General features: G+C 71.8%; 56 protein-coding genes, 3 tRNA genes and 1 other RNA gene (2 of these 60 cut by a window edge). 27 read left to right on the top strand and 33 right to left on the bottom strand.

Annotation, left to right across the window (positions count from 1 at the left end):
- Window positions 1-919: the 5' portion of a glutamine synthetase family protein gene (locus BMZ30_RS07385; RefSeq protein WP_093376726.1), read on the bottom strand. The gene continues 416 nt to the left of window position 1, outside the view; 919 of the gene's 1335 nt are visible here — the first part of the coding sequence; the start codon lies at window positions 917-919; the stop codon falls past the left edge of the window.
- Between the two features lie 116 nt (window positions 920-1035).
- Between BMZ30_RS07385 and panB the strand changes: the two genes are divergently transcribed.
- Complete coding sequence (panB, locus tag BMZ30_RS07390) at window positions 1036-1902, top strand: 3-methyl-2-oxobutanoate hydroxymethyltransferase (RefSeq protein WP_093376730.1); 867 nt, start codon at window positions 1036-1038, stop codon at window positions 1900-1902.
- Between the two features lie 41 nt (window positions 1903-1943).
- Here the strand turns inward: panB and BMZ30_RS07395 are convergent, their stop codons facing one another.
- A complete protein-coding gene (locus BMZ30_RS07395) occupies window positions 1944-2135 on the bottom strand; it encodes a hypothetical protein (protein ID WP_093376731.1) in 192 nt (63 codons plus the stop codon).
- A 66-nt stretch (window positions 2136-2201) separates the two neighbouring features.
- Between BMZ30_RS07395 and map the strand changes: the two genes are divergently transcribed.
- Window positions 2202-3077 carry a type I methionyl aminopeptidase gene (map, locus tag BMZ30_RS07400; RefSeq protein ID WP_093376735.1) on the top strand — a complete coding sequence of 292 codons (876 nt, stop codon included), beginning with the start codon at window positions 2202-2204 and terminating at the stop codon, window positions 3075-3077.
- Window positions 3074-3841, top strand: a complete 768-nt coding sequence (gene ppgK / locus BMZ30_RS07405; RefSeq protein WP_093376737.1) for a polyphosphate--glucose phosphotransferase — start codon at window positions 3074-3076, stop codon at window positions 3839-3841. The genes map and ppgK overlap by 4 nt, the downstream gene beginning before the upstream one ends.
- 25 nt (window positions 3842-3866) lie before the next feature.
- Here ppgK and BMZ30_RS07410 read toward each other — a convergent pair whose 3' ends face one another.
- On the bottom strand, window positions 3867-4241 hold the full coding sequence (locus BMZ30_RS07410; RefSeq protein WP_093376740.1) for an STAS domain-containing protein: 375 nt from the start codon (window positions 4239-4241) through the stop codon (window positions 3867-3869).
- A 423-nt stretch (window positions 4242-4664) separates the two neighbouring features.
- The gene (locus BMZ30_RS13700) at window positions 4665-4823 is read right to left on the bottom strand and encodes a hypothetical protein (RefSeq protein ID WP_177191304.1); all 159 of its coding nucleotides are present in this window, start codon (window positions 4821-4823) and stop codon (window positions 4665-4667) included.
- 349 nt (window positions 4824-5172) lie between these two features.
- Between BMZ30_RS13700 and BMZ30_RS07415 the strand changes: the two genes are divergently transcribed.
- A complete protein-coding gene (locus BMZ30_RS07415) occupies window positions 5173-5490 on the top strand; it encodes a hypothetical protein (protein WP_093376742.1) in 318 nt (105 codons plus the stop codon).
- Here the strand turns inward: BMZ30_RS07415 and rnpB are convergent.
- An RNA gene (gene rnpB, locus BMZ30_RS07420) (RNase P RNA component class A) lies at window positions 5484-5874 on the bottom strand. The genes BMZ30_RS07415 and rnpB overlap by 7 nt on opposite strands.
- 39 nt (window positions 5875-5913) lie before the next feature.
- Here rnpB and BMZ30_RS07425 point away from each other — a divergent pair.
- The gene (locus BMZ30_RS07425) at window positions 5914-6699 is read left to right on the top strand and encodes a YaaA family protein (RefSeq protein ID WP_093376745.1); all 786 of its coding nucleotides are present in this window, start codon (window positions 5914-5916) and stop codon (window positions 6697-6699) included.
- 43 nt (window positions 6700-6742) lie between these two features.
- Here the strand turns inward: BMZ30_RS07425 and BMZ30_RS07430 are convergent, their stop codons facing one another.
- The 4 genes from BMZ30_RS07430 to BMZ30_RS07445 all read right to left on the bottom strand — a co-directional run bounded on the left by BMZ30_RS07430 (window position 6743) and on the right by BMZ30_RS07445 (window position 10323).
- Window positions 6743-7447: a histidine phosphatase family protein gene (locus BMZ30_RS07430; RefSeq protein WP_229828520.1), complete on the bottom strand. Its 705-nt coding sequence runs from the start codon at window positions 7445-7447 to the stop codon at window positions 6743-6745.
- Window positions 7448-7455: 8 nt separating this feature from the next.
- Window positions 7456-8196 (bottom strand): zinc ribbon domain-containing protein, encoded by a 741-nt coding sequence (locus BMZ30_RS07435; protein ID WP_093376748.1) that lies wholly within the window; start codon window positions 8194-8196, stop codon window positions 7456-7458.
- Window positions 8197-8275: 79 nt separating this feature from the next.
- Window positions 8276-9448 carry a Nif3-like dinuclear metal center hexameric protein gene (locus BMZ30_RS07440; protein WP_093376751.1) on the bottom strand — a complete coding sequence of 391 codons (1173 nt, stop codon included), beginning with the start codon at window positions 9446-9448 and terminating at the stop codon, window positions 8276-8278.
- Complete coding sequence (locus BMZ30_RS07445) at window positions 9445-10323, bottom strand: SDR family NAD(P)-dependent oxidoreductase (protein WP_093376754.1); 879 nt, start codon at window positions 10321-10323, stop codon at window positions 9445-9447. Before BMZ30_RS07445 ends, BMZ30_RS07440 begins: the two co-directional genes overlap by 4 nt.
- A gap of 57 nt (window positions 10324-10380) precedes the next feature.
- Here BMZ30_RS07445 and BMZ30_RS07450 point away from each other — a divergent pair, with 57 nt between their 5' ends.
- Together BMZ30_RS07450 and BMZ30_RS07455 are read left to right on the top strand one after the other, a co-directional pair.
- Window positions 10381-10890, top strand: a complete 510-nt coding sequence (locus BMZ30_RS07450) for a transporter substrate-binding domain-containing protein (protein WP_229828519.1) — start codon at window positions 10381-10383, stop codon at window positions 10888-10890.
- A complete protein-coding gene (locus BMZ30_RS07455) occupies window positions 10887-11885 on the top strand; it encodes a cation efflux transmembrane domain-containing protein (RefSeq protein ID WP_093376757.1) in 999 nt (332 codons plus the stop codon). The genes BMZ30_RS07450 and BMZ30_RS07455 overlap by 4 nt, the downstream gene beginning before the upstream one ends.
- A gap of 25 nt (window positions 11886-11910) precedes the next feature.
- Here the strand turns inward: BMZ30_RS07455 and BMZ30_RS07460 are convergent, their stop codons facing one another.
- The 5 genes from BMZ30_RS07460 to BMZ30_RS07480 form a co-directional block, all read right to left on the bottom strand.
- Window positions 11911-12090, bottom strand: coding sequence for a hypothetical protein (locus tag BMZ30_RS07460; RefSeq protein ID WP_093376760.1), 180 nt, complete (start codon window positions 12088-12090; stop codon window positions 11911-11913).
- Window positions 12091-12211: 121 nt separating this feature from the next.
- Entirely contained in the window at window positions 12212-12694 is a 483-nt protein-coding gene (locus BMZ30_RS07465; protein ID WP_093376762.1) for a hypothetical protein, read from the bottom strand.
- Between the two features lie 31 nt (window positions 12695-12725).
- A tRNA-Val gene (locus BMZ30_RS07470) sits at window positions 12726-12799 on the bottom strand.
- 39 nt (window positions 12800-12838) lie between these two features.
- Window positions 12839-13312 carry a peroxiredoxin gene (locus BMZ30_RS07475; protein WP_229828518.1) on the bottom strand — a complete coding sequence of 158 codons (474 nt, stop codon included), beginning with the start codon at window positions 13310-13312 and terminating at the stop codon, window positions 12839-12841.
- Window positions 13309-13740, bottom strand: a complete 432-nt coding sequence (locus BMZ30_RS07480; protein ID WP_229828517.1) for a DUF3052 domain-containing protein — start codon at window positions 13738-13740, stop codon at window positions 13309-13311. Before BMZ30_RS07480 ends, BMZ30_RS07475 begins: the two co-directional genes overlap by 4 nt.
- A 274-nt stretch (window positions 13741-14014) precedes the next feature.
- Between BMZ30_RS07480 and aceE the strand changes: the two genes are divergently transcribed.
- On the top strand, window positions 14015-16756 hold the full coding sequence (gene aceE, locus BMZ30_RS07485; protein WP_093376768.1) for a pyruvate dehydrogenase (acetyl-transferring), homodimeric type: 2742 nt from the start codon (window positions 14015-14017) through the stop codon (window positions 16754-16756).
- A gap of 85 nt (window positions 16757-16841) precedes the next feature.
- Here the strand turns inward: aceE and BMZ30_RS07490 are convergent, their stop codons facing one another.
- Window positions 16842-17549 carry a hypothetical protein gene (locus tag BMZ30_RS07490; protein ID WP_093376771.1) on the bottom strand — a complete coding sequence of 236 codons (708 nt, stop codon included), beginning with the start codon at window positions 17547-17549 and terminating at the stop codon, window positions 16842-16844.
- A gap of 238 nt (window positions 17550-17787) precedes the next feature.
- Between BMZ30_RS07490 and BMZ30_RS07495 the strand changes: the two genes are divergently transcribed.
- From BMZ30_RS07495 to fabF, 8 genes are all read left to right on the top strand, one after another.
- Window positions 17788-19182, top strand: coding sequence for an ABC transporter substrate-binding protein (locus tag BMZ30_RS07495; RefSeq protein WP_093377413.1), 1395 nt, complete (start codon window positions 17788-17790; stop codon window positions 19180-19182).
- Between the two features lies 1 nt (window position 19183).
- Window positions 19184-20131 carry a carbohydrate ABC transporter permease gene (locus tag BMZ30_RS07500; protein ID WP_093376773.1) on the top strand — a complete coding sequence of 316 codons (948 nt, stop codon included), beginning with the start codon at window positions 19184-19186 and terminating at the stop codon, window positions 20129-20131.
- Entirely contained in the window at window positions 20128-21084 is a 957-nt protein-coding gene (locus tag BMZ30_RS07505; RefSeq protein ID WP_229828516.1) for a carbohydrate ABC transporter permease, read from the top strand. The genes BMZ30_RS07500 and BMZ30_RS07505 overlap by 4 nt, the downstream gene beginning before the upstream one ends.
- 73 nt (window positions 21085-21157) lie before the next feature.
- Window positions 21158-22345: a PucR family transcriptional regulator gene (locus BMZ30_RS07510; RefSeq protein ID WP_093377418.1), complete on the top strand. Its 1188-nt coding sequence runs from the start codon at window positions 21158-21160 to the stop codon at window positions 22343-22345.
- A 109-nt stretch (window positions 22346-22454) separates the two neighbouring features.
- A complete protein-coding gene (locus tag BMZ30_RS07515; protein WP_093376776.1) occupies window positions 22455-23402 on the top strand; it encodes an ACP S-malonyltransferase in 948 nt (315 codons plus the stop codon).
- On the top strand, window positions 23399-24403 hold the full coding sequence (locus BMZ30_RS07520; protein WP_093376778.1) for a beta-ketoacyl-ACP synthase III: 1005 nt from the start codon (window positions 23399-23401) through the stop codon (window positions 24401-24403). Before BMZ30_RS07515 ends, BMZ30_RS07520 begins: the two co-directional genes overlap by 4 nt.
- A gap of 70 nt (window positions 24404-24473) precedes the next feature.
- The gene (locus BMZ30_RS07525) at window positions 24474-24722 is read left to right on the top strand and encodes an acyl carrier protein (protein ID WP_093376781.1); all 249 of its coding nucleotides are present in this window, start codon (window positions 24474-24476) and stop codon (window positions 24720-24722) included.
- A gap of 72 nt (window positions 24723-24794) precedes the next feature.
- A complete protein-coding gene (gene fabF, locus BMZ30_RS07530; RefSeq protein ID WP_093376782.1) occupies window positions 24795-26039 on the top strand; it encodes a beta-ketoacyl-ACP synthase II in 1245 nt (414 codons plus the stop codon).
- A 210-nt stretch (window positions 26040-26249) separates the two neighbouring features.
- Here fabF and BMZ30_RS07535 read toward each other — a convergent pair whose 3' ends face one another.
- Window positions 26250-26750 carry a DUF3145 domain-containing protein gene (locus tag BMZ30_RS07535; RefSeq protein ID WP_093376785.1) on the bottom strand — a complete coding sequence of 167 codons (501 nt, stop codon included), beginning with the start codon at window positions 26748-26750 and terminating at the stop codon, window positions 26250-26252.
- Between the two features lie 136 nt (window positions 26751-26886).
- Window positions 26887-27375: a peptide deformylase gene (gene def, locus BMZ30_RS07540; RefSeq protein ID WP_093376788.1), complete on the bottom strand. Its 489-nt coding sequence runs from the start codon at window positions 27373-27375 to the stop codon at window positions 26887-26889.
- A gap of 120 nt (window positions 27376-27495) precedes the next feature.
- Between def and BMZ30_RS07545 the strand changes: the two genes are divergently transcribed.
- Window positions 27496-27948, top strand: coding sequence for an SRPBCC family protein (locus BMZ30_RS07545; protein ID WP_093376792.1), 453 nt, complete (start codon window positions 27496-27498; stop codon window positions 27946-27948).
- A 138-nt stretch (window positions 27949-28086) separates the two neighbouring features.
- Window positions 28087-28383: a membrane protein insertion efficiency factor YidD gene (gene yidD / locus BMZ30_RS07550; protein ID WP_093376794.1), complete on the top strand. Its 297-nt coding sequence runs from the start codon at window positions 28087-28089 to the stop codon at window positions 28381-28383.
- 9 nt (window positions 28384-28392) lie between these two features.
- Here the strand turns inward: yidD and BMZ30_RS07555 are convergent, their stop codons facing one another.
- Window positions 28393-30303, bottom strand: a complete 1911-nt coding sequence (locus BMZ30_RS07555) for a penicillin-binding transpeptidase domain-containing protein (RefSeq protein ID WP_229828515.1) — start codon at window positions 30301-30303, stop codon at window positions 28393-28395.
- Between the two features lie 90 nt (window positions 30304-30393).
- Here BMZ30_RS07555 and BMZ30_RS07560 point away from each other — a divergent pair, with 90 nt between their 5' ends.
- Complete coding sequence (locus tag BMZ30_RS07560) at window positions 30394-31389, top strand: pirin family protein (protein ID WP_093376800.1); 996 nt, start codon at window positions 30394-30396, stop codon at window positions 31387-31389.
- A 38-nt stretch (window positions 31390-31427) separates the two neighbouring features.
- Here BMZ30_RS07560 and BMZ30_RS07565 read toward each other — a convergent pair whose 3' ends face one another.
- The 3 genes from BMZ30_RS07565 to BMZ30_RS07575 all read right to left on the bottom strand — a co-directional run bounded on the left by BMZ30_RS07565 (window position 31428) and on the right by BMZ30_RS07575 (window position 33212).
- Window positions 31428-32420: an NAD-dependent epimerase/dehydratase family protein gene (locus BMZ30_RS07565; protein WP_093376805.1), complete on the bottom strand. Its 993-nt coding sequence runs from the start codon at window positions 32418-32420 to the stop codon at window positions 31428-31430.
- Window positions 32421-32595: 175 nt separating this feature from the next.
- Window positions 32596-32668 (bottom strand) — tRNA-Asn (locus tag BMZ30_RS07570).
- A gap of 37 nt (window positions 32669-32705) precedes the next feature.
- The gene (locus tag BMZ30_RS07575) at window positions 32706-33212 is read right to left on the bottom strand and encodes a hypothetical protein (protein WP_093376808.1); all 507 of its coding nucleotides are present in this window, start codon (window positions 33210-33212) and stop codon (window positions 32706-32708) included.
- 60 nt (window positions 33213-33272) lie between these two features.
- Between BMZ30_RS07575 and BMZ30_RS07580 the strand changes: the two genes are divergently transcribed.
- A tRNA-Ile gene (locus BMZ30_RS07580) sits at window positions 33273-33346 on the top strand.
- Between the two features lie 33 nt (window positions 33347-33379).
- Here the strand turns inward: BMZ30_RS07580 and dnaG are convergent.
- The 6 genes from dnaG to BMZ30_RS07610 all read right to left on the bottom strand — a co-directional run bounded on the left by dnaG (window position 33380) and on the right by BMZ30_RS07610 (window position 42421).
- Window positions 33380-35374, bottom strand: a complete 1995-nt coding sequence (gene dnaG / locus BMZ30_RS07585) for a DNA primase (RefSeq protein WP_093376810.1) — start codon at window positions 35372-35374, stop codon at window positions 33380-33382.
- A 3-nt stretch (window positions 35375-35377) separates the two neighbouring features.
- On the bottom strand, window positions 35378-36652 hold the full coding sequence (locus tag BMZ30_RS07590; protein ID WP_093377421.1) for a deoxyguanosinetriphosphate triphosphohydrolase: 1275 nt from the start codon (window positions 36650-36652) through the stop codon (window positions 35378-35380).
- Window positions 36653-36666: 14 nt separating this feature from the next.
- The gene (locus BMZ30_RS07595) at window positions 36667-38499 is read right to left on the bottom strand and encodes a glycoside hydrolase family 13 protein (protein ID WP_093376813.1); all 1833 of its coding nucleotides are present in this window, start codon (window positions 38497-38499) and stop codon (window positions 36667-36669) included.
- A complete protein-coding gene (locus tag BMZ30_RS07600) occupies window positions 38496-39404 on the bottom strand; it encodes a sugar ABC transporter permease (protein ID WP_093376815.1) in 909 nt (302 codons plus the stop codon). The genes BMZ30_RS07595 and BMZ30_RS07600 overlap by 4 nt, the downstream gene beginning before the upstream one ends.
- Window position 39405: 1 nt before the next feature.
- Complete coding sequence (locus BMZ30_RS07605; protein WP_093376818.1) at window positions 39406-41022, bottom strand: ABC transporter permease subunit; 1617 nt, start codon at window positions 41020-41022, stop codon at window positions 39406-39408.
- A 151-nt stretch (window positions 41023-41173) separates the two neighbouring features.
- Window positions 41174-42421 carry a sugar ABC transporter substrate-binding protein gene (locus tag BMZ30_RS07610; RefSeq protein WP_093376820.1) on the bottom strand — a complete coding sequence of 416 codons (1248 nt, stop codon included), beginning with the start codon at window positions 42419-42421 and terminating at the stop codon, window positions 41174-41176.
- 235 nt (window positions 42422-42656) lie between these two features.
- Here BMZ30_RS07610 and BMZ30_RS07615 point away from each other — a divergent pair, with 235 nt between their 5' ends.
- Entirely contained in the window at window positions 42657-43694 is a 1038-nt protein-coding gene (locus tag BMZ30_RS07615; RefSeq protein WP_093376823.1) for a LacI family DNA-binding transcriptional regulator, read from the top strand.
- Window positions 43695-43791: 97 nt separating this feature from the next.
- Entirely contained in the window at window positions 43792-45510 is a 1719-nt protein-coding gene (locus BMZ30_RS07620; protein WP_093376826.1) for a glycoside hydrolase family 13 protein, read from the top strand.
- A 42-nt stretch (window positions 45511-45552) separates the two neighbouring features.
- On the opposite strand, the gene BMZ30_RS07625 is transcribed toward BMZ30_RS07620, so the two are convergent.
- From BMZ30_RS07625 to BMZ30_RS07635, 3 genes are all read right to left on the bottom strand, one after another.
- Window positions 45553-47043: an alpha-amylase gene (locus tag BMZ30_RS07625; RefSeq protein ID WP_093376828.1), complete on the bottom strand. Its 1491-nt coding sequence runs from the start codon at window positions 47041-47043 to the stop codon at window positions 45553-45555.
- 164 nt (window positions 47044-47207) lie between these two features.
- Window positions 47208-48368 carry a tRNA dihydrouridine synthase DusB gene (gene dusB / locus BMZ30_RS07630; RefSeq protein WP_268248154.1) on the bottom strand — a complete coding sequence of 387 codons (1161 nt, stop codon included), beginning with the start codon at window positions 48366-48368 and terminating at the stop codon, window positions 47208-47210.
- 13 nt (window positions 48369-48381) lie between these two features.
- Complete coding sequence (locus BMZ30_RS07635) at window positions 48382-49770, bottom strand: glycine--tRNA ligase (protein ID WP_093376831.1); 1389 nt, start codon at window positions 49768-49770, stop codon at window positions 48382-48384.
- 174 nt (window positions 49771-49944) lie between these two features.
- Here BMZ30_RS07635 and BMZ30_RS07640 point away from each other — a divergent pair, with 174 nt between their 5' ends.
- Genes BMZ30_RS07640 through BMZ30_RS07660 form a run of 5 tightly spaced genes read left to right on the top strand, consistent with a single transcriptional unit; the run spans window position 49945 to window position 53580 of the window.
- Entirely contained in the window at window positions 49945-50922 is a 978-nt protein-coding gene (locus BMZ30_RS07640; RefSeq protein WP_093377426.1) for a metal ABC transporter solute-binding protein, Zn/Mn family, read from the top strand.
- Complete coding sequence (locus BMZ30_RS07645; RefSeq protein WP_229828514.1) at window positions 50915-51745, top strand: metal ABC transporter ATP-binding protein; 831 nt, start codon at window positions 50915-50917, stop codon at window positions 51743-51745. Before BMZ30_RS07640 ends, BMZ30_RS07645 begins: the two co-directional genes overlap by 8 nt.
- 2 nt (window positions 51746-51747) lie before the next feature.
- On the top strand, window positions 51748-52656 hold the full coding sequence (locus BMZ30_RS07650) for a metal ABC transporter permease (RefSeq protein ID WP_093376833.1): 909 nt from the start codon (window positions 51748-51750) through the stop codon (window positions 52654-52656).
- Window positions 52656-53054 (top strand): Fur family transcriptional regulator, encoded by a 399-nt coding sequence (locus BMZ30_RS07655; protein WP_093376836.1) that lies wholly within the window; start codon window positions 52656-52658, stop codon window positions 53052-53054. The genes BMZ30_RS07650 and BMZ30_RS07655 overlap by 1 nt, the downstream gene beginning before the upstream one ends.
- A 1-nt stretch (window position 53055) precedes the next feature.
- The gene (locus tag BMZ30_RS07660; RefSeq protein ID WP_093376838.1) at window positions 53056-53580 is read left to right on the top strand and encodes a DedA family protein; all 525 of its coding nucleotides are present in this window, start codon (window positions 53056-53058) and stop codon (window positions 53578-53580) included.
- On the opposite strand, the gene BMZ30_RS07665 is transcribed toward BMZ30_RS07660, so the two are convergent.
- The 3 genes from BMZ30_RS07665 to leuA form a co-directional block, all read right to left on the bottom strand.
- Window positions 53505-54332 (bottom strand): isoprenyl transferase, encoded by an 828-nt coding sequence (locus BMZ30_RS07665; RefSeq protein WP_093376841.1) that lies wholly within the window; start codon window positions 54330-54332, stop codon window positions 53505-53507. The two genes, BMZ30_RS07660 and BMZ30_RS07665, sit on opposite strands and share 76 nt — an antisense overlap.
- A complete protein-coding gene (gene recO / locus BMZ30_RS07670; protein ID WP_093377431.1) occupies window positions 54333-55085 on the bottom strand; it encodes a DNA repair protein RecO in 753 nt (250 codons plus the stop codon). It abuts the gene before it with no gap.
- 63 nt (window positions 55086-55148) lie between these two features.
- Window positions 55149-55658 carry the end of a 2-isopropylmalate synthase gene (gene leuA / locus BMZ30_RS07675; protein ID WP_093376843.1) on the bottom strand. The gene runs 1254 nt beyond the window's last position, so only the last 510 of its 1764 coding nucleotides appear in the window; its start codon lies beyond the right edge, outside the window; it ends in the stop codon at window positions 55149-55151.

Here is a 55658-nt window from a genome sequence, read left to right on the forward strand (position 1 = left end):
AGATGTAGCTGGGCGCCTCGGCGCCGCCCCACAGCCGCTTGTAGGAGTTGACGTACTGGTTGGTGACGGCGGTGATCTCCGCCGCGTGGTGCAGCAGGCCCGCGATGAACGAGCGCCCGGTCTTGGACAGGTCGAGCTCGGCGCCGGGCTCGTGGAACGCGTTGCGGTCACCCTCGAACAGCGACAAGTGGGTGTGCATGCCCGACCCCGGGTGCTCGGCCATCGGCTTCGGCATGAACGACGCGAACACGCCCTGCGAGAGCGCGACCTCCTTGATGACCGTGCGGAACGTCATGAGGTTGTCCGCGGTCGTCAGCGCGTCCGCGTAGCGCAGGTCGATCTCGTTCTGGCCCGGACCGGCCTCGTGGTGGGAGAACTCCACCGAGATGCCCATCGACTCGAGCATCTGGATCGCGGCGCGCCGGAAGTCGTGCGCGCTGCCGCGTGCGACGTGGTCGAAGTATCCGGCCTGGTCCACTGGCTCGAGCGGCTGCCCCGGCACCGGCGGCTTGAAGAGGTAGAACTCGACCTCGGGGTGCGTGTAGAACGTGAAGCCCTTGTCGGCGGCGCGCGCCAGCGCGCGCTTGAGCACGTAGCGGGAGTCGGCGAGCGAGTGGCTGCCGTCCGGATTGAGCAGGTCGCAGAACATCCGCGCGGTGCCGTTACGCTCGCCGCGCCACGGGAGGATCGCGAACGTCGACGGGTCGGGGCGCGCGATCATGTCGGCCTCGTAGACGCGCGTCAGCCCCTCGATCGAGCTGCCGTCGAAGCCGATGCCCTCGGCGAACGCCTGTTCGAGCTCGGCGGGTGCGATCGCGACCGACTTCAACATCCCCAGCACGTCGGTGAACCAGAGACGGATGAAGCGGATGTCCCGCTCCTCGACGGTGCGGAGCACGAACTCCTGCTGCTTGTCCATGCTGCCTATCCTGCCCGATGCATGTGTCGGACATGTGTCACGTCCACGGGTGTCGCCCCTGCGACGCCGATAGGCTGGCTCGCGCCACCACGCACCACCTGCGAGAAGGAGCCGACATGACCACGTCCACCCCTGGCGCTGCACCGAGCACCGGGAGCACTGCGGCCCCGCAGGGCGGCGACACACCACGGCGCGTGCGGGTCCACCACCTCGCCGAGGCCAAGCGCAACGGCGCCAAGATCACGATGCTGACCGCCTACGACGCGATGACCGCCCGCGTCTTCGACGCCGCAGGTATCGACATGCTGCTGGTCGGCGACTCGATCGGCGACAACATGCACGGGCACGAGAACACGATCCCCGTGACGGTCGACGACATGCTCCCTGCCGTACGGGCGGTCTCGCGCGCGGTGCGGCGCTCGTTCGTCGTCGCCGACCTGCCCTTCGGGTCCTACGAGGGGTCGGCGCCCCAGGCCCACGCCACCGCGGTGCGCATGATGAAGGAGGGCGGCGCCCACGCCGTGAAGATCGAGGGTGGACGCCGGGTGGCCGCGCAGGTCGAGCTGCTCACCTCTTCCGGCATCCCCGTGGTCGGGCACCTGGGCTTCACGCCGCAGTCGGAGTTCATGCTGGGCGGCAAGCGCATCCAGGGCCGCGGCGACGGCGCGGACGCCCTCAAGGAGGACGCCCTGGCGCTCCAGGAGGCCGGCGCGGTCGCCGTCGTGCTGGAGATGGTCCCTGCGCCGGTCGCCGCAGCCGTCACGGAGATCCTCGCCATCCCCACGATCGGCATCGGCGCCGGCCCGGACTGCGACGGCCAGGTGCTGGTGTGGCTGGACATGGCCGGCATGGGCGACTGGTCGCCGCGGTTCGCCAAGCGCTTCGCGGAGCTCGGCCGGGCGCTGCAGGACGCAGCGGCCGAGTACGCCGAGGAGGTCCGCTCAGGCACCTTCCCGGCGCCCGAGCACTCGTACGCCGAGTAGCGCCGGTCAGCACACCGCTTGGCCGAGGAGCGTGGGGACCGTCAGGTGTCCTCGCGCTCCTTCCGCTCGTCCTCCTCGTCCCACGCCTCGCTGCGTCGGGCGGCGAGGTCGAGGGCGTTCGCCGCCTCCTCGCGCGTGGCGTACGGACCCATGCGGTTGGCCCAGGAGCTGGTCTTGCCCTCCTCGACCTCGTGGGTGGCGATGTTGAAGTAGAACTCCGGTGCGTCAGTCATCCCGCCAGTGTCCATCGCGGCCGGGCGTCCCGCATCGGAGCAGCCCAGCGCCGTAGACTGACCGCCATGCCGACGACGACGCGCCGCACCCGGGACCCGCTCGCGCCGGGCCACGTCGGCCCGGAGCGCGCCGTGCCCGCCTCGATCGCGCGTCCGCCGTACGTGGGTCGCCCCGCACCCGAGCCCTTCACGGGCTCCGAGGTGAAGACGCCGGAGACCATCGAGCGCATCCGTGTCGCCGCGCGCATCGCCGCCCAGGCGCTCGCCGAGGTCGGTCGCGCAGTCAGGCCCGGGACGACGACGGACGAGCTCGACCGGATCGGCCACGAGTTCCTGCTCGATCATGGCGCGTACCCCTCGACGCTCGGGTACCGGGGCTTCCCCAAGTCCCTGTGCACGTCGCTCAACGAGTGCATCTGTCACGGCATCCCCGACTCGACCGAGCTGGTCGACGGCGACATCGTGAACGTCGACATCACGGCGTACATCGGCGGGGTGCACGGGGACAACAACGCGACCTTCGGCGTCGGCGAGATCGCCCAGGAGGACGCTGACCTGATCGCGCGCACCGAGGAGGCCTTGATGCGAGGCATCAAGGTCGTGGCGCCGGGCCGTGAGGTCAACGTCGTCGGCCGCGTGATCGAGAAGTACGCCGCCCGGTACGGCTACGGAGTGGTGCGCGACTTCACCGGGCACGGCGTCGGTGAGGCTTTCCACTCCGGGCTGATCATCCCGCACTACGACTCCGCCCCGGAGTACGCCACCGTGATCGAGCCGGGCATGGTGTTCACCATCGAGCCGATGCTCACCCTCGGTACCCACGAGTGGCGCATGTGGGCCGACAACTGGACGGTCGTCACCGCCGACGGCTCGCGTACGGCACAGTTCGAGCACACGATCCTTGTCACCGAGACCGGAACGGAGATCCTGACGCTGCCATGAGTCAGTCGACCACGCCCCAGATCGCCTTCGGGATCGACATCGGAGGGTCCGGCATCAAGGGCGCTCCCGTGGATCTCGCCACCGGTGAGTTCACCGCTGAGCGCAAACGCGTCCCCACGCCCGGGGTCTCCACGCCTGCCGCGGTGACCGCGGTGATCCGCGAGCTCGTCGAGGGCTTCGACCTGCCAGAGGGCACGCCGGTGGGCGTCGCGTTCCCGGGTCCGATCCACCACGGGCGCATCACGTTCATCGCCAACCTCGACGAGTCGTGGACCGGCGTGGACCTCGACCAGATGCTCGCCACCGAGCTCGAGCGCAGCATCCGCGCGGTCAACGACGCGGACGCCGCCGGCTACGGCGAGGCCCTCTACGGCGCGGCGCGCGACACGCGGGGCACGATCCTCGTCACCACGCTCGGCACGGGGATCGGCAGCGCACTGATCGTCGACGGCACCCTCGTGCCGAACACCGAGCTCGGTCACCTCGAGATCGACGGCTTCGACGCCGAGTCGCGCGCCGCGGACAGCGCGCGCACGCGCGAGGACCTGTCCTTCAGCCAGTGGGCCGAGCGCCTGCAGCGCTACTACCAGACGGTCGAGATGCTCTTCTCCCCCGACCTGATCGTGGTGGGCGGAGGGGTCAGCAAGCACCACGAGCAGTTCTTGCCGCTGCTCGAGCTGCGCACCCCGATCGTGCCGGCCGTCCTGCGCAACCGCGCAGGCATCGTCGGCGCTGCGGCGCTCGCAGCAGGACGCGCCCTCTAGCGCGACGCGGGCGGCGTGGCCTTCGTCAGCCGGCCAGGGCGGGCTCGCCGTCCTTGCAGCCGCCAGGGGCGCTCGGTGCCTGTGCATTGAGCCCGAAGAACTCTGCGAGCCCCAGCAGCTCCAGCACGCTGGTGACGCGCTCCGGGGCGTCCGGGAGCGACACCGCGAGCCCCTCGGCCGAGCCGATGTTGTAGAACTGCACGAGGAACGCGATCCCCGTGGAGTCGATGAAGCTGACGTCTCGCGTGTCGATGACGACGGGGAGGTTGCGCTGGAGCGCGCTCGCCATGGCGGCGCTGGCTTCGTCACGCAGTGCCACGTCGATCTCGCCCCAGAGGCGGACCACGGTGGCGCGGGGCTCTTCTTCGAGCTCGATCCCGCCTGTCTTGCTGTTGCTCAAGTCTCGTCCTGATCGTCGTTCGGCCCACCATCGTCGCACACGGACATGGGGGAAACACAAGAACTTCTTTGCCTGTGGCACGGTCCGTCTTGCCGCGCGGGCCACTGCGGTGCCGCTGAGGTCGCAGACGCTGCGCACGCCGTGATGAGAGTACGTCCACCCCGTGGGCTGCGCGCGCCAGGCGATGGTGGCGCCCGTCCCATCCTGCGTCTACCCAGGTCAGGGGTTGGCGTATCGATTCGAACTGGGATAGGAAGTTCCCAGCGGCAGTGAGCCTCGGCCCGCGCAACGTGTCCCCCGCACGCGTGGGTCGCCCTGCCGCCAGCAGGGGTCAAGTTGCACTCGTGGTGGCAGCCCCAGGCAGCGGTGTCCCGCTCTCCCCCCGGGAGCGGGGCGCCGTCCTGGCCGCGGACCCGCAGATGGTCAGCGGTTCCCTGCGTCCTCGCGGCCCACCTCGGCTCGCTCACCCTCCGGCGTCCCGGCCGACTCGAGCTCGCGGTGCCAGTGCTCGTGCGCGGACGTGAGCGCGAGCGGGACCAGGGCGAAGCAGCGTCGGCACGGCTTGGCGGTGGCATTCGCCATAGGAAGCTCCTCGGGGTTGTCCCGGGAACGTATCCCGCGATACCCCGGACACGCGCTCGCGCACGGGGTGATTGTGGGGTGAGGAGCGCGGGCAGCGCGCTCGACCGTGCGACCGGTCGCGGAGCGAACCTGACAGGAGTAGAACGACAAGTGCACGGCAATGGCTGATGGCGCTCGTCCCCCACGAGCACAACGGGCCGCTGGCGTGAGCAGGGGGCTGCTGGGCAGCCAGAGACGACCTTGCGACGACGCCCCACCTTCCCCCGGAGGTGGGGCGTCGTGCCGCGTTCCTGGCGCCGCTGCGCACCGGGCCTTGACGCCGCACCTTCGCTCCGGTCCACTTGCCCGCATGGACGCCAACAGCGTGGACGAGCGGGACGTCGAGTTCGAGAGCCAGCCCGACGGCTACCGTGTGCTGCTCGTACGGCCGGGTCGGGTGGTGAGCGCGTTCAACCTCGACAACTGCACGGCAGGCGAGGCTCTCGCATGGGCCGTCGAGCACCAGGGCGACGGCGCCTTCGCACTGGCCGCGCGGTACCGCGACCGCCCGGACGGCGGCGTCGGGCTCATGTGGCTCACCCCGCCACCGGAGGAGCTCATGGACCCTCCGGCTCCCGCTGCCCAGGGTCTCGGCAGCACCGCAGTGGCGAGGGGATGGAGCGGATGAGTCAGTCTGTACGCCGGGTTCTGTCTCCGCGCGCGGTTGCCCACGCGCGGGTGACGGCCATCCATCTAGGGCACGCGTTGCCACGTGCCTCGAGCGACCTACCCGGATGCTCGGGCGAGCAGCCCTCGAGCGCATCCTGTCTGGTCTTGCTCCAGGTGGGGTTTACCTAGCCGCGCCGGTCACCCGGCACGCTGGTGGTCTCTTACACCACCGTTTCACCCTTACCCCGCCGGCCCCGGCCGAGGCCTGGTCCAGCGTGGCGGTCTGTTTTCTGTGGCACTGTCCCGCGGGTCACCCCGGGTGGGCGTTACCCACCACCTTGCTCTACGGAGCCCGGACGTTCCTCGGTGCACCGGGGTGCAACGCGACCGTCCGACTGACTCATCCGCGCCGCCATCGTACCGCCCGGCGTAGGGTGTGCCGGTGCTGATCCTGCTGCCCCCATCCGAGGGCAAGACGCCGCCCGCCCCGGGCACCGCCGTCGACCTCGACCGCCTGTCGTTCCCGTCGCTCGCACCCGCCCGCCGCAAGGTCCGCGACGCGCTCGTCGAGACCAGCGGCCGGGACGACGCGCTCACCCTGCTCAAGGTGAGCACGGGCCTCGCCCCGGAGGTGGCGCGCAACCTGGCGCTCGCAGGGGCGGACGCTGCGCCCGCGGCGCAGGTCTACACGGGCGTCCTCTACGCCGCAGCCGACCTCGCGGGCGCCGCCGCCGGCGCGCCCGGCACGCCCGCACGCGACCGGCTGCCCTCCGTCCTGACGATCTCCGCGCTCTGGGGGGCCGTCACCCCGCTCGACGTGATCCCCGCCTACCGGCTCTCCATGAGCGTCGACCTCCCGGGCATCGGCCCGCTCGGGGCGTTCTGGCGCGAGCTGCTCGACGACGTCCTGGCGCCACAAGCGTCGGGCGACGTCGTCGTGGACTGCCGGTCGTCGAGCTACGTCTCCGCGTGGCGCCCAGGGTCGAGCGCCGACTGGGTCATGGTGAAGGTGCTGCGCGAGCTCGACGGGAAGCGCAGCGTCGTCTCGCACAACGCCAAGCACACCCGCGGTGTGCTCACGGGCCATCTGCTGCGCCGGGCCGGTGAGCCACCGCGCACCCGCCACGAGCTCCTCGACGCCGCGCAGGAGCTGGTGGGTTCCGCGCTGCGCGAGGCCACCCTGCACGAGGCCGCGCGGGGCGCGCACACGCTCGAGCTCGTCGTCTGAGGCTCGCCGTGCGGTCGCCCGCAGCCTGAGCGGACGCGGACCGTCAGCGGGGTAGGAGGCTCGTCGCGACGACCTCGCTCGGCCCCCCAGGCCAGCGCCGCAGGACGGTCAGCGACCCGGGCGCTATGCGCACACGGTTCCAGGCGTGCACGGGCGCGTCGAGCGCAAGCCCGACGGCGGCGCGGATGACGATCGTGTGCGTCACCAGGACGACCGTGGCGTCCGGCACGGCCCATCGCCCGAGCACCGGCGCGACCCGCGCCCCGACGTCCGCGACTGACTCGCCGCCCGGCGCGGGGCGGTCCCCCGCGTACCAGCCGCGCAGGCCCCCAGGGTCGTGCGCGTCGATCTCGACCGCGGTGAGCCCGTCCCAGGAGCCGAAGCCCGCCTCGACCAGGTCGGTGTCGGTGCGCACGTGCGCGCCCAGGCGCCGCCCGATCGCCTCGGCGGTCTGCTGCGTGCGCGCGAGCGGGGAAGCCACGACCGTGCCCGCGCGCGGGAGGTCGGGCAGGAAGTCACGTCCGAGGCGCGCGACGGCGTCGGCAGCGCGTGCGGCCTCGATGTGCCCGGCCGTCGTGAGACCGGGCCCGGGGTCCGCGGCACCCGAGTAGGCGCCGGCGTCCGTCATCGCGGTGCGGCCGTGCCGGACGAGCACGAGCGTCGCCGCGGGGCCGTCGGGCCGCCAGCCGGCGGACGTCGCCGGCGCAGTCTCCTCCCCCGCGCCGGGCGGGGTCGCCGAACCTGCCACCGGGCGGCTCAGAACGCGTCGTCGCCGCGGACGAGGATGCGGCTCGAGTCCTCGCAGATCACGATCTCGTCCTCGGGGAGCGTCTTGATGCGCGCCAGGTCGGTCGGGCTGATCGGCATACCGCTGCCCTCGGACCGCCCGTGCCGCAGCGCCGCGACGCCCACGCCGCCGAGGCGGGCGCGCAGCTTCTCGTACATGGTCACCAGGCCGGCGTCGAGGCCCTCGGCGGTCTGCGCGCGCTCCGAACGGACCTCGGCCGCCTGGGCGTCGAGCTCGGCGAACGCGGCGTCGCGCTCGGCCTCGGCCGCCTCCTTGGCGGCGACGAGCTCGCCGTGCGCCTTCTCGACCTCCGCGAGCGCGGTCTCGTGCGCCTCGAGGCGCTCCATGACGTCGAGCTCGATCTCCTCGAGGTCGCCCTGGCGGCGGGCGAGGGACGCGAGCTCGCTGACGAGCGCCTGGGCGTCCTTGGCGCCGACCGCGCCGGAGTCGAGGCGGGACTGGTCGCGCGTGGCGCGGCTGCGGACCTGCTCGACGTCGGACTCTGCCTTGGTGAGCTCGCGGCGCAGGTCGCTCACCGCGGTGCGCGAGGCCACGAGGGACGTGTAGAGGTCGGAGATCTGCCCGTCGAGCTCGGTCAGGCGCGCCAGGGTGGGGTGCGTCCGGCGCTTGTGCGCGATCTGGTCGAGCCGGGTGTCGAGGGCCTGGACGTCGAGGAGACGGCGCTGGTCGGCGGCGGGGGCCTTGGGCACGGCAGATACCTACTTTCGGGTCATGACGCGGCGCGGGACCTCACGCCGTGGGTCCCACGGTAGTGCCCCGGAGCGCGCGTCAGGTGCGCGGGTCGAACCGCGCCGTCCAGGGGTCGGTGCTCAGGTGGCTCACAAAGGTCTCGAGGGTCTCCTGGCGCGCGGTCGCGTCGTCGGCCAGCGTCCGGGCCGCTACGGGCAGCCAGGGCCACTCGCTCGCGAAGTGGGCCGTGTCGATGACGGCGGGCCGAGCGGGAGCGCCCGCGGCGGCCCGGTGCTCGGCCGCCTCCCGGAGCTCCGACGCAGGGTGGTGCTTGACGTCGGACGTCACGAACACGTCGACCCTCTGGGCCACTCCTGCGTCGAACATCGACGAGCCCGAACCCCCGACGACCGCGACCCGCTGGACCGGCGCGTCCAGGTCGCCGCTCACGCGGATCCCCGTCGCGGTGGCAGGCAGGACGTCGGCGACGCGCTGCGCGAAGTCCCGCAGCGTCGTCGGCTCCGCGAGGCGCCCCACGCGCCCGTGCCCGGTCGACCCGGGGCGGGTGGCGAGCTCGAGGACGTCGAACGCGGGCTCCTCGTACGGGTGGGCCGCGACCATCGCGCGCACGACGGCGGCGCGGATCGCTCGCGGGGCGACGACCTCCACGCGGGTCTCGTCGACCTCCTCGCGGCGGCCGCTGGCGCCGATCGTCGGGTTCGCGCCCGCGCCCGGCACAAAGGTGCCCGTACCCGTCGTGGTCCACGCGCACCGCTCGTACTCCCCCAGCGTTCCGGCACCGGCGTCGGCCATGGCGTCGAGCACCGCCCGGGCGTCAGGTGTCGGGACGAACACGACGTGCTTGTCGAGCGCCTGCCCGGCGCCCGGCAGCAGCGGCTCGGCGTCCACGAGCCCGACGACGTCCGCGAGCGCCTGCGCGACTCCCCCGAGGGCGGCGTCGGCGTTCGTGTGCGCGACGTACAGGGCGCAGCCGCCGCGGATCAGCCGGTGCACGAGCGCACCCCGAGGGTCGGTGACCGGCACGCCGTGCACGGCGTCGAGGAGCAAGGGGTGGTGGGTGACGAGGAGGTCGGCGCCGCGCGCGAGCGCCTCGTCGACGACGGCCGCAACCGGATCCACGGCGAAGTGCACGCGGTTGACGTTGGCCTCGGGGTCCCCGACCACGAGCCCGACGGCGTCCCACGACTCGGCCGTGTGCTGCGGGTACCGGGCGTCCAGGAGCTCGACGACCTGGGCGAGGGTGAGGCTCATCGGACGTCCCCGGTCGGCGCCGGCTCGAGGGTCCCCGGACGTCCGGTGAAGGTGTCCATCGAGGAGTACACGCCGAAGAGCTTGTCGGCGACGACGTCCCAGGCGCGGACGGGGAGCACGCCCTTGAGCCCGCGCGCGAGTCCGACCGTCCACGGGGTGCTGCGCACGGGCCGCCCCGCGAGCATGGCGCGCCAGGCGCGGTCAGTGGCAACCTCCGGGGAGAGGACGGGCGTGAGCAGCGGACCGCGGGCACCGGCGAACATCCCGGTCGAGATGTAGCTCGGGCAGAACGTCGTGACCTTGACCGCGCCGCCGGCCGCCCGGTCGAGCTCGAGGCGCAGGGAGTCGCTCCAGCCGATCATTGCCCACTTGGAGGCGGCGTAGACGCTCATGCGCGGGTTCGCGAGCGTCCCTGCCGCCGAGGCGATGTTCAGGATCCGCCGCGGTGCGCCGTCCGCGAGCATCGCTGGCAGGAGCGCCCGCGTGAGGACCATGGGGCCGACGGCGTTCACCTGCATCGTGAGCTGGATGTCGCGCTCGACGTCGTGCTCCCAGAACAGGGCGCCGCGCACGATCCCCGCGTTGTTGATCAGCACGTTCGGGGCGCCGTGGGCCTCGAGCAGCGCAGCTGCCGCCGCCTGGACGCCGTCGTTGTCCGCCACGTCGAGCGTGGTCGCCTCGACACGGTCGACCCCGTGCACGGCGCCGAGCTCGGCGACCGTGCGCTCGAGCGCGGCGGCGTCACGGTCCCAGCAGTGCACGAGCGACGCGTCCTCGCGCAGCGCCCGTTCGGCGTAGATGCGGCCCATGCCGATCGCCGCACCCGTGATCAGCACGCGCGCACCGCGGACCTCGAACCCCTCGTGGTTGCTCATGGCCGCATCCTGCCAGCACCGGATGCCGACCTGCGAGGTCGGGACTTCAATGGGGCCATGACAGCGACGACCATGTGCCGGTCTACGAGGGCGCGCGCGCTCACGGTGGCGTTCACGGTGGCCCTCACCGGGTGCTCGGGCGGCTTCCCCGCGGACCCCGACGGCACGCTCGAGCAGGTGCGGGGCGGCGAGCTCCGCGTGGGCGTCTCGCCGGCACCCCCGTGGACGGTGCTGCCGCCGCCCGACACCCCCGACGCCGAGCCGTCCGGCTCCGAGGTCGATCTCGTCACGGCGTTCGCCGAACACCTGGGCGCCGACGTCACCTGGGTCGTGGGTGGCGAGGAGGACCTGATCGGCCAGCTCGAGCGGTCGGAGCTGGACCTCGTCGTCGGCGGCCTGACCGCGCAGTCGCCCTGGCAGGGCAAGGCCGCCCTGACCTACCCCTACGGCACGACGACGGGCCCGGAGGGGAAGCCTGAGAAGCGGGTCATGGCTGCACCACTCGGGGAGAACGCGTTCCTCGTCGAGCTCGAGAGGTTCCTGCTGGCACGGAAGGACGACCGATGACGAGGACCAAGCTGCGGTTCGGGCATACCGAGCTGCCCGACGAGCAGGAGCGCGCCCTGCGCCGGGCCGTCCGGCTTGCCTGGTGGTCGATCGGCTTCCTCGTGACCGCCGTGACGCTCGTCTACCTGGTGATGGGCTCGTCGCAGGCGATGAAGGCCGCGTGGGTCGAGGACCTGCTGTCGTTCATCCCCCCGATCTCGTTCCTCGTCGCGGTGCGGCTCGCCCACCGCCGACCGAGCGAGCGCCACCCGTACGGGCACCACCGCTCCGTCGGCATCGGTCACCTGGTCGCCGGGACGGCGCTGTTCGCGATGGGCGCCTTCATGGTGTTCGATTCCGCCTCGGGCCTGCTCAAGGCCGAGCACCCGCCGATCGGGCTCATGGAGGTGGCCGGGCAGCCGGTTTGGGCGGGGTGGGTGATGATCGCGGCGATGGTCTACACGGGTGTGCCGCCCGTGCTGCTCGGCCGCGCGAAGCTCCCGCTCGCCGCCACGCTGCACGACCGGGTGCTCTACGCCGACGCCAAGATGAACAAGGCGGACTGGATGACCGCGCTCGGCAGCATCGTGGGGATCGCCGGCATCGGGCTCGGGCTGTGGTGGGCCGACGCCGCCGCGGCACTGTTCATCTCCGCGTCGATCCTGCACGACGGCGTGAGCAACCTGCGCGTGGCCACGAGCGCGCTCATGGACGCCCAGGCCACCACGGTCGAGGGAGACGAGGTCGATCCGGTCGTCACCCGGATGGACGCGCTTCTGCAGGGGCTTCCGTGGGTTGCCGAGGCGCGGTCACGCGCCCGGGATGAGGGCCACGTGCTGCACGTGGAGTCGTTCGTGGTCCCGGTCGACCAGCACGCCCCGTCGCTGGCCGCGCTCCGGGAGGCGCGCGAGGCCGCGATCGAACTCGACTGGCGGATCCAGGACATGATCGTCGTCCCGGCTGAGGAGCTCCCCGAGGAGTTCCTGCCCGGCCTCGCGGCCGAGCGCGAGCAGTAGTTCCGGGCGCCGCGGGAGCGACGGCTCAGGCGCGCTGGGCGGCCTCGTCGGGCGCGGAGACCTCGCGCGCCAGGCCCTCCGTGGCCTGGGCGAGCTCGACGACGGCGTCCGCGAGCTGGCGGGTGTCGGGGTCGTCGCTCTTCGCGGCGACGTCGCTCGCCAGGACCTCGGCGTTGGCCAGGGCGACAGTCACGTCAGGGTTCACGGTCGAGGACCTCACTCGTCAAGGGCTGGCCCCACTGGGCCGGCGCGTCCGGACAGTAGCGTAGTTCCTCGGGAAACCTGCTCGTGCTGCCCGCCGCGGCCTGCCGCGGCGAGGTCCGGCGTCATCCGCCCGCCTGCAGGTCCTGCACCAGGCGGGGCGTGCGCCACCGCACCACGTCGCGCGGCCACCGGTGCCACGGGTAAGCGAGGCGGACGACGAAGTAGTTCACGTACTCAGCCGCCCCGAAGAGCCAGACCGCGCCGACGAGCACGGCGGAGCCGCCGGTCGGGCGGGCGAGGACGATGCCGACGAGGCCGACAGCCAGCAGCACGGGGTCGAGGACGCGCGCCCATCGGTACCCCCGGGCGGCCCGGGCGGGCATCGCGGCGCGACCCACCCAGCGGCGGGCCAGCAGCCAGTAGACGCCCGCCTGCAGCAGGACGGCGAGCAACGGGCCGAGCGCGCACCACAACGCGAGCGTCGCGGGAGGGGCGAGGGGGATCGGCTGCGCGACAGCCACCGCCGCGAACACCCCCGCGGCGCAGAGCTCCCCGAGGCCGAGGCTGGTGTACCTGCGGCGCATCTCGTGCGTGCGGTCTGCCACCGACGTGGTTCCTCCGCAGACGCTGATCGAGTGGGCCCGGAGGGACTCGAACCCCCGACATCCACGGTGTAAACGTGGCGCTCTAACCAGCTGAGCTACAGGCCCTGGTGCGCCGCACAGCCTACCGGCCGTCGGCGCGACGTCTCACAGTCTGGCGAGCGCCTCGTGGTAGCCCGCGAGGTCGCGGCGCTGCCCGGGCTGGTTCACGACGCTCCAGCGCAGGACGCCCTCGGCGTCGACGAGGAAGCTGCCTCGCACCGCACGCCCGCGCTCGGGCTCGAACACCGCGTAGCGCTGCGCGACCTCGCCGTGCGGCCAGAAGTCCGACAGCAGGGCGAACTCGGACGACTCCTGCTCGGCCCACGCCTTGAGGGCCGGCACAGGGTCGCACGAGACGGCGAGGAGCGTGACGCCAGCAGCGGCGAAGTCGGCGATGTTGTCCCGCAGCTCGCACAGCTCGCCGGTGCAGATGCCCGAGAACGCGAAGGGGAAGAACACGACCATGACCGGGTCCCCGCGCAGCCCGGCTAGCGAGACCGGCGTCCCGTGGGTGTCGGGCAGCGTGAAGTCGGGGGCGACGTCCCCCAGCTGGAGGGCGACCTGCGGGGGCAGGCTCACTTGCCGCGGCCCCGGGTGCCGAGCTTCGTCGCGGACCAGTCCGGTGCGACGGGGAACGTGCTCGTGGCGTGCAGCCCGGCGGTCGTCGACGCCTCCTGGATGTCGTTGTGGCCCACGTGGCCCTCGCGCCCCGGCTTCGGCGTCAGGACCCAGATGGGCCCGCCCTCGTCGAGCACCGTCTGCACGTCGACCAGCGTGTCGGTGAGGTCACCCTCGCCGTCGCGGAACCAGACGATCACGCCGTCGGTGACGTCGTCGAAGTCCTCGTCGACGAGCTCGGTGCCGGTGAGATCCTCGATCGCGGTCCGCAGGTCGTAGTCGACGTCGTCGTCGAAGCCGAACTCCTGGATCACATGTCCCGGCTCGAATCCCAGCTTCTCCGCTCCCTGGGTGCGCTCCGCATCCCTGGGGTCCGTGCTCGTCGCCACGTCTTTGCCCGTACCTTCCCGATCGACTCGTCGTACCGAGGCGCGAGAGCGCCTCAACGCAAAGGTAGTGCACGGGTGCACGCCGCGCCCATACGCACTGTCAGCGACGTCACGCCGCCGGGTGGTGGACTCGGGGTGACTTTGGGCCCACATTGCTAGGACAATAGGAAGATCGACCCAGGACCTGGCGCTATCGCGCGCGGGATCAGGGGACGCCGGAGAGCACCGGGGCGACACGCCCGCAGGCGCTCGTGACGAGACAAAGAGGTTGCTGGTGGCTTCGCACGACGAGACCCGACCACTCATCAATGGCCTGTTGAGCCAGGTCCCCGACTTCGACCCCGCCGAGACCGGCGAGTGGGTCGAGGCGCTGGACGACCTGATCGACGAGCGGGGAGGGCCCCGGGCGCGGTACATCCTGCTCAACCTCCTCAAGCGGGCCCGGGAGCGCAGCGTCGCCATCCCGTCCTCGCTGACGACGCCGTACGTCAACACGATCGGCGTGCACGAGGAGCCGTACTTCCCCGGCGACGAGGTCATGGAGCGGCGCTACCGCAGCTGGATCCGTTGGAACGCCGCCGTCATGGTGACGCGCGCCCAGCGTCCCGAGATCGCTGTCGGCGGCCACATCTCGTCCTACGCGTCCGTGGCGACGCTGTACGAGGTCGGCCTCAACCACTTCTTCCGCGGCAAGGACCACCCGGGCGGCGGCGACCAGATCTACTTCCAGGGCCACGCCTCCCCCGGCGTCTACGCCCGTGCGCTGCTCGAGGGCCGCCTGACCGAGCACCAGCTCGACGGCTTCCGCCAGGAGCTGTCCCACGCCGGCGGCGGCCTGCCGTCCTACCCGCACCCGCGCCTGCTGCCCGACATGTGGGAGTTCCCCACCGTCTCGATGGGCCTCGGCCCGGCGTCGGCGATCTACCAGGCGTGGACCAACCGCTACCTGCACGAGCGCGGCATCAAGGACACGTCCCAGCAGAGCGTGTGGGCGTTCCTGGGCGACGGCGAGATGGACGAGCCCGAGAGCCGCGGCATGCTCCAGCACGCCGCGCAGCAGCAGCTCGACAACCTGACCTTCGTGGTCAACTGCAACCTCCAGCGGCTCGACGGCCCGGTGCGCGGCAACGGCAAGATCATCCAGGAGCTCGAGGCACAGTTCCGCGGCGCCGGCTGGAACGTCATCAAGGTCATCTGGGGCCGCGAGTGGGACGTCCTGCTCAACGCCGACAAGGACCGCGCGCTCGTCAACCTGATGAACAACACGCTGGACGGCGACTACCAGACGTTCAAGGCGAACGACGGCGCCTACGTGCGTGAGCACTTCTTCGGCCGCGACCCCCGCACCAAGGCGCTCGTCGAGAACATGACCGACGACGAGATCTGGGCGCTCAAGCGCGGCGGTCACGACTACCGCAAGCTCTACGCGGCGTACGCGGCGGCCCAGGCCCACACCGGCCAGCCGACCGTGATCCTCGCGCACACCATCAAGGGCTACGGGCTCGGCTCCGGCTTCGCCGGCCGTAACTCCACGCACCAGATGAAGAAGCTCAAGAACGCGGACCTCAAGAACCTGCGCGACTCCCTGCACATCCCGATCACGGACGAGCAGATCGACGCGGACCCGTACCTGCCGCCGTACTACAACCCCGGCACCGAGGATCCCACGATCCAGTACATGCTCGAGCGCCGGCGCGCGCTCGGCGGCTTCGTGCCCGAGCGCCGCACCACGTACACGCCGCTGCAGCTGCCGGGCGACAAGACGTACGAGCTGCTCGCCAAGGGCTCCGGCACGCAGGAGGTCGCCACCACCATGGCGCTCGTGCGGCTGTTCAAGGACCTCGTCAAGGACAAGGAGATCGGCAAGCGCATCGTGCCGATCATCCCGGACGAGGCGCGCACGTTCGGCCTGGACTCGATCTTCCCGAGCGCGAAGATCTTCAACACCCTGGGCCAGAACTACCGGTCCGTGGACTCCGAGCTCATGCTCAGCTACAAGGAGTCCGAGGCCGGGCAGATCATGCACACCGGCATCAACGAGGCAGGCTCGGCGGCCGCGTTCCAGGCCGTCGGCACGTCGTACGCCACGCACGGCGAGCCGCTGATCCCGTTCTACTTCTACTACTCGATGTTCGGGTTCCAGCGCACGGGCGACCAGTTCTGGGCAGCGGGCGACCAGCTGACCCGTGGGTTCCTGATCGGCGCGACGGCCGGGCGCACCACCCTCACGGGTGAGGGCCTGCAGCACGCCGACGGCCACTCGCCGATCCTCGCCGGCACCATGTCGCACGTCGTGCACTACGACCCGGCGTTCGGCTACGAGATCCGGCACATCGTGCGCGACGGCCTCGCCCGCATGTACGGCGAGGACGGGCGCGACCCGGACGTCATCTACTACCTCACCGTCTACAACGAGCCCATGCTCCAGCCGGCCGAGCCGGAGGACGTCGACGTCGAGGGCATCCTCAAGGGCCTGCACAAGGTCCACGCCGCGACCGGCGAGGGCCCGCGCGCGCAGATCCTCGCGTCGGGTGTCGGCGTGCTCTGGGCTCTCGAGGCGTCGGAGATCCTGGCGCACGACTGGGGCGTCCAGGCCGACGTGTGGTCGGTGACGAGCTGGAACGAGCTGCGCCGCGACGGCCTGCGTGCCGACGAGCACAACTTCCTGCACCCGGGCGAGGAGCGTCGCGAGGCGTACCTCACGACCAAGCTGCGTGACGCTGGCGGCCCGTTCGTGGCCACGAGCGACTACGACAAGCTGGTCGCGGACCAGGTGCGCCGCTGGGTTCCGGGCGACTACGCGGTGCTCGGTGCGGACGGGTTCGGCTTCTCCGACACCCGCCCCGCGGCGCGTCGGCACTTCAAGATCGACGGCCCGTCGACCGCCGTCCGCGTCCTGGCCTCCCTGGCCGAGCGCGGCGAGATCGCGGCGGACGCACCCGCCCAGGCGATCGAGCGGTACCGTCTGTACGACGTGAACGCCGGCACGTCGGGAAGCGCCGGCGGCGACTCCTGATCTGAGGGTATGGCGAAGGCCCGGAACCGAGAGGTTCCGGGCCTTCGTCATGCGCCGGTCCGTCATGGACATCGGCGGGAGGGGGTCAGGGGTGCACGGACCCCGGCGACGCGTCCTCGGCCGCCTTCACGTGCGGTTCCAGCTCCGTGCGGATGGCAGCGACGGCGCTGGCGTCCGGGTGCAGGCCCAGGGAGTCCAGGTGGTGCCGCGCCTCGAACGGCCGTCCAGCCTCGATCGCCGCGAGCACGAGCTGACGGCCGACCTCGGGGTTGTGCTCGCGCGCACGCCAGTGCCCGAGGCCGAGCCCGAGCGCGTCCACGGGCATCTCGGCCTCGCGCAGGACCCCGACGGCCTCCGAGAGCGCGATCCCCGAGGTGTCACGCTCGGCGGCCGTGGCCAGGCGGCGCACCGCGCCCTCCTTGTCGTCGTCCAGCGAGAGCCGGGCGAGCTCGACCAGGGGGTACCAGGCACGCGGGTGACCGGCCAGCTCCTCGGCGAGGGCCCACACCGCGAGGTCACCGCGACGCTTGCGGTCGGCCTCGTAGGTCTCGTCCGGGTGCGGCGCCGTGAGCGGGTCCTCGGTCTCTCCCGTCTCTGCGGCACGGCGGCGGACGATCTCCACGAGCGCCTGGAACGCCTTGATGTTGTTGGGATCGTCGTTGAGCATCGCGCGCAGCGCGTCCTCGTGCGGAGCGTCCCCGCGTCGTGGACCTGCCGTCGGGCGGCGGACGCCCACGGTCGAGGCAGAGACGGGTCGCTTGATGAGCTGGCGGAGCTTGGGCAGAAGAGCCATGGGAAGACCCTAGCCGGATCTTTGCGATCCCACAGGTCGACGGGACACCGTCTCAAGCCTGCGCGGTGCCGACGCGACGCTCACCGGCGGCGCAGACCGCCCGCTGCGCCCCCACCCCCTGCGGTTGCCGCTATGTCCGCTTCGTGCCACCTTGTCCTCACCCGCTCCCGCGAGCGGAACCGCGAGGACCGCGCCACGCGACAGGCGGGCACGGTCGCAGAGACGAGAGGTGATCGCGATGCGCCGTCGGCCAACCGTGGTGGGAGCCTGCACGGTCCTCGTCCTGGCAGGGTGCGCCCAGGGCACGAACCCACCCGCACCGTCCGCTCCGAGCGGCGCCGACAACCCGTTCTCGGCCACCACCGAACTCACGGGCACCCTCGACGTCATGGGGTTCGGCGCCGGCGACGAGATCGCGACCGTGCGCATGGAGCGCACCAAGGAAGCGCTCGGCGACGTGCAGGTCAACCTCGTCGAGGGCGACCTCGACATCCAGCAGTTCCTCTCGGCCGTCGCGGCCGGGGACCCGCCGGAGCTCATCTACGCGAACCGCGACCAGATCGGCACCTTCGCCTCTCGCGGAGCGATCATCCCCCTGACCCAGTGCATCGAGGGCGAGGGCATCGCCGTCGACGACTTCGTGCCCGCGGCCGTGGACCAGGTGACGTTCGCCGGCGAGCTCTACGGGATCCCCGAGTTCAACTCGATCCAGGTCACCATGGCCAACGCCGACCTCCTCGCCGACGCCGGGCTGGAGATCGCCGACGTCAACGGCTCCGACCGCGCGGCTCTCGACGAGGCGACCCAGGCGCTGCACCAACGCGACGGCGGAGACCTCTCAGTGATCGGCTACGACCCCAAACTCCCCGAGTTCCTCCCGCTGTGGGCGCACGCTGGCGGAGCCGACCTCATCTCCGCCGACGGGCGGACCGCGCAGCTCGACGACCCCGCCGTCGTGGCGGCGCTCGAGTGGGCGGTCGGCCTGTACGACGCCCAGGGCGGCTTCCCGGTCGTGAAGGCGGTCCGCGACTCGGCCGACTTCTTCGGCAGCGGAAACCAGTTCGCCAGCAGCACCCTCGGTGCGATGCCGATGGAGCAGTGGTACGTCAACGTTCTCAACGACGTCTCTCCCGACGCGCCCATGGCGTTCGACGCCGTCCGGGCGGCCGACGGCGAGCCCGTTGCCTTCGCGAGCGGGTCCGCGTGGGCGATCCCCGCGGGTTCGGACAACCCCGCGGCGGCGTGCCGCTGGGCGCGCGTCATGACGGAGGTAGACAGCTGGGTCGCCGCCGCCGAGGAGCGCAAGGGCCTGCGCACCGAGGAGGGCAAGACGTTCACCGGCGTGCTGACGGGCAACGCCGTCGCGGACGAGGCGGTACGAGCCCTCGTCGAGCCGAGCGGGTCGGAGGTCTGGGACAGCGCCGTCGAGGCCATGTACGCCGCGAACGACGCTGCGTTCTCGCTCCCGGCCAACCCGGCCGACGCGGAGTTCGAGTCCGCCTGGCAGGACGCCGTCAACGCGGTCCTCAACGGCCAGGCGGAGCCGGCCGAGGCGCTTGCGGGCGCGCAGGAGGTCGCCCAAGAGACGCTCGACGACGCGTGGGCGGCGTGGGACGCGGACGCGGAGAGCTGACGTGCCCACAGGCACGACGGATCGGCGGACGACGACCCGGCCCGCCCTGCGCCGGGCCCGACGGCGCGACGCGCGCGCCGCACTCCTCTTCCTCAGCCCGTGGCTGCTCGGCTTCGCGATCTTCACGGCTTGGCCCGTGCTGTACAGCGGGTACCTCTCGCTCACCGACTACGACGTCCTGAACGACCCCTCGTTCGTCGGGCTCGACAACTACCGCGAGCTCTTCGAGGACCCCAAGGTCACGCTCGCACTGCGAAACACGTTCTTCTACGTCGCGGTCCAGGTACCGCTCTACGTCCTCGTCTCGCTCGCACTGGCCCTCCTGCTGAACACCGCGAGCCGCCGGTCGGCCGGGTTCTTCCGGACGGTGTTCTACCTGCCCAACATGACCCCGCCCGTCGCCGTCGGCGTCCTGCTGCTGCTCGTCTTCAACGGCCAGAACGGCCTGATCAACGAGCTGTTGGGCGCGATCGGCATCGACGGTCCGGCGTGGACGACGGACCCGGACTGGGTGAAGCCCGCGATCATCCTCACCTCCCTGTGGTCGACCGGCAGCTCGGTGATCATCCTGTTCGCCGCGCTGCGCAACGTGCCGCAGGAGCTGTACGACGCCGCACGCGTCGACGGCGCCAACGCGTGGCAGCGCCTGGTGCGGATCACGGTCCCGATGATCTCCCCCGCACTGTTCTTCGTGTTCGTCGTGAACACCATCGCGGCGTTCCAGACCTTCACGGAGGCGTACACCGCGTTCTTCGGGTCGGGGAACACCACCTACAGCAACGACGCCGCGCTGTTCTACGCCATCTACCTGTTCCAGCAGGCGTTCGAGTTCCTCAACATGGGCTATGCGTCCGCGATGGCGTGGGTGCTGTTCGTCATCATCATGGTGATCACCGCCATCCAGCTGCTCGTGTCCCGCCGGCTCGTCTACCTGGAGGGGGACCAGTGACCGCTCCCCTGCGCGCCCCCGTCCAGCCCACCGTCGCCGCGGCCACGTCCACCGCTCGCGGTGACGACCCGGGCCGCGACGCCCACGACCCGGCAGCGCGTCGCGAGCGGTCGCCCGAGCGTCGCCGACCCCTGGCGGTCCGGATCATCACGACGGTCCTCCTCCTCGCGTGCGCCGTGGTCTTCACGTATCCGTTCCTGTGGCTGCTGAGCGCCTCGCTCAAGCCCCGCGGCGAGGTCTTCGACAACCGTCTGCTGCCCGAGACCCTCACGTTCGAGAACTACCTCGACGTGTGGCAGGAGGCGCCCATGCTCCTCTGGCTGGGCAACACGCTGCTCGTCACGGTGCTGGCGGCGGTCACCGTGACGGTCTCGAGCGCCCTGGTCGCGTGGGGCTTCGCGTACTTCCGCTTCCGCGGGCGCGGTGCGTTGTTCGCCCTGGTGCTCGCCACGATGATGCTGCCCGGCGCGGTCACGATGATCCCCACGTTCCTGATCTGGAACTCGCTCGGGGCCGTCAACACGCTCACCCCGCTGTGGGCCGGGAACCTGTTCGGGAGCGCGTTCTACATCTTCCTCCTTCGCCAGTTCTTCCTCGGTCTGCCCCGGGAGATATTCGAGGCCGCTCGGGTCGACGGCGCGAACAACTGGCGCATCTTCTGGCAGATCGCGATGCCGCTGACGCGTCCAGCACTCGTAGTCACCCTGATCTTCGAGTTCCAGACGGCGTGGACCGACCTGATGCGGCCGCTGATCTACCTGCGCGACTCGGACAAGTTCACCATCCCGCGTGGGCTCAAGTCGCTGCTCGACCAGTTCGGGTTCGGGGGCGAGTGGCACTGGGAGATCGTCATCACGGCGAGCGTCCTGACCACCATCCCGATGATCGTGTTGTTCTTCCTTGCCCAGCGCCACTTCGTCGAGGGCGTCGCGACTACCGGCACCAAGGGCTGACGCCGGCGACGCGCCGAACGCACACACCGCCGTTTGTCGACTTCGTACAACGACCGGCCGTATGCTCGACGCCATGTCACGTCCCGCCACGGATCCGGTCGACCCGGCAGCCGAGTCCGAGCCGCTCCGGCGGGTCCGGGAAGGCACCGGTCTGCTCACCACCGCGGCGCTGCGCCGCGTCGACGCCGAGCTCGCCTGGCACCGGGAGCTGCCTGCCGAGGAGCGGTCCTGGATGGGCCTCGTCGTGCAGGCGGCAATCACGTCGTTCGTCTCCTGGTACGCCCAGCCCACGGGAGCCCCGACCGGCGTCTCTGACATCTTCGCGTCGGCTCCCCCCGAGCTCACCCGGACCATCTCGCTCCAGCACACGCTGCAGCTCGTGCGCGTGATCGTCGACGTCGTCGAGACCCACTCCGACCACCTGGCCGTGCCGGGGGGCGAGCGGGACCTGCGCGAGGCGGTGCTCCGGTACTCCCGCGAGGTCGCCTTCTCCGCCGCCGAGGTCTACGCCCGCGCCGCCGAGGTGCGCGGCGCGTGGGACGCCCGCCTCGAGGCGCTCGTCGTGGACGCCCTCATGCGCGGGGAGTCGGACGACTCGCTGCGCTCACGCGTCGCTGCGCTCGGCTGGAGCGGCCACGGCAGCGCGCTCGTGATGGTGGGGACCACCGAGACCAAGCTCGACGACGTCAAGGCGGCGGAGCTGCGGCGCGCGACCCGCCGCGCCGTGGGTGACTCGCTCGTCGGCATCCAGGCGGACCGCGTCGTGCTCGTGCTGGGCGGTGCGGGCGACCTGCTCGAGGCGGCCCAGTCGCTCGTCCCTCGGTTCGGCCCAGGCCCTGTGGTCATCGGTCCGCTGGTCCCGGACATCGCGGAGGCCGGGCGCTCGGCGACGGCCGCCCTCGCCGGCATCGCCGCGGCGCGGGCGTGGCCCCAGGCGCCGCGCCCGGTGCAGGCGGACGACCTCCTGCCCGAGCGCGTGCTGATCGGCGACCTCTCGGCGCGTCACACCCTGATCGACCAGGCCTTCGAGCCGCTGCGCGCGAGCACCGGCTCGGTGCTCGAGACGCTCTCGGCCTACCTCGGGACGGGCCGGTCGCTGGAGGCCGCGGCGCGGTCGCTGTACGTGCACCCCAACACGGTCCGGTACCGCCTGCGCAAGGTCGCGGAGCTCACGGGCTGGGACCCGCTCGACGCACGAGAGTCGTTCGTGCTCCAGGTCGCGCTCGCGCTGGGCGAGCTGCAGGACGGACCCACGCCCTGAGCCGGCGGCCGGAGTCAGCATCCGTTTGTAGGAAGCGCACAACATCGTCGGACGACGTTCGTGCGCGTCGCAGCGCGCACCTGGACCCTGCGACGGGCAAGGTTGACGAGTGATCGCCGCACTGTGCCCTGGACAGGGCTCCCAGACCCCCGGAATGCTCGCCCCCTGGCTCGAGCTGCCCGGCGCCAGCGAGCGCCTCGGCGCGTGGAGCGAGGCTGCCGAGCTCGACCTCGTAGCGCTCGGGACGACCGCCGACGCCGACACGATCCGGGACACTGCGGTCGCCCAGCCGCTCATCGTCGCGGCGTCGCTGCTGTCCTACCGCACGCTCGCGTCGGAGGTCGGTGACGTCGTCGGCCTCGTGGCTGGCCACTCCGTGGGCGAGCTGAGCGCGGCGGCGGTCGCGGGCGTGCTCGACGACGCCCAGGCGATCGCCCTGGTCGCTGCACGTGGCCGCGCCATGGCGCGGGCCGCGACCCTCGCGCCGTCGGGCATGAGCGCCGTCGTGGGCGGCGACCCCGACGAGGTCCTCGCCGCGATCACCGCGGCCGGCCTGCACGCGGCAAACGTCAACGGAGGCGGACAGGTGGTCGCCGCCGGCGGGACCGCCGAGCTCGAGGCGCTCGCCGCTGCCCCACCCACCCGCGCCCGCGTGATCCCGCTGCCGGTCGCCGGCGCGTTCCACACGCCGTACATGGACGCCGCTCGGGACGAGTTCGCGGCGGCGGTCCACGCGGTCACCGCACGCGACCCGCGCCTGCCCCTGCTCTCCAACGCCGACGGCGGCATGATGCCGGCGGACGGAGCCGCCGTGCTCGAGCGCCTGCTCGCCCAGGTCACGGCGCCGGTGCGCTGGGACCTGTGCCAGGCCACCCTGGGCGAGTCCGGAGCCACCGCGCTCATCGAGCTCGCCCCCGGGGGCGTGCTCACCGGCCTGGCCAAGCGCGCGCTGCGCGGCACCCCCGCCGTCGCGATCCGCACGCCCGAGGACCTCGACGACGCGCTCGCGCTCGTGCGTGCCACCCCTGCCCCCACCACAGACGAGGAGCGCGCGTGACCTCGCGCCTGCGCCAGACCACCGGCCCCGCCCACACCGCGATCCTCGCGATCGCCGGCGTCCGCGGCGACAACACCGTGACCAACGACGACATCGCTGGTCCCATCGACTCGTCCGACGAATGGATCCGCCAGCGCACCGGCATCGTCACCCGACGCCGCTCGGGCAGCGAGGTGGACGTGCTCGACCTCGCCGAGGGTGCAGCCCGCGCCGCGCTCGACGCCGCGGGCCTGACGGGCGCCGACATCGACGCCGTCATCCTGTCGACCGTGACGTACTTCCACCAGACGCCCGCCGGCGCCGCGGTCATCGCCGACCGCATCGGCGCGACGCCCGCCGCCGCGTGGGACATCTCCGCCGCGTGCGCTGGCTACACGTACGGGATCAACCAGGCCGACGCGCTCGTGCGCTCGGGCTCCGCCCGGCACGTCCTGGTGATCGGCGCGGAGAAGATGAGCGACTTCATCGACCCGACCGACCGCTCGATCTCGTTCCTGCTCGGCGACGGCGCGGGCGCGGCGATCGTCGGCCCGTCCGACACGCCGGGGATCGGGCCCACGATCTGGGGCTCCGACGGCTCCAAGGCCAGCGCGATCGGCCAGACCCACTCGTGGCAGGAGAGCGCCGGCGTCGCGAAGGCCCCGTGGCCGACCCTGCGTCAGGACGGCCCCAGCGTATTCAAGTGGGCGGCGTTCCAGATGGCACCCGTCGCCGCCCAGGCGATCGAGGCCGCCGGCCTGACGGCGCACGACATCGACGTCTTCCTGCCCCACCAGGCGAACATGCGGATCATCGACCAGATGGTCAAGCAGCTGCACCTGCGCGACGACGTCGTCGTCGGGCGGGACATCGTCGACACCGGCAACACGTCGGCTGCGTCCATCCCCCTGGCAGCGGAGCGTCTGCTGCGCGAGGGCGCCGCCAAGTCCGGCGACGTCGCCCTGCAGATCGGGTTCGGCGCTGGCCTCGTCTACGCCGCCCAGGTCGTCGTCCTTCCCTGACCGACCCGCGCCATCCCACAGACCTTCCGTCCGACCGACCACCCGCACCATCAACCCAAGGAGCACCCCCATGGCACACACCGAGCCTGAGATCGCCACCGGCCTCGCCGAGATCGTCGCCGAGGAGACCGGCCTGCCCGCCGACTCCGTCACCGCCGAGAAGTCCTTCACGGACGACCTCGACATCGACTCGCTGTCGATGATGACGATCGTCACCCACGCCGAGGACCGCTTCTCGGTGACCATCCCCGACGACGAGGTCAAGAACCTCGCGACCGTGGGCGACGCCATCGCGTTCATCGCCGGCGCCCAGGCCTGAGCAGTCCCGCAGGCACCTCGGTGGGGCGGGACCTCCCGCCCCACCGCAGCCCCATCCCACCCTGGAGGACCGATGTCCCACCGTCCTGACGTGGTCGTCACCGGCCTGGGGGCCACCACGCCCCTCGGTGGGGATGTCCCCACCACCTGGAGCGCTGCCCTCGCCGGCCGCTCCGGCGCGCGCACCCTCGAGAACGACTGGGCAGAGAAGCACGGCATCGCGGTGAACTTCGCCGCGAGCCTGGCCGTCCGTCCCGAGGACGTCATGCCGCGCCCCGAGATCAAGCGGATGGACCCCTCGGCGCAGTACGCGGTCATCGCGACGCGCGAGGCCTGGGCCGACGCCGGCGCCCCTGACGTCGATCCCGAGCGTCTGGGAGCGGTCGTCTCGTCCGGGATCGGCGGCATCCAGACCACCCTCGACGCCTGGGACACCCTCCGTGAGCGCGGGGGGCGTCGCGTCCTGCCGATGACCATCCCCATGCTGATGCCCAACTCCCCGGTCGCGTACGTCGAGCTCGAGGTTGGCGCGCAGGCAGGCGCCCACGCCCTCGTCTCCGCGTGCGCCTCCGGTGCCGAGGCGATCGGGTACGGGATCGAGATGATCCGTTCCGGGCGCGCCGACGTCGTCGTGGCGGGAGGCACCGAGGCATCCATCCATCCGCTGCCGATCGCCGCCTTCGCGGCCTCGCGCACGCTCTCGACCCGCAACGACGATCCCGCAGGGGCGTCCCGGCCGTACGACACCACCCGCGACGGCTTCGTGCTGGGTGAGGGAGCCGGGATCGTGGTGCTCGAGAGCGCCGAGCACGCGCGGGCCCGCGGTGCGCGGGTCTACGCGCGCCTGAGCGGTGTCGGCCTGAGTTCGGACGCGTACCACCTCACCTCGCCCGAGCCCGCGGGCCGCGGCCAGGTCGCGGCGATGCGCCGGGCCCTCGCGGACGCCGGCCTCACGGCCGCCGACATCCACCACGTCAACGCCCACGCGACGTCGACGACGGTGGGCGACCTCATCGAGGCCCGTGCCGTGCGCGAGCTCCTCGGCTCCGCCGCGGACCAGGTCGCGCTCTCCGCGACCAAGTCGATGACCGGCCACCTCCTGGGCGGCGCCGGTGCGCTGGAGACCATCTTCACCGTGCTCGCGCTGCACGAACGCACCGCCCCGCCCACGATCAACGTCAGCGACCCCGACCCCGAGCTCGACCTGGACCTGGTGCGCGACGCGCCACGCCCGCTCGGCGACGGGCCGCGCGCCGCCCTGAACAACTCGTTCGGGTTCGGCGGGCACAACGTCGCCCTGGTGGCGCAGACGGTCTGAGTCCAGCGTCCCGAAAGGTGACAAAGCAGGTCTCACGGGGCGGACGAATGCGGGGATTCTCACTTTTCACCCGCTTGCCTCCGAAAGTTCTCGCGCTCGGATGCCGATACTCGTCTAGTTCCCCGGGCAGCTCGGGGGTGACCCCGGGGGACACGGGGGACAGAGAGGGGCGGGCCTCGCGGCTCGTCCCTCTCGTCGTCCCCGCAGACGTCAGCCCACGCGGTGCAGCCACCGCACCGGAGCGCCGGCCCCGGCGTAGCGGAACGGCTCGAGCTCGTCGTCCCACGCCTGGCCGAGCGCGAGGTCGAGCTCCTGCCTCATCCGGTGCGCGTCACCGGCGTGCTCCAGCACGGCGCGCACCCGGTCCTCGGGGATCACGACGTTGCCATGCACGTCGGTCGCTGCATGGAAGATCCCGAGCTCCGGCGTGTGGCTCCAGCGCGAGCCGTCGGCGCCGTAGCTCGCGTCCTCGGTCACCTCGTAGCGCAGGTGAGTCCAGCCACGCAGGGCAGACGCGAGCTTCGCTCCGGTACCCTGCGGGCCCTGCCACGAGTACTCGGCCCGGAACATGCCGGGCGCTGCCGGCTGCTCCGTCCAGTCGAGGGCGACGCGCACGCCGAGGACGTTCGCCGCCGCCCATTCCATGTGCGGGCACAGCGCACGGGGCGCTGAGTGCACGAAAAGGACACCGCGGGTCATAGAACCAGCCATGTTCATCCTCCCAGAGTCGAGGTTCGTCTTCCCCAACGGCCTCGTATCGGCAGGATTCTCACGGTCTCAACGGCGTACGGGCCCATCATGCCCTACGTCCCGGGTGAAAAGCGAGGGCATCGCCCCGCAGCGTGGCTCAGAGCTGTTCGCGCAGGGTGCGCATCGCCTTTTTGCGCACGCTGCGCTCCAACCGATCGATGTACAGGTAGCCGTCGAGGTGGTCCACCTCGTGCTGCAGGCAACGGGCCATCAGCTCCGTGCCCTCCACCACGACCGGCTTGCCGTCGAGGTCCGTGCCCTCGACCTTGGCGTACCAGGCGCGCTTGGTCGGGAACCACAGGCCGGGCACCGAGAGGCAGCCCTCGTCACCGTCCTGGTACTCGTCCTCGGACAGCTCGGTGATCCGGGGATTGAGGACGTAGCCGATCTCGTCGTCGATGTTCCAGGAGAACGCCCGGAGGCTCACCCCGATCTGGTTCGCCGCCAGCCCGGCACGGCCCTCGTGGTCGACCGTCTCGAGCAGGTCCTCCACGAGCCCCCGGACGCGGGCGTCGATCGTCGTGATCGGCTCGCACGGGGTGCGCAGCACGGGGTCTGGGAGCACGCGGATCTCTCTCATGGCCATGGGCCAGATCATTTCACGGAACCGAGCGCACGCATGCACCAGCAGCGGCTCCGGTGGCGAGCCGCTGCTGGCGCTGCGATCGTGGAAGGGCAAGTCACCGACAACGAGAGGGAGACCCACATGAGTCGCGTGGAAGAGTCGATCGAAGTCAACGTCCCGGTCCGTACGGCCTACAACCAGTGGACGCAGTTCGAGTCGTTCCCCCAGTTCATGACCGGCGTCGAGTCCATCACGCAGATCGACGACACCCACAACCACTGGGTCACCTCGGTGGGAGGCGTCAAGCGGGAGTTCGACACCGAGATCACCGAGCAGACCCCCGACGAGCGGATCGTGTGGACGACCGTGGCTGGCGAGACCAAGCAGCACGGCGTCGTGACCTTCCAGTCGCTCGACGCCACCACGACGCGCGTGACCACCCAGATCGAGTGGCAGCCCGAGGGGCTCGCGGAGAAGGTGGGCGACGCCATCGGTGTCGACGACCACCGGGTCAAGGCAGACATGAAGAAGTTCAAGGAGTTCATCGAGAGCCGCGGCGTCGAGACAGGTTCTTGGCGCGGCGACGTCGACTGAGCCGCACGGACGACGACGGCCGGGCGTCCCACCGGAGAGATCCGGGGCGCCCGGCCGTTGGTGTGCCCGGCTCGGGTGCGCCCGGCCGGCGTCGGGGCTCAGCGCGCGTCACGACCGGCGTCCGGCTAGCGTCTGGCCATGAGCACCGCACCGTCGCCCGCTGCCCGCGGCGTGGACCGCGCCGTCCGCTGGTACCAGGAGGTCATCTCCCCGCGGAAGGGATGGTCCTGCGCCTACCGCGTCGCCCACGGGCCCGAGTCCTGCTCCAGCGCCGTTCGACACATCGTCCGACGCCGCGGACTGCTCCGCGGCGTCGTCCCCTCGGTGCTGCAGCTCGCTGCGTGCTACCAGCCGGCACGCCTGCTCTCGACGACGAACGTCCAGGGCGTGTGCTGCTGCGGCGGCATCCCTGTCCCGTTCCGCTTCCGGCGCTGAGTCGGCCGGTCACTGCAGGCGCGCGAGGAAGTCCTCCAGCAGCGGCCCCGCGGTCGTCGACCCGTACTCCCCCACCTCGACGAAGACCGCCACGGCGAGGTCGCCTTGCGTCGCGATCATCCACACGTGGTTCTGCGTGTCACCGGAGGGACCGAACTGGGCCGTGCCGGTCTTCGCGCCGATCTCCTCACCGGGAACGTCGGCGAGGAACGTCGCGCCGCCGTCGGTGACGACCGCGCGCATCAGGGCACGCAGGGATGCGGCCTCCTCCTGGGACAGCGGAGCCGCCGGCTCGCTCGCCGCGGGGGCGTCGTCGGCCACGACGAGCCGCGGGGTCACGAGCGTGCCCTCCGCGACGGACGCGGCGACGGTCGCCATGCCGAGGGGCGAGGCGAGCACCCGGCCCTGGCCGATCATCGACGCCGCGTGGTCGGTCCCGGTCGAGTCGGCCGGCACCTCTCCGAGGAACGCGCTGTATCCCAGCTCGGTCTGTCCGGTCAGCCCGAGTGCGGTCGCGGCGTCGGCGACCGCGGCGGGGGTGACGTCGTCGCGCGCCCCGATGAACGCGGTGTTGCAGGAGTTCGCGAACGCGGTCCGCAGCGGCACGTCACCGAGCGCGTCCTGCGGGTAGCCGGGGAAGTTCTCGAACTCGCGCCCGTCGACGGTGATCGTCGCGGGGCACGCGACGGTCGACTCCGGCGTGGCTCCGCTGCGCAGCCACGCCAGACCGGTGACGACCTTGAAGACCGACCCGGGCGGGTACTGGCCGAGCGTGGCCGTGCTCAGTCCGCCACCGCCGGGGCCCGAGGCGGCCGCGAGCACCTCGCCCGTGGAGGGCCGGAGGGCGACGATCGCGGACGCCGGCTCGACGTCGTCCAGTACGGCCTCCGCCTCCTGCTGGACGTCGAGGTCGAGCGTCGTGCGCAGGTCCGCGCCTGCGACGGGCTCGACGCTGAACAGGTCCCGCGTCTCGCCGTCCGCGGACCGGGCCAGCACGGTCAGGCCCGGGCTGCCGCGCAGCAGCGCGTCGTGCTGCAGCTGCAGACCGCTGAGCCCCGCCGTGTCCCCCGCGACGACCGAGCCCTGGGACGCCTCGATGATCTCGGCCGTCGCCTCCCCGGCGGTGCCCAGCAGCGGCCGGGCGAACGTCCGCGTCGGCGCGAGCGGCAACGTGTCCGGCACCGCGACCGCCGTGGGCGCGCTGGTGAGCTCGGCGATGTCGTACGCGTCGTCCTCCTCGCGCACCACGATGGCCTGCACGAAGGCCTTGGGTCCGGCCGCGGCGACCTGGGCGGCGAACGCCTCGCCGTCCATCTCGAGCGCTTCCGCAAGCTCACGCGCGTCGGCTTCCTGCTGGTCCGCCTCGCCGCGCGTCTTGTCGATGCCGATGCGCTGCACCGCGCGGTCCTCGACGATCGGGGTGTCGCCTGCGCCGAGGACCCGGCCGCGCTCCGCCCGCACCCGCTCACGCACGAGGGTCTCCCCGGGTGCGAGCCCCGGCGCGAGCAGCGTGGGTGACCAGCTCGCGAGCCAGGCCTCGGCGTCCTCGTCCCACGTCAGGTACGCCTCGGTCGCGTAGGTCCACGGCTCCGCCGCACCCAGGTCCCATGCGAGGTCGAGGGTGGCGACGGCGCGGTTCTCGTCCTCGGTCGCGACGGTGACGGACGCGACCGACACCTGCGGCGTCGCGGGCTCGAGGCCAGCGAAGGCGGCGGCGCGCTGGTCCGCGGCGCCCTGCGCGGTGACGCCGTCCGCGAGCGCGACGTCCGCGAAGGAACCCGAGCTCAGGGCTGCGGCGAGATCCTGCGCCTCGCCCGCGGGGCCCGGCCGCTCGGGCGTGCAGGCCGTGAGTCCGAGCAGGGCTGTGACGACCAGCGCCACCGCGCCCCGCTGAGCCGTCCTGGTGCGTGCAGTGCTCACTTCTCCCCCTGTCGTCGCGCGACCGGTCACGCTCGTCGGACCGGCGCCTCGACCAGGGTAGGCCCCGCCCCACCTCCCTATGCTGAAGGCATGACCAACGACGAGCCGGACCCGCAGGACCACGACTGCGCGGTCGACCGGGTCGACGCCGGGGTCGAGATCATCGAGCCGCGGGACGTGCCCCTCGGCGGCCCCCGAGCCATGACCGTGCGGCGCACGCTCCCGTCCCGGCAGAGGTCGCTCATCGGCCCCTTCTGCTTCGCCGACCACTACGGTCCCGACGCCGTGAGCGCCTCCGGCGGCATGGACGTCCCGCCCCACCCGCACACCGGGCTGCAGACCGTCACCTGGCTGTTCGAGGGGCGCGTCCTGCACCAGGACGCCGTCGGCTCGGTGCAGGAGGTACGCCCCGGCCAGCTCAACCTGATGACCGCGGGGCACGGGATCTGCCACTCGGAGGAGGGCACGGTCCGCCGGTTCCCCGACCAGGACACGCTGCACGGCGTCCAGCTGTGGACGGCGCTGCCCGAGGCCACCCGGCACGGAGAGCGGGCGTTCGAGCACGTCGCGGACGTGCCGACCGTGACGGTCGACGGTGCCGAGGTGCAGGTCTTCATGGGGAGCCTGGGCGGGGTGACCTCCCCGGCTCGCGCGGACACTCCCCTGGTCGCTGCGCAGGTCGACGTCCCCGCCGGGGCGCACGTGCGCCTCCCCCTCGAGCCGGCGTTCGAGCACGGCGTCCTGCTCGACGTCGGTAACCTCACCGTCGCGGGACATCACGTCGCCTCCGCCGAGCTCGCCTACCTGGCTCCGGGGCGGGACCACGTCGAGCTCGCCGCCGGTGCGGCGGGTGCGCGCCTCGTGCTCCTGGGCGGCGCGCCGTTCACCGAGGACATCCTGATGTGGTGGAACTTCGTCGGGCGCTCGCACGAGGAGATCGTCGCGGCGCGCGACGAGTGGCAGGCCGCCGTGCGCGGCGAGGCCCACGGCGTCGCCCGGTTCGGTCAGGTCACCGGCTACCCCGGCCCGCCGCTCCCGGCGCCCGAGCTGCCACACGTCCGCCTGCGACCCCGCAGCCGCCTCTGACCCTCGCCGGCCAGCCGACGCAGGTCAGACGACGCGGGTCAGACGACGGGTGTCAGCCGCGGGTTGCCCACGCACCAGGCGAGGGACTCTCGCACGGCGAGAGGGACGTCGTCGGGCTCGATGCCGAGCACGGCGCTGAGCGCCGGGTCGCTCACGGCGTCGCGGTCCTGGAAGCGCGCGCTGTCGGGCAGGTGGATGCCGTGCTCGGCCCCGCTGAGCGCGGCCTGCTCCTGCGCAGCCTCGTACCCGGGCAGGACGGCCTCGAGCGGGACGACGACGACGTCGTCGGGGTCGCGCCCGAGCGCCTCGCAGCACAGCCGGTAGAGCTCTGCGTACGTCAGGTCGTAGCCGTTGATCGGGTAGCGCCCGCCGTGCGCGCCGTGCTCCATGGCACCCACGGCGGCCTGGGCCACCTGGCGCACCGTCACCGACGACGTCGCCCCACCGAGCACGGGGACGACGCCGGTGCGTCCGGCCACCTGGTCAAGGAACGTCTGCCACAACGGGCGCTGGCCAGGGACGAGCCCGAAGATGTACGGCAGGCGCAGGGCCATGACGTCCATCGCCCCGTCGCCCTCGAGGTGCGCGACCTCCTCCTGGGCGAGGCGGGTGCGCGGGTAGCCGTTGCGGTCGCGGTAGCCGAGGTCGGGCCACTGCTCGGCCCACTGCGCGGTGTACGAGCCGAACAGCACGAACCTGCGCACGCCGGCCTGCCGGGCCAGGCGCGCGACCCGCTGGGTCGGAAGCACGTTGGCCTCGTAGAAGAAGCGTGCGGCCGGAGCCGGCGGCACTGTGCGCTCGTCGGCGCCGATCGCGTAGAACACGGCGTGCTTGCCGTGCAGGAGGGCGAGGACCTCGTCGTCGGGCATCGTCGTGACGTCCCCGAAGTGCGCGATGCTCGTCGCCGGCAGGAAGCTCGTGTCCTCGGTCGGCAGCGACAGCGTCGTGACGCCATACCCGCGGCGCAGCAGCTCGAGGCTCGTGTGGTAGCCCAGGAGGCCGGTGCCTCCGAGGACCAGGGTGTCGGTCATGTCAGCCTCACGTCGCTGGGGGAACTGATGACTCGACGCTACGTGCCCGCCCGCGGGTGCCTCCGGGCTCAAGGTCCCACGGGCCCCCGCCGGGCACGGGAGAGCGCACCGGTCCAGGACCACCTTCGGACGCAGAAAGGCCCCGGCTGCCTGGGCTGCCGGGGCCTTCTCGCTGCTCCCGCGACTGGACTCGAACCAGTGACCGTCCGATTAACAGTCGGATGCTCTGCCAACTGAGCTACGCGGGATCGATCGCCGTAGCGACCGGAGAAAACTCTATCAGGCTCACAGGGGTAGTCCGGACGCCTCGCGGAGGCGCGCCTCGCAGGCCCCGACGACCCGCGCGGTGTCCGGATCAGCAAGGTTCACCCGGGCGTCGCCGATCACCTGGGAGAACAGCTCGCCGCTCGGCCGACGCCGCACGGCGACCCGCGCGACGGCCCCGCCCGGGAGCTTGAGCGACTCCGCCAGGACGACGGATGACTGCACCTGCTCGCGCAGCACCAGGGTGAGCTGCGCCGCGGTGTCGTCGGCGAACACGAGCGCGCTCGTGCCGGTCCCGTCCGCCCACGAGACCGTCAGCGTGCGCGTCTCGGGGTCCAGCGACGCGCGGTCGACGTCCACCCACTCGCGCGCGCTCGCTTCCGCGGCGCCCGACGACGTCACGATGAACGAGCGGGTCGCGGCGACCCAGCCACCGTCAGCAAGGTGCGCGACGGCGAGCGGTCGCTCGTGCGTGAGCTGCCGCAGGAGGGCAGCGGCGTCCGGGCTCAGGGAGGGGCGTGCGCGCATGGCCCCACCGTACTCCGGGCACGCGGTAACCTTGGCGGCGCGCAGGCGAGGCCCGCGCGAGGGGCGTTAGCTCAGTCGGTCAGAGCAGCGGACTCATAATCCGTCGGTCCTGGGTTCAAGCCCCAGACGCCCCACCGTGCCCGTCACCACGCCCGTCCGTTGGGCGGTCAGTCCCGCTGGCTCGACTCCCGCAGCACCCGGCGCCGGCCCTCGAGGTCGAGCAGGTCCCGGAAGACCCGCCCGTACTCCTCTGCCTCACGCTCGGCGTCCGTACGCTGCAGCCGCGACCGGAGGTCGGCGATCTGCCGGGTGATCTGCATCTCGACGAGCGAGCGCACCACCCCGCGGACGTACTCCTCGATCGCGCTCTCGCGGTCCTCGGGCAGCGGAGCGACGGCCAGCTCACCGATCAGCGTCACGACGGGCGGGGACGCTTCCTCGAGCACCTTGCCCACCCAGGTCGCCGGCTCGGCCGCGCCCGCGACGGTCACTCCCCCGGCCGCGCGGATCGCCTCGTGCACGGCACGCCAAGCGGGGACCGAGAAGGCGTCGGGGCCGAGGTCGTCGAAGTCCGGTGGCGTGTGCACGGGGTACTGGAGCACCACCTCCAGCACCTGACGCTCCAGGCGGGCGACCGGGTCAGAGCGGTCGGGCCGGTCCCCCGTGGCGGGCCGGGACTGCTGGCCGCCGTCGCCGCGGGAACCGTCACCACGGGAACCGTCGCCCCGAGAGCCGTCGCCCCGTGCGCCCCGCGCCTGGTCGCGGCCCTCGCCCCGCCCGTCCGCGCGCCCACCGGCAGCCTCGCCACGCCGAGCCGCGTCGGTGACGGCCCGCCGCACGCTCTCGTGATCCATGCCGAGCCAGCCCGCGAGCTCGCGCGCGTACTCGGGCCGCAGCGCCGTGTCGCGGATGCCGGCGACCACCGGGGCGGCCGCGCGCAGCGCGTTGACGCGCCCCTCGGCGGTCTCCAGGTCGAACGTCGCGAGGGTGGTCCTGATGACGAACTCGAACAGCGGCTGGCGGCCGTCGACGAGCGCCTGCACGGCCTCTGGGCCGCGCGCGAGGCGCAGGTCGCACGGGTCCATCCCGGACTGCTCCACCGCGACGAAGGTCTGTGCGTAGAACCGCTGGTCCTCGCCGAACGCCCGCATCGCGGCCTTCTGCCCGGCGGCGTCGCCGTCGAACGTGAAGATGATCTCTCCGCCCGAGGACCCGCCCGCCAGACGCAGCCCGGCCCCGGCGTCGGTGTCCCCCACGAGCCGTCGCACCACCCGCACGTGGTCGCCGCCGAACGCGGTCCCGCAGGTGGCCACGGCGGTGGTCACGCCGGACAGGTGGGCCGCCATGACGTCGGTGTACCCCTCGACGACGACGATCCGCTTGGTCTTGGCGATCTCGCGCTTGGCGAGGTCCAGGCCGTACAGCACCTGCGACTTCTTGTAGATGGGTGTCTCGGGCGTGTTCAGGTACTTGGGGCCCTGGTCCTCGTCGTAGAGCTTGCGCGCCCCGAACCCGATGGTCTCGCCCGTCACGTCGCGGATGGGCCACACGAGCCGGCCGCGGAACCGATCGTAGATCCCCCGGTTGCCCTGCGACACGAGGCCCGACGCCGTGAGCTCGGCCTCGGTGAACCCGCGCCCGCGCAGGTGCTTGAGCAGGGCGTCCCAGCCCGTGGGGGCGTAGCCGACGCCGAAGTGCTCCGCCGCCGCGCGGTCGAAGCTGCGCTCGGCCAGGAAAGTCCGCGCCGCGCCCGCCCCAGGCGTGAACAGCTGCTCGGCGTAGAACTGGGCCGCGACGCGGTGCGCCTCCATGAGCCGGTGGCGCTGCCCAGGCTCGCCGCTGCGGCGCGGCCCGCCGCCGTCCTCGTAGCGCAGCTGCACGCCGAACCGCTCGGCGAGGTACTCGACGGCCTCGGTGAAGGCCAGCCCGTCGATCTTCTGCACGAACGAGATGACGTCGCCGCCCTCGTTGCAGCCGAAGCAGTGCCAGCGGCCGACCTGCGGACGGACGTGGAACGACGCCGAGCGCTCGTCGTGGAACGGGCACAGCCCTTTGAGCGAGCCCACCCCTGCGGGCTTGAGGGTCACGTGCGCGCCCACGACCTCGTCGATCCGGGCGCGCTCCCGGACCGCGTCGACGTCCTCGCGCTTGATCAGGGCCACGCGTCAGACCCCGCTCATGAGCGCCCGCGGCCGGATGTGCCGGGCGTGCCACTGCGCGGCCGACACGTCGGTGAGCGAGGCGACCTGGTCGATCACGACGCGCAGGCGGGCGTCGTCGTCCGCCGCCTCCTGCCAGTCCGCGGCGAAGGTGGGCTCGAGCGCGAGCGGCGCGCGCTCGGACAGCACGCGCACCAGGTCGCGGATGATCTCGCGCTGGCGCATATACAGCGGCTCGCTCTCGCGCGGGGCCATCACGTAGGCGACGGCGACGCCCTTGAGCACGAGGATCTCCGCGGCGGTGTCCTCAGGGACCACGAGGTCGGCCGCATAGCGCGTCAGCGGGCCGTCGCCCGCCGCCGCGCGGGTGGCGTCGTGCGCCTCGCGGCAGAACCGGCCGATCAGCCCGCTCGTGGAGTCCTTGAGCTCGGCGAGCGCGCGCCGGGTCCCGTCGAACTCGTCGATCCACAGGCCGGCCTGGTCGAGGCGGGTCATCGCGGCGTCGAGCTGGTCGGGCGTGAAGCGGTCGCCGTACCAGGTGGTCACGGCCTCGATCACGCGCGAGCGCTCGGCGTCCTGGCTCATCAGCCCGAGGTCGAGCTTGCCGCCGACGATCGCGTCCTCGACGTCGTGCACGGAGTAAGAGATGTCGTCGGCGAGGTCCATCACCTGCGCCTCGAGGCACTTGCGGTTCGCGGGCGCGCCTGCGCGGAGCCACTCGAACACCGGGACGTCGTCGGGGTAGACGCCAAACTTGTGCGTCAGGCGCCCTTGGGGGCCCTCCCACAGGCGCCACGGGTACTTGACCGACGCGTCGAGGCTCGCGCGCGTCAGGTTGAGGCCCGCTCCGGCGCCGTCGGGCCCGAAGACCTTCGGCTCGAGGCGCGTCAGGAGCCGCAGGGTCTGGGCGTTGCCCTCGAAACCGCCGATGTCGCGCGCGACGTCGGCCAGCGCGCGCTCGCCGTTGTGCCCGAACGGCGGGTGGCCGAGGTCGTGCGCGAGGCACGCGGAGTCGACGACGTCGGGGTCGCACCCCAGCTGCTTGCCGAGCTCGCGCCCGACCTGGGCGACCTCAAGCGTGTGCGTGAGGCGGGTGCGGATGAAGTCGTCGCTCGACGGCCCGAGCACCTGCGTCTTGGCACCCAGGCGCCGCAGCGCCGAGGAGTGCACGAGCCGCGCACGGTCCCGCTCGAACGGCGTGCGGGCCTTGCTCTTGGGTGGCTCGGGGAGCCACCGCTCGAGGTCGGCGGCGCTGTAGCCGGGGCGGGAGTCGGTGTGCACGAGGCCCAGCCTAGTCAGCGCAGGCGCCACACACCGACGGCCGGCCCGTCGCCGTGGACGGCCCAGCCCTCGTCCGCCTCGGTGAGGTCGTGCGCGCCGTAGATCGTCTGCGGCGCCGCGGACCAACGGGCGGGCAGCACCGTCCCCGCCCACGGCCGTCGGGCGACGACGACGAGCAGGGTCTCGTCGGCCGTCTCGCGCAGGTACCCGACGGCGTCGTCCTCGATCAGCACCCACCGCAGCGATCCCTCGCGCAGCGCTGGGTGCGCGTGGCGGAGCGCGATGAGCGACCGGTAGGCCTCGTGCGTGCGCTCGTCCCGCCGCTCCGGGCGGTCCCAGGGCATCGGCACGCGCGCGTGCTCACCGGTGGTCCCCGTCAGGCCGAGCTCATCGCCCGCGAAGATCGCGGGGACGCCCAGGTAGGTCAGCAGCAGGCCGGCGGCGACCTCGACGAGCGCGGGGTCGCCGACGACCGTGCGGATGCGCGGGGTGTCGTGCGAGCACAGCATGTTCCAGTGGTTCAGCAGCACCGGCCACGGTGTCGCAGCGTCGAAGTCGCGCATCTGCTCGACCATCGCCGCCCCGCTCGCGCGCGGCGTGCCCGCCGGCAGGCCGAGGAGCGAGAGGCCCGACGCCGGGTCGGCGAGCCACGACCAGAGCGGCCGGGTGAACGCGCTGTAGTTCATGTTGCCGTGCCAGCCCTCCCCCGTGAGGTCGGCCCGGGCATCGTGGAAGTGCTCGGAGATCAGGATGCCGTCGGGGTTGATGTCCTCGATCGTCTCGCGCACCGTGCGGGCGACCGCCGCGGTGTCGTCGATCTCGCCGTACCGGCCCGTCATGTTCGCGACGTCGACCCGCCAGCCGTCGAGGCTGAACGGCGGCTGCAGCCAGCGCCCGACGACGGAGCCCGCGCCTTCGATCATGCGTCGCGCGAGCTCGGGCGAGCGGTAGTCGAGCTTGGGCAGCGAGGAGTGCTCGAGCCAGCCGACGTAGCCGGGTTCCTCCTGCGTCCAGTAGTAGAAGTCGCGCTCGGGCGCGTTCTCGTCCGCGCGGGCGCGGGCGAACCACTCGTGGCCGGCGCCGGTGTGGTTGGTGGTGATGTCCCCGACGAGGCGCATGCCGCGCGCGCTGAGGGCGCCGCGCAGGCGCGCGAGCGCGTCGTCCCCGCCGAGGAGGGGGTCCACGTGGTCGAACGTGGACGCGTCATAGCGGTGGTTGGAGCGGCCCGGGAAGATCGGGGTGAGGTAGACGGTGGTCACGCCCAGGTCCGCCACGTGGTCCAGGCGGTCCACGACGCCGTCGAGGTCGCCGCCGTAGAACTGCTGCCCCACGCCGGGGCCGGCCGGGATCGGTTCGTCGTCCCACTCCGCGGGGATCGCCCAGTCGGGCGTCGCGCCGTGCCTCCGCCCGGACCGCGCGAAGCGGTCGGGGAAGATCTGGTAGACGACGGCGTCGCGCAGCCACCGCGGCGCGCGCGGGGCGGTGGTCAGCTGGAAGTCGTACTCGTCGGTGACGCCCCGGCGGATGAGCCCGCGGGCGTTCAGCCACGCGTAGCCGTCGGGGTCCACGAGCATGAACCGGTAGCGCGTGACCGGGTTGTGCACGAGGACGTCGGCCTCGTACCACCGCGCGTCGCTGTCGGTCTGTGCGAGACGGGCCGCAGCCATACGGGGCTCGCCGTCGCGCACCATGCGGACGTGCACGGCGGCCTCGGGATAGTCGAGCGGGACACGCAGACGCACCGTGACGGTGTCGCCGAGGCCGGGCCGCTGCTGCGGGACGTAGAGCGCGGAGCCGTCGTGGTGCGGGAGCTCGAAGGCCCCCGCACCACGCTCGTAGGACGTCATCCCTTGACGGATCCCGCCGTCAGGCCGGACACGATGTACTTCTGGAGGAAGAGGAACAGCAGCACGACGGGGATGGCCGAGATCGTGGCGCCCGCCGCGAACAGGCCCCAGTTCGCCTCGAGCTGGTCAGACACCCAGCCGTAGAGACCGACGGCGAGCGTCCAGTTCCGCTGGTCCACGAGGATCAGCTTGGCGAGCAGGAAGTCCGAGAAGCTCGAGATGAAGGACAGCAGTCCGACGACCGCGAGGATCGGCGCGACGAGGCGCAGGATGATCGTCCAGAAGATCTGCGCGTGCGTCGCACCGTCGATCTTCGCGGCCTCGTCGAGCTCCACCGGGATCGTGTTGAAGAACCCATACATGAGGAACGTGTTCACGCCGAGCGCGCCGCCCAGGTAGACCATGATGAGCGCGATCCGCGAGTCCAGGCCCAGCACCGGCACGACCTCACCCAGGGAGAGCAGCAGCAGGTAGATCGCGACGAAGGCCAGCAGCTGCGGGAACATCTGGATGACCAGCAGGGCGGTGAGGCCGAACCGACGGCCCTTGAAGCGGAACCGCGAGAACGTGTACGCCGCGGCGGCGCCCATGAGCACGGTGCCGACCGCCGTGACCGATCCGATGAACAGGGTGTTGATCACCCAGTTCCAGAAGTAGGTGTCACCCAGCGCGGCGTAGTTGGTCGTCGTGATGTCCGAGAACAGGTCGTTCGATCCCGCGAGCAGCTGGGAGTCGTTGAGCGACACGGAGATGATGTAGATGATCGGGAAGGCCGCGTAGAGGATCGCGAAGACAGCGACGATGTAGCGCCATCCCACCTCGCGGAACCAACGGCCCCGGCCCATCTTGTTCTCGGCGCGGACCGCGCTGACGGGGGCAGCAGGAGTACCTGTGATGTGTGCCATGTCAGTTGATCTCCTCGAGGCTGCGCGTCTTCTTGAAGCTGATCACGGAGATCGTCGCCACGATCACGAAGATCATGATCGACAGTGCGCTGGCGAGGCCGTAGTTCTTGCTGGCGCCGCCGTCGAGGCCCGAGATCGAGTAGACCATCGTGATCAGGATGTCCGTGTGGCCGATCGGCACGGACGCGTCGCCGAACCGTGGGCCACCGCCCGTCAGCATCTCGATGATGTTGAAGTTGTTGAAGTTGAACGCGAACGAGGAGATCAGCAGCGGAGCGACCGCGATGAGGAGCAGCGGGCCGGTGATCGAGCGCCAGATGCGCATCGCCCCCGCCCCGTCGATCTTCGCGGCCTCGATCACGTCTCCGGGGATCGACTGCAGCGCTCCGGTGGTGATGAGGAACATGTAGGGGAAGCCCACCCACAGCTGGACGCCCAGCACCACCAGCTTGGCCAACCACGGGTCGCCGAGCCAGTTGATCTCGGCTCCACCGAGCAGCACCTGGTTGATGAACCCGTTCTTCTCGTTCAGCATGCCTCGCCAGAGCAGGAAGGCCATGAACGCCGGGAATGCGTACGGCAGGATCAGCAGGGACCGGATCACCTTGCGGCCGCGCACGCGCGGGTCGTTGAGGACGACGGCGAAGAAGAGCCCGACGAGGAACGTGATGATCACGGACGCGATCGAGAAGACGAACGTCCAGACCAGGACCTTGAAGAACGGCTCGGAGTAGCGGTCGTCGGCGAACGCGTCGGCGAAGTTCTCGAAGCCGACGAACACCCGCCAGCCGGTCGGGAGCGTGGTGCCGTCCGCGGACCGGAAGTAGCCGTCGTCGGCGGGGAAGTACGTGACGCCGTTGACCGTGTCGACGAGGGTGTCAGCCTCCTCGTCGTACTCGAAGGTCGGCAGGTAGACGTATCCGACGGAGCCGTCCTGGGTGCGGATCGACCCTTCCTCGGGATCGTCGGAGAAGGGCACCCGCAGCTTCGTGATCGCATCGCTGTTCGCGTACAGCTCCTGGCGCGGCAGGAGCTCCCAGTCCGGCAAAGCGGTGATCTTGCCGTCGGCGACGGTGGCGTCGTCAGCCTCGCTCAGTGGCTCCTCAGCGGAACCGACCCGGACGGTGTCGCCGTCGACGATCGCGAGGCCGAGCGCGCCGTCGTCGCTGCGGACGACCGAGAGGGGGTAGCTGGCCGAGCCTTCGATCCGGCGCTCGTTCTGTGCGAGCAGGAAGTCGACCGCTGCGGCCTTAGAGCCGTTGTGCCCGTCGCCGTAGTTGGTGAGGGCCACGTACCCCGTGTAGCCGATCGAGAAGATCTGGTACACGAAGAGGAACACGAGTCCCGGGACGAGGTACTTCAGGGGCAGCGTGCGCCGCGAGAAGTAGACGTAGTCGACCAGGACGAGCAGGGCCACCATCACCCAGGCGATCGTGTACTGCTGCTGGCCGAAGCCTGCGATCGCGACGTAGACGCCAAGGGCGTTGACGACCGCCATCGCGATCAGCTTGACGAGGAAGCCCGGACGGAAGTCACGCGCGTGCGAGAGCCGGGGCGGCAGCTTTCCGGGTTCGACGGCGACAGCCGGGGCCGGGGCTGGCTGCTGGGGGGTGCTCATGTGTTCCTCCGTGCGACGGGCGTTGGACCGCAGCTCACGCCGTCGTGAGGGGCGGTGGTGGGGACGTGTCCCCGCCCGTGTGGCGCGCAGCCGGAGCCGACTGCGCGCCACACGGGGTCATGCAAGGGTCATGCGTCGTGTCCCCGCAGGGTCACTTCTCGAGCTCGCCCTGGATGTCCGTGACCATCTTCTCCCAGAGCTCGACCGGGTCGCCTCCGTTGATGATCTCCAGCTCCGTCACACCCCAGAAGTTCCAGACCGCAGCCATCTCAGGGATGGCCGGCATGGGGACGGCGGTCTCTGCGGCGGCACGGAAGCCAGCCGCGATCGGGTCAGACGCCGCGGCCTCAGCGGCAGCGGACAGCGCCGGGGTGCGGTCGCCAGCCTCGTACAGCGCGAGCTGTGCCTCCTCGGTCGCCATGAAGTTCACGAGGAAGTCAGTGGCGAGCAGCTGCTGGTCGCTCTGCGCTGAGACGTAGAAGCCCGCGACGCCGGAGAACGGCGCAGCAGGGTTCGAACCCGCGGAGGGGATCGGGTCGATGGCGAGCTTCATGTCCTCGAAGCTCTCGAGCATCCACGGACCACCGATGATGAACGGCGACTTGCCCTCGGCGAAGCTCGCGACGGCAACGTCGTAGGTGACAGCGTCGTCGATCACACCAGCCTCGGCCTGCTCGGACAGCCACTGCGCGAACGCGGTGCCGTTCTCGCCCCCCAGGGCCAGTTCGGTCGTGTAGGAACCGTCCTCCGCCTGCGTGAAGACGTTCGCACCGAACGACGTCTGCAGCGGGTACATCGTGTAGGGGTCACCCTTCTCGCCGACCTGGATGAGGGTCGGGTATTCCGTCCCGGCCTCCGTGCCCATCTCGACCATCTCGTCCCATGTGGCCGGGGCCTCGGGCGCGAGTTCGGTGTTGCGGATGAGGGCCACGCTCTCGACCGCGTACGGCAAGCCGTAGACCTGGCCGTCGTAGGTGAACGCGTCGACGGCGACGGGCTCGAAGGCGCCCGCCTTCTCGCCCAGCTCGAGCGGGGCGACGACGGCGTTGGCGGTCAGCTCGCCGATCCAGTCGTGCTGACCGACCGTGATGTCGGGGCCCTCGCCGGTGGGGACCTGGGTGACGAAGTCAGCCCGGATGTCCTCGAAGTTCTTCTGCACGAGGGTCACGGTCGAGCCGGTCTCCTCCTCGAAGGCAACAGCGGCGGCCTCGACGGCCGGGGCACGAGTCTCGTCGACCCAGATCGTGAGCTCGCCGCCCGCGGGCGCCTCGCTGGACTCGTTGGCCGCCGGCGTGGTCGGGGCGGGCGTGGTGGTCGTGTCGTCGCTGTCGGATGAGCAGGCGGTGAGCGTGAGGCTCAGGCCGAGCGCTGCTGCTACGAGCGGGATGCTCCGTCGCATCTCAGTTTCTCCCAATGTCGATCGTCCGGCCTCAACCGGCTGACTGCCGACCTTGGCCCTGATGACTGCGACGCTAATCTGCGTCTGACCAACGATGCAAGCCGTTACGGTAACTTTCATGCAACGTTTGCAACACGGATCTGGAACCTGTGCACGGACCGGGACCTTCGGGTCCTAGGCTGTGTCCTGCTGACCGACATGTCAGCATCCTTCACACCATGGCGAGGAGGCCCCGGTGTCTCGAACAGTGCAGCCCGCACGTACGCGGCTCACCGACCTGGCAGAGCAGGCCGGAGTGAGCACCGCGACGGTGTCGCGCGTGCTCAACGGCAAGACCGGCGTCTCGGGAGAGACACGGCAGGCCGTGCTGGCAGCGCTCGACCTGCTGGGCTACGAGCGCCCCGAGAAGCTGCACAGCAGCTCGGCCGGGCTCATCGGCCTGATCGTCCCCGAGCTCACCAACCCCGTCTTCCCCGCCTTCGCCCAGTCGATCGAGACCCGGCTCTCCGAGCACGGCTACACGCCGCTCCTGTGCACCCAGTCCCCCGGTGGGACCACCGAGGACGAGTACATCGAGATGCTGCTCGACCACGCGGTCGCCGGGATCATCTTCGTGTCGGGTCTGCACGCCGACACCCTCGCCAGCAAGGATCGCTACCACCGGCTGCGCGACCGCGGCGTCCCGCTCGTCATGGTCAACGGCTACACCGACGGCATCGACGCGCCGTTCATCTCGAACGACGACACGCACTCCATGGAGCTCTCGGTGCGCCACCTGGTCTCGCTCGGGCACCGCAAGATCGGCCTCGCGATCGGGCAGGACCGGTTCGTGCCCGTGCGACGCAAGCGCGACGGCTTCGCTGCGTCGCTCGAGCGGCACCTCGGCGTCACCGACGCCACGCCGCACGTGGCCACGTCGCTGTTCTCCGTGGAGGGCGGCCAGGCCGCCGCCGGCGAGCTGATCGACGCCGGACACACCGGCATCATCTGCGGCTCGGACCTCATGGCCCTCGGCGCCACCCGCGCGGCGCGCGCCCGCGGCCTGCACGTGCCCGGGGACGTGTCGATCATCGGGTACGACGACTCGCCGCTCATCGCGTTCACCGACCCGCCCCTGACGACCGTGCGCCAGCCGGTGAGCGCCATGGGCGGCGCTGCAGTCACCGCCCTGCTGTCCCAGCTCGGTGGGGACCCGATCCCCCGCTCGGAGATCCTGTTCCACCCGGAGCTCGTCGTCCGCGAGTCCACGGGGATGGCTCCGGTCCGGGTCTGACATTGAGTTGCGCCGGGGCACCCCGGTGCTCCTACGCTGGTCGCGCCCCGCTCGTCCGGGGCCTCCCCCAACCCCGAAGCGAGGCTTTGCTGTGCCCATGAGCCACCCGCGCGTCGTCCACGCCGCCACCCCCGCCGCCGAGCAGTGGTGGCGCGACGCCGTCATCTACCAGGTCTACCCGCGCTCCTTCGCGGACGCCTCGGGGGACGGCGTGGGCGACCTGCCCGGTATCACGCAGCGCCTGCCGCACCTCGCCGAGCTCGGCGTCGACGCGCTCTGGCTGTCGCCGTTCTACCGCTCGCCCCAGGCCGACGCCGGCTATGACGTCGCCGACTACCGCGACGTCGACCCCCTCTTCGGCACGCTCGAGGACTTCGACGCGCTGCGCGCCCGGGCGACCGAGCTGGGCCTGCGCGTGATCGTGGACCTGGTGCCCAACCACACGTCCGACGAGCACGCCTGGTTCCAGGCGGCGCTCGCCGCCGGGCCGGGCAGCCCCGAGCGCGCGCGGTACCTGTTCCGCGAGGGCAAGGACGGCGGGGACTCCCCGCCCAACAACTGGCAGTCGATCTTCGGCGGGCCCGCATGGACGCGCGTCGACCAGCGCGCCGCGGCCGCCGCCGACGGCATCCGCGACCGCGAGTGGTACCTGCACATGTTCGACACGCGCCAGCCTGACCTCGACTGGTCCAACCCGGAGGTTCGCGCCGAGCTCGAGGACGTCCTGCGGTTCTGGCTCGACCGCGGGGTTGACGGCTTCCGGGTCGACGTCGCGCACGGCATGGTCAAGCAGCCCGGTCTGCCCGACTGGGACGGCGCGGTGTCCATGGTCGAGGGCGCGAGCGACGCGGGGGCACCCGAGGACGGCGCGACGCCCACCGGCGGCTCCGGCCCCATGTTCGACCAGGACGGCGTGCACGAGATCTACCGGGCGTGGCACCAGGTGCTCGCCGAGTACGACGGCGACCGCGCGCTGGTCGCCGAGGCCTGGGTCGAGCCGCTGTCGCGCCTCGCACGCTACGTGCGTCCCGACGAGATGCACCAGGCGTTCAACTTCGCGTACCTCACGAGCCCGTGGCTGCCCGGCCCGCTCAAGGCCGTCGTGACGGAGTCGCTCGAGGCGTCCGACGGCGTCGGCGCCCCGACCACCTGGGTGCTGTCCAACCACGACGTGGTGCGGCACGCCTCTCGCATGGGCCTCGCGGCTCCCGACGCGCGACCCAACGGGATCCGCGCCGAGGACCCGCAGCCGGACGCTGTGCTCGGCTTGCGGCGGGCGCGGTCGGCCACGCTGCAGATGCTCGCGCTGCCGGGTTCCGCCTACCTCTATCAGGGTGAGGAGCTCGGCCTGCCCGACCACACGAGCCTCGACGGCGACCTGCGCCAGGACCCGGCGTGGTGGCGGTCCGGGTACACCGAGGCGGGCCGCGACGGCTGCCGTATCCCGGTCCCGTGGGAGCGCGACGCACCCGCCCTCGGATTCAGCCCGAACGGTGCCGCCTGGCTGCCGCAGCCCGAGTCGTACCGTGACCTGGCGGTGGACGCGCAGCGCGGCCAGCCGGGGTCGACCCTCGAGATGTACCGCGCCGCGCTCGTCGTGCGCAAGGCCCACGACCTGGGCCGCGGCTCGCTCGCCTGGGTCGAGGACCTGGGCGAGGAGGTCCTTGCGTTCGTGAACAACGACGTCCTCGTGGTCACGACGTTCGACTCCCCGGTCGAGCTCCCCGCGGGCTACGAGGTCGCGCTCGCGAGCACCGAGATCGACGGGACGACCGTCCCAGCGACCACCACGGTCTGGGCCACCCGCACCCGCTGACACCGGCTGCCCCTGGTCCCGCACAGGCTCGGCCGTGCGGGATCAGGGGGCGACGCGGATCGCCACGAAGGACTGCGGTTCGAGGGTGAGCGTCGTCGTGCCGTCGGCGGCGACCGCCACCGAGGCACCCGCGCAGTCGCCGTCGCGTTGGGGGCCGTCGGCGAGGTCGCAGTACTCGCCCTCGGCCAGGCCCGTCTGCCAGGTGCCGGAGACCGGCTCATCGTCGCGGTTCACCACGAGGAAGGCGCGGTCCGCCCGGGCGTACGCGAGGGTGCTGCGGGGCTCGTTCTGCACGTGCCCGACCGCGCCGCCCGCGGCGGCGTCGCGCCACTGCACCATGCCGGCGATCCCCGGCCAGCGGTGCTGGCACACCCATGCCCCGTCCTCGGGCTCGACGTCGGGTCCCACGCCCGGTGCGCAGGTGGCGTCCTCGACGCGCCCCGCACCGTCCTGCGGCGGGCCAGCGTCACGGTCGCTGAACGCGTAGCCCGAGTACAGCACGGGCGTGCCGTAGTCGCCGGCGAGCATCAGCACCGTGGCGAGCTCGTACGCGCGCCCGTCGGTGTAGCGCAGCGTGGAACCGTTGCGCTCCGTGTCGTGGTTGTCGACGAAGACGTACGCGGACTCGTCCGGGAGGTAGCCTCCGCCGGTCCCGAGGTCGAGCACCTTGCGGAACGACGAGCCCTCGACGTAGCCGATGATCTCCTCGCCGTAGGCGAACTCGAACACGTCACCCGAGGCGACGTACTGCTCGGGCTGCACCGCCTCGTCCGCGCCGCGGATCACCTCCTGGACGACCACGGTGTCCGCCGGGAGCGCGTCGACGATCGCGGCGACGTCGTCGGGCGCCATGTGCTTGGCGGCGTCGATCCGGAAGCCCACGACGCCGAGCGAGAGGAGGTCCTCCAGGTAGGCGACGATCGTGGCGCGCACCTCGGGGGTCTCGGTGGCGAGGTCGGCGAGGTTCACCAGCTCGCACGTCTGCACCTCGAGCGCCGAGTAGTAGTTCGCGATGTCCCCGTCGAGGGTCGCACAGTGGTGGAAGTCGCCGTCGGCGTCCGAGTACAGACCGGGGTACTCGTAGTGCTCGTACGCGCTGCCCGCCCACCCCACGCCCGGCTCGTCCTGCCCGGTCATGTGGTTGATCACGGCGTCGGCGACGACGTCGACGCCTGCGTCGCCGCAGGTGCGCACCATCGCGGCGAACTGCTCGCGGGTACCGAGCCGGGACTCGACCTGGTAGCTGACGGGCTGGTAGGCCGTCCACCACTCGGCGCCGAGGATGTGCTCCTGCGGCGGCGAGGTGAGCACCCAGTCGACGCCCGTGGGACCGAGGTGGTCGGTGCACTCGCGCCCGATCGCGTCCCAGCTCCACTGGAACAGCTGGACGCCGACGTCGGTAGCGCCGGCGGGGGCGCTCGGCGAGGACGTCGGCTCAGGGGCATCGGTGGCCGGGCCGCAGGCCACGAGCACGGTCGCGGCAAGGGTGGCGGCGGCGAAGGAACGCGTGGCGCGTCCCCGGAGGTGCAGCATCGAACGCTCCAGACGTCGGCGTGACAGAACTCTGCAAGCATACTGAAACGCTTGCACCACCCAGCCAACCCCACCACGACGCCGCTGAGTGCGTGCTTTTGGCGGTGCTCACGCCTGATCACACCGCCAAAAGCATGCACTCAGCGGGGGTGGGTGGGGGCGTGTCAGCCGCCCGAGACCGCCAGCTCCGCTTCCTGGAGGCGCCGGCGGTGGTTCTCGTCGAGCTCGCGCGAGTCCAGCCAGCCGTCGGGCAGGTGCGGCCGCTTGGGCGTGCCCTGCCGTCCGCGCTGCCCCTCGGCCGCCTCGCCGGGGTACGGCGCATCGAGGTCGAGCGCGCCGAGGCGCTCGGTGAGCTCCCCCAGCGTCGAGACCATGGCCAACGAGCGTCGCGCGTCCCCGCCGACCGGGTAGCCCTTGAGGTACCAGGCCATGTGCTTGCGCAGCTCGCGCATACCCTTGCTCTCGTCGGCGAAGAACTCGACCATCAGCTCGCCATGGCGGTAGATGGTCTCAGCGACCTCCCGCAGGCCGGGCTGCACCCGCTCGGGCCGCCCCGCGAAGGCAGCAGCGAGGTCCGCGAACAGCCAGGGCCGTCCCTGGCACCCGCGACCGACGACGACGCCGTCGCACCCGGTCTGACGCATCATCTCGAGCGCATCCTCGGCCGACCAGATGTCGCCGTTGCCGAGCACCGGGATCCGCGTGACCGTCTCCTTGAGCTGGCGGATCGCGTCCCAGTCCGCCTGGCCCGAGTAGTAGTCCGCCGCGGTGCGGGCGTGCAGCGCGACGGCGGCGACACCGGCCTCCTGCGCGATGAGCCCCGCCTCGAGGTACGTGAGGTGGTCGGCGTCGATCCCCTTGCGCATCTTGATCGTGACCGGGACGCCGTACGGCGCGGCTGCGTCGACGGCGGCCGAGACGATGCGTGTGAACAGCTCGCGCTTCCACGGCAGGACCGCTCCCCCGCCCTTGCGGGTGACCTTGGGGACGGGGCAGCCGAAGTTGAGGTCGACGTGGTCGGCCCGCTCCTCGCCCGCGATGATCTTCACAGCCGCGCCGACCGTCGCCGGGTCGACCCCGTAGACCTGAGCCGACCGCACCTGCTCGTCGGGGTCGAACGTGACGATCCGCAGGGCCTCCTCGTTGCGCTCCACGAGCGCGCGCGAGGTCACCATCTCGGCCACGTACAGCCCGGCGCCGTGCTCGCGGCACAGTCGCCGGAACGCCGCGTTGGTGACCCCCGCCATCGGCGCGAGCACCACCGGCGTCTCGACCGTGTGGGGGCCGATCCGCAGGGGTGCCGCGATCCCTTCCGTGACGCTCACGAGACCGGAGACCTCAGGAGCCGATCAGCCGGGCCGCGAGGTAGCCCTCGACCTGGTCCAGCGCGACGCGCTCCTGCTCCATGGAGTCACGGTGGCGCACCGTGACGGCCTGGTCGTCGAGCGTGTCGAAGTCGACCGTGAGGCAGAACGGGGTGCCGATCTCGTCCTGGCGGCGGTAGCGACGACCGATCGCGCCGGCGTCGTCGAAGTCGACGTTCCAGTGCTTGCGCAGCTGGGTCGCCAGGTCGCGCGCCTTGGGCGAGAGGTTCTCGTTGCGCGACAGGGGCAGCACCGCGGCCTTGACGGGCGCGAGGCGCGGGTCGAGCTTCAGCACCGTGCGCACGTCGACGCCGCCCTTGGCGTTGGGTGCCTCGTCCTCCGCGTACGCCTCGACGAGGAACGCCATGAGGGAGCGCGTCAGGCCGGCGGCCGGCTCGATCACGTACGGGTAGTAGCGCTCGTTCTTGGTCTGGTCGAAGTACGACAGGTCCTTGCCCGAGGCCTCGGAGTGCGTCTTGAGGTCGAAGTCGGTGCGGTTCGCGATGCCCTCGAGCTCGCCCCACTCGCTGCCGGTGAACCCGAACCGGTACTCGATGTCGACGGTCCGCTTGGAGTAGTGCGACAGCTTCTCGGCCGGGTGCTCGTAGTGGCGCAGGTTGTCCGCGGAGATCCCGAGGTCCGTGTACCACTGCGTACGCGCGTCGATCCAGTACTGGTGCCAGTCCTCGTCCGTGCCAGGCTCGACGAAGAACTCCATCTCCATTTGCTCGAACTCACGCGTACGGAAGATGAAGTTGCCGGGCGTGATCTCGTTGCGGAACGACTTGCCGATCTGGCCAATGCCGAACGGGGGCTTGCGACGCGAGGCGCCGAGCACGTTCGCGAAGTTCACGAAGATGCCCTGGGCGGTCTCGGGACGCAGGAAGTGCATGCCCTCCTCGTTGTCCACGGGGCCGAGGTACGTCTTGAGCAGGCCCGAGAAGTTCTGCGGCTCGGTCCAGGCGCCCTTGGCACCGCAGTTGGCGCAGTTGACGCCCGCGAGCCCGCCCTCGGGCGCGCGGCCCTTCTTCTCCTCGAACTCCTCGACCAGGTGGTCGGCGCGGTAGCGCTTGTGGCAGCTGGTGCACTCGACCAGGGGGTCGGTGAACACGGCGACGTGACCCGAGGCCTCCCACACACGCTTGGGCAGGATCACGGACGAGTCGATGCCGACGACGTCCTCGCGGCCGCGCACCATCGTCTGCCACCACTGGCGCTTGATGTTCTCCTTGAGCTCGGCGCCCAGGGGGCCGTAGTCCCACGCCGAGCGGGAACCGCCGTAGATCTCCCCCGCCTGGAACACGAATCCGCGGCGCTTGGCCAGGGAGACGACAGCGTCGAGCCGGGAGGGCGTTGCGGCCACAGAGATCACTCCATCAGTGAGGTCGGGTGCGCGCGACGGGCTGCCGCGCAAGGCCCCAGGCTACCCGGCGCCCGGCCCGGGAGCGGCATGCATTCCGGGAGGCCGGTGTGACCTCGCCGACGACGGCGCCCGCGTCTTTGACAATGATTCTCGCCACAGTTGAGAATGATCCTCATGAACATCTCGCGTCTCCCCCTCGTCGCCGCCGCGCTGACCGCCACCCTCGCCCTCAGCGCCTGCGGCAGCACAGGGGCCGACGACGGAAAGGTCGAGGTGCTCGCGTCGTTCTACCCGCTCGAGTACGTCGCCGCTCAGGTCGGGGGTGACCGGGTGACGGTCTCCGGGCTCACGCCCGCGGGTGGCGACCCGCACTCGCTCGAGCTGGCCCCCGCGGCCGTCCGGTCCATCGGGGCGGCCGACGTCGTCGTCGTCCAGTCCGGCTTCACCGAGGCCGTCGACCAGGCCGTCGCGGCGTCGAGCCCCGCGCACCTGGTCGACGCAGCGCCGTACGCGACGCTCGGCGGCGAGGTTCACGAGGAGGACGGCGCGGAGGAGGCCGAGCACGAGGAGGAGGAGGCCGAGCACGAGGACGAGGCCGCGGGCCACGAGGGGCACGACCACTCGGGTGCGGACCCGCACTTCTGGCTCTCCCCCGGCCGCCTGGTCCCGCTCGCGTCCGACGTCGCGGACGCCCTGACTGCTGCGGACCCCGACGGCGCCGCCGAGTACGCCGCGAACGCGCAGGCGCTGGTCGACCAGCTGCGTGCGCTCGAGGAGTCGTACTCGAGCGGCCTGCAGACGTGCGCGGCCGACGTGCTCGTCACGACGCACGAGGCCTTCGGCTACGTGACCGATGACTTCGGCCTGACCCAGGTGGGCATCCTCGGCCTCGACCCCGAGGTCGAGGCCTCGCCCGCGCGGCTCCGCGAGATCGGTGCCGTCGTCGCCGAGAACGACGTGTCCACGGTCTTCGTCGAGGCGGGCGCCAGCGCCAAGATGACCGAGGTGCTCGCGTCCGATCTCGATGTGGCGACCTCGACGCTCAATCCGCTCGAGACCCTGACCAAGGAGGAGCGCGAGGCCGGCCAGGACTATGCGAGCATCATGACGACGAACCTCGACAACCTCCGGACGGCATTGGACTGTGGCTGACACCTCTGCAGCGAGCCCGCTGGGCGACGCCGGCGACCCGGTCGCCGGCGACGTGCTGCGCGTGCGCGACCTCGCCGTCGACCTGGGCGGGGCACGCATCCTGCACGACGTCAGTCTCGACGTCCGCTCCGGGGAGGTGGTCGCCGTGCTCGGCACCAACGGCTCCGGCAAGTCGACGTTGATGCGCGCCCTGGTGCGCGCCGTTCCCGTCGCGGCCGGGCAGGCCGAGATCCTCGGGCACCCCCTCGGCGGGCGCGTCCCGTGGCACCGGATCGGCTACGTTCCTCAGCGCGTCTCGCTCGCCGGTGGCGTGCCAGCCACGGCGCGCGAGATCGTCGCGTCTGGCCTCCTGGGCCCCCGGCGGCTGCGCCGCCCGCGCGACTGGCGCGACCGCGTCGACCAGGCCCTCGCCGACGTCGGGCTCCCCGGCGTCGGCGACCATGCCGTGACCGAGCTCTCCGGGGGCCAGCAGCAGCGCGTGCTCATCGCCAGGGCCCTGGTGCGGCGACCAGACCTCGTCCTGCTCGACGAGCCGCTCGCCGGCGTCGACCTGCCGAGCCAGGTCGCGTTCGCGGACACCCTGCGCGCGCTCGTCGCCTCCGGCGTCACGCTCGTCGTCGTGCTCCACGAGCTCGGCCCGCTCGCGGACATGATCACGCGGACGGTGGTGCTGCGACACGGCCGCGTCGTGCACGACGGTCCACCGCTCGCCCCGGCGCACGGTCACGACGACCCGGCGCACGAGCACCTGCACGCCCACGAGGACGCCGTGGAGCGCGGCCCGGTCTCGCTCGGGCCCGAGCCCTTCTGCGCGGAGATCTGACCATGTGGAACGAGATCGTCGACATGCTGAGCACCCCGCTGATGCAGCGGGGCCTGCTGGCCGCCCTCATGGTCGGCGCCGTCGCGCCCGTCATGGGGACCTACCTGGTGCAGCGCAAGCTCTCCCTCCTCGGTGACGGGATCGGCCACGTCGCGCTGACCGGGGTCGCGCTCGGCTGGCTGGTCGGCTCCGTGATGGGGCTCGTCCCGCAGGACGCCCTGGCGATCCCCGGGGCCGTCATCGCCGCCGTGATCGGTGCCGTCACCATCGAGGTGGTCCGGGAGCGCGGACGCACCAGCGGCGACGTCGCCCTCGCGCTCCTGTTCTACGGCGGCATCGCCGGCGGGGTGCTGATCATCGAGCTGGCAGGCGGGCAGAGCTCGAACCTCATGGCCTACCTCTTCGGGTCCATCTCCGTGGTCACCACGGCGGACCTCGTGGTGACCGCAGCGCTCGCCGCAGTCGTCCTCGCCCTCGGCCTCGGCCTGCGCACCGCGCTCTTCGCGGTCTCGCAGGACGAGGAGTTCGCCCGCGCGTCCGGCCTGCCCGTCCGGGTGCTCAACATCGCGATCGCCGTCATGGCCGCGCTCACCGTGACCGTGGCCATGCGCGTGGTCGGGCTGCTGCTCGTCAGCGCGCTCATGATCGTGCCGGTCGCGATCGCCCAGCTCACGACGTCGTCGTTCGTGCGCACCATGCGGGTGGCGATGGTTCTCGGCATCGTGATCTGCGTCGTCGGGCTGTCGGCGACGTACTGGTTCGCCGCGTCCCCCGGTGCCGTCATCGTGGTGCTCGCGATCGCCGTGTACGCGCTCGTCTCGCTCGCGGCACCGGTGGTGCGTCGGCGCCGGTCCCCCGCCCGGGACCCGCACCCCGACCTGCCCAGCGACGTCGTCCTCGAGGAGCGGTGATGGCCCGCGTGACCCGCCAGCGTGTCGCGATAGCCGACGTCCTGGCCCAGACCGACGAGTTCCGCAGCGCGCAGCAGCTGCACGAGGCCCTGCGCGGGAGCGGTGACGCGATCGGCCTCGCCACGGTGTACCGCACGCTGCAGGCGCTCGCCGACCAGGGCGAGGTCGACGTCCTGCGCGCGCCTGACGGCGAAGCCCTCTACCGGCAGTGCTCGCGCCGCGAGCACCACCACCACCTGGTGTGTCGCGGGTGCGGGCGCACCGAGGAGATCGACGGCCCGAGCGTCGAGGCGTGGGCGGAGCAGGTCGGGGCCGGCCACGGCTTCGCGGACATCGATCACACACTGGAGCTGGTCGGGACCTGCGCCGACTGCGCGCGGGCCGCGCGGGCGGACTGACGTGTTCGCGTGGCTGGACGGGATGCACGTCCTCGTCCTGCTTGCCGTCGGCGTCGCGGGTTCTGCCGTGCGCTCCCAGATGACGTACTGGCTCGGGCGGGGCATCGCGCGCGGCGTCGAGAGTCGATGGGAGGACGCGCTGTCCCGGCCGGCGATGCGGCGGGCGACCGAGGCCATCAAGCGTCGCGGGATGCCGGTGGTGCCCCTCTCGTTCGGCACCGTCGGCTTCCAGACGGCGGTGAACGCCGCCGCAGGCGTGCTGCGGATCCCGTGGCTCACCTACACGCTGTGGGCCATACCCGGGTGGTTCCTGTGGTCCGCCATCTGGATGGGCGGCGGGGTCGCGGCCGTCCTGGGCGGGGCTGCGATCGCGGCCCGGTCGCCCTGGGCGCTCGTCGGCGTCCTGGTCCTCGCCGTCCTCGGGAGCGTCGTGCTCATCCGCCGGCGGCGTCAGTCCGCGTCGGCGGCTGCGGCCGCGGTGGCCGCGTCCACGGCTCCCCCGAACCGCCGGTCGCGCCGCGCGTAGGTCTCGACCGCACGCCACAGGTGGCGCCGGTCGACGTCCGGCCAGTACTCGGGCAGGAACACCATCTCGGCGTACGCGGCCTGCCACACCAGGAAGTTCGACGTGCGCTGCTCCCCCGAGGTGCGCAGGAACAGGTCGACGTCGTCGGGCTCGGTCAGGTAGCGCTCGATCGTGCGGTCCGTGATGCGCTCCGGGTTCAGCCGGCCCGCAGCCACCTCGCGGCCGATCTCCCGGACGGCGTCGGTGATCTCGGCACGCCCGCCGTAGTTCACGCACATGGTCAGCGTGCAGACGGTGTTGGCCGCGGTGCGGCGCTCGGCCTCCTCGAGCTCGGCGATCACCGAGCGCCACAGGCGCTGGCGCCGGCCGGCCCACCGCACCCGGACGCCCCACGAGTCCAGGGTGTCGCGCTGGCGGCGCAGGACGTCGCGGCTGAAGCCCATGAGGAAGCGCACCTCGTCGGGCGAGCGCTTCCAGTTCTCGGTGGAGAAGGCATAGGCCGACACGTGCGAGACGCCGAGGTCGATGGCCCCGGCGACGACGTCGAGCAGGGCCGCCTCGCCCGCAGCATGGCCCTCGGTGCGGGGCAGACCACGCTCGTTCGCCCAGCGCCCGTTGCCGTCCATCACCACGGCCACGTGCCGGGGCACGAACCGCGGCGGGATCGCGGGCGGGCGCTCGCCCGACGGGTGCGGTGGCGGGCTGCTCGGCGCGGTCCGCTCGGGCGGGGGCGTGGCGGCACGACGGGCCATCTAGGTGCGCTCCAGAGCTTGGGGGCTGCGTTCGACCATGCGCAACGAGCGCAGGGTCCGCTCGAGGTGGAACTGACTGTAGGCGGCGACGAGACCGCTCGCCTCGCGCCGGTGTCGGTCTGCCGTGGCCTCGGCGACGTCCCACTCGCCGCTGAGCAGCGCGGCGAGCAGGGTGAAGGTCTCCGGTGCCGGCGCGGGTGAGCCCGGCGGCCGGCACCGGCTGCACACGGCACCGCCGGAGGCGACCGAGAAGGCGTGGTGCGGTCCGGGCTCACCGCACCTGCCACAGTCCGTGAACGTCGGCGCCCAGCCGGCGATCGCCAGGGCGCGCAGCAGGTAGGAGTCCATCAGCAGCGTGGCGTCCTGACGGCGCTCGGACAGCGCGCGCAGGGCACCGGCGAGGAGCCAGAACTGCTGCACCGCGGGTTCGCGCTCGTCCGCGACGAGGCGGTCCGCGGCCTCGAGCATCGTCGCGCCAGCCGTGTACAGCGGGTAGCTCTCGCTGATCGCCCGGGCGTAGGAGCCGATCGTCTCGGCCTGGGTCACGACGTCGAGGTTGCGTCCCTCGTGCAGCTGGAGGTCGACCACCATGAAAGGCTCGAGCCGCGCCCCGAAACGGGACGACGTGCGTCGCACACCCTTCGCGACCGCGCGTACCTTGCCGTGCTCCCGGGTCAGGAGCGTGACGATGCGGTCTGCCTCGCCCAGCTTCTGGGCGCGCAGCACGATGCCTTCGTCCCGGTACAGAGCCACGCGGACCATTGTCCGTCATGGCGGGCGCCTCCGCGTCGGCGGCGCGCCCGCCACGACGTGCCGTCAGCGCGCGGCGCGACCCTTGCGGTTGATGGCCGAGATGATGGCCTTGAGCGATGCGGTGGTGATCGAGGGATCGATGCCCACGCCCCACAGGACCTCTCCGTCGACCTCGCACTCGACGTAGGCCGCCGCCGTCGCGTCGCCGCCCTCCGAGAGCGCGTGCTCGGCGTAGTCGAGCACCTTGACGTCGACACCGACCGCGCCCAGCGCGGCGACGAACGCTGCGATCGGGCCGTTGCCGGTGCCGTCGAGCGTGCGCTCCGTGCCGGCGTCCACCAGGTCCACCGCGATCGTGTCCGGCCCGTCCTCCGAGCTCACCGAGCGGGTGCCGCGCAGGGCGAACCGGCCCCACGGCTCGAGCTGTCCGCCGGGCTCGGCCGGCAGGTACTCGTCCGCGAAGATCCGCCAGATGTCGCCGCCGCTCACCTCGCGGCCGTCGGCGTCGGTGACGGCCTGAACCACGCGGGAGAACTCGATCTGGAGCCGGCGCGGCAGGTCGAGGTGCCGCTC

Origin of the sequence: Flavimobilis marinus (assembly GCF_900113055.1) — a bacterium.
Taxonomy (GTDB): Bacteria; Actinomycetota; Actinomycetes; order Actinomycetales; family Cellulomonadaceae; genus Flavimobilis; species Flavimobilis marinus.

Excerpts from the sequence above, each read along its gene's own strand:
- BMZ30_RS07450 (WP_229828519.1), top strand. The coding sequence starts at position 10,381 with ATGACAGCGACGACCATGTGCCGGTCTACGAGGGCGCGCGCGCTCACG.
- BMZ30_RS07665 (WP_093376841.1), bottom strand. The coding sequence starts at position 54,332 with ATGGCCCGTCGTGCCGCCACGCCCCCGCCCGAGCGGACCGCGCCGAGC.
- BMZ30_RS07640 (WP_093377426.1), top strand. The coding sequence starts at position 49,945 with ATGAACATCTCGCGTCTCCCCCTCGTCGCCGCCGCGCTGACCGCCACC.
- BMZ30_RS07595 (WP_093376813.1), bottom strand. The coding sequence starts at position 38,499 with ATGACGTCCTACGAGCGTGGTGCGGGGGCCTTCGAGCTCCCGCACCAC.
- BMZ30_RS07535 (WP_093376785.1), bottom strand. The coding sequence starts at position 26,750 with ATGGCTGGTTCTATGACCCGCGGTGTCCTTTTCGTGCACTCAGCGCCC.
- BMZ30_RS07415 (WP_093376742.1), top strand. The coding sequence starts at position 5,173 with ATGGACGCCAACAGCGTGGACGAGCGGGACGTCGAGTTCGAGAGCCAG.
- BMZ30_RS07510 (WP_093377418.1), top strand. The coding sequence starts at position 21,158 with ATGTCACGTCCCGCCACGGATCCGGTCGACCCGGCAGCCGAGTCCGAG.
- def (WP_093376788.1), bottom strand. The coding sequence starts at position 27,375 with ATGGCCATGAGAGAGATCCGCGTGCTCCCAGACCCCGTGCTGCGCACC.
- BMZ30_RS07565 (WP_093376805.1), bottom strand. The coding sequence starts at position 32,420 with ATGACCGACACCCTGGTCCTCGGAGGCACCGGCCTCCTGGGCTACCAC.
- BMZ30_RS07455 (WP_093376757.1), top strand. The coding sequence starts at position 10,887 with ATGACGAGGACCAAGCTGCGGTTCGGGCATACCGAGCTGCCCGACGAG.
- BMZ30_RS13700 (WP_177191304.1), bottom strand. The coding sequence starts at position 4,823 with ATGGCGAATGCCACCGCCAAGCCGTGCCGACGCTGCTTCGCCCTGGTC.
- panB (WP_093376730.1), top strand. The coding sequence starts at position 1,036 with ATGACCACGTCCACCCCTGGCGCTGCACCGAGCACCGGGAGCACTGCG.
- yidD (WP_093376794.1), top strand. The coding sequence starts at position 28,087 with ATGAGCACCGCACCGTCGCCCGCTGCCCGCGGCGTGGACCGCGCCGTC.
- BMZ30_RS07545 (WP_093376792.1), top strand. The coding sequence starts at position 27,496 with ATGAGTCGCGTGGAAGAGTCGATCGAAGTCAACGTCCCGGTCCGTACG.
- BMZ30_RS07575 (WP_093376808.1), bottom strand. The coding sequence starts at position 33,212 with ATGCGCGCACGCCCCTCCCTGAGCCCGGACGCCGCTGCCCTCCTGCGG.
- ppgK (WP_093376737.1), top strand. The coding sequence starts at position 3,074 with ATGAGTCAGTCGACCACGCCCCAGATCGCCTTCGGGATCGACATCGGA.
- BMZ30_RS07440 (WP_093376751.1), bottom strand. The coding sequence starts at position 9,448 with ATGAGCCTCACCCTCGCCCAGGTCGTCGAGCTCCTGGACGCCCGGTAC.
- map (WP_093376735.1), top strand. The coding sequence starts at position 2,202 with ATGCCGACGACGACGCGCCGCACCCGGGACCCGCTCGCGCCGGGCCAC.
- BMZ30_RS07560 (WP_093376800.1), top strand. The coding sequence starts at position 30,394 with ATGACCAACGACGAGCCGGACCCGCAGGACCACGACTGCGCGGTCGAC.
- BMZ30_RS07650 (WP_093376833.1), top strand. The coding sequence starts at position 51,748 with ATGTGGAACGAGATCGTCGACATGCTGAGCACCCCGCTGATGCAGCGG.
- BMZ30_RS07610 (WP_093376820.1), bottom strand. The coding sequence starts at position 42,421 with ATGCGACGGAGCATCCCGCTCGTAGCAGCAGCGCTCGGCCTGAGCCTC.
- BMZ30_RS07395 (WP_093376731.1), bottom strand. The coding sequence starts at position 2,135 with ATGACTGACGCACCGGAGTTCTACTTCAACATCGCCACCCACGAGGTC.
- BMZ30_RS07490 (WP_093376771.1), bottom strand. The coding sequence starts at position 17,549 with ATGGCTCTTCTGCCCAAGCTCCGCCAGCTCATCAAGCGACCCGTCTCT.
- BMZ30_RS07445 (WP_093376754.1), bottom strand. The coding sequence starts at position 10,323 with ATGAGCAACCACGAGGGGTTCGAGGTCCGCGGTGCGCGCGTGCTGATC.
- BMZ30_RS07655 (WP_093376836.1), top strand. The coding sequence starts at position 52,656 with ATGGCCCGCGTGACCCGCCAGCGTGTCGCGATAGCCGACGTCCTGGCC.
- fabF (WP_093376782.1), top strand. The coding sequence starts at position 24,795 with ATGTCCCACCGTCCTGACGTGGTCGTCACCGGCCTGGGGGCCACCACG.
- BMZ30_RS07605 (WP_093376818.1), bottom strand. The coding sequence starts at position 41,022 with ATGAGCACCCCCCAGCAGCCAGCCCCGGCCCCGGCTGTCGCCGTCGAA.
- BMZ30_RS07600 (WP_093376815.1), bottom strand. The coding sequence starts at position 39,404 with ATGGCACACATCACAGGTACTCCTGCTGCCCCCGTCAGCGCGGTCCGC.
- BMZ30_RS07620 (WP_093376826.1), top strand. The coding sequence starts at position 43,792 with ATGAGCCACCCGCGCGTCGTCCACGCCGCCACCCCCGCCGCCGAGCAG.
- BMZ30_RS07625 (WP_093376828.1), bottom strand. The coding sequence starts at position 47,043 with ATGCTGCACCTCCGGGGACGCGCCACGCGTTCCTTCGCCGCCGCCACC.
- BMZ30_RS07495 (WP_093377413.1), top strand. The coding sequence starts at position 17,788 with ATGCGCCGTCGGCCAACCGTGGTGGGAGCCTGCACGGTCCTCGTCCTG.
- BMZ30_RS07525 (WP_093376781.1), top strand. The coding sequence starts at position 24,474 with ATGGCACACACCGAGCCTGAGATCGCCACCGGCCTCGCCGAGATCGTC.